Source organism: Dactylosporangium sp. NPDC051087 (assembly GCF_055586325.1).
Genome location: NZ_JBVJIJ010000010.1, coordinates 89797 through 146790, shown reverse-complemented (window position 1 = coordinate 146790; position 56994 = coordinate 89797). Strand labels below are relative to the sequence as shown.

The 56994-nt window shown below is 72.0% G+C and carries 48 protein-coding genes and 1 pseudogene (2 of these 49 cut by a window edge); 20 read left to right on the top strand and 29 right to left on the bottom strand.

What is annotated here, in order from left to right; all coding sequences use genetic code 11:
• Both ACZ6TV_RS20565 and ACZ6TV_RS20560 read left to right on the top strand, forming a co-directional pair.
• Positions 1-115: the 3' portion of a chemotaxis protein CheB gene (locus ACZ6TV_RS20565; protein ID WP_465298796.1), read on the top strand. The gene continues 563 nt to the left of window position 1, outside the view; 115 of the gene's 678 nt are visible here — the last part of the coding sequence; its start codon lies beyond the left edge, outside the window; the stop codon is at positions 113-115.
• Positions 116-209: 94 nt separating this feature from the next.
• Positions 210-2096, top strand: coding sequence for a CheR family methyltransferase (locus ACZ6TV_RS20560; protein WP_465298795.1), 1887 nt, complete (start codon positions 210-212; stop codon positions 2094-2096).
• A gap of 74 nt (positions 2097-2170) precedes the next feature.
• Here the strand turns inward: ACZ6TV_RS20560 and ACZ6TV_RS20555 are convergent.
• The 8 genes and pseudogenes from ACZ6TV_RS20555 to ACZ6TV_RS20520 all read right to left on the bottom strand — a co-directional run.
• Positions 2171-2434, bottom strand: a pseudogene (locus ACZ6TV_RS20555) (ATP-binding protein); the annotation flags it as partial.
• Positions 2435-2885: 451 nt separating this feature from the next.
• Positions 2886-4928, bottom strand: a complete 2043-nt coding sequence (locus ACZ6TV_RS20550; RefSeq protein ID WP_465298794.1) for an N-acetylmuramoyl-L-alanine amidase — start codon at positions 4926-4928, stop codon at positions 2886-2888.
• Between the two features lie 20 nt (positions 4929-4948).
• Complete coding sequence (locus ACZ6TV_RS20545; RefSeq protein WP_465298793.1) at positions 4949-6409, bottom strand: FG-GAP repeat domain-containing protein; 1461 nt, start codon at positions 6407-6409, stop codon at positions 4949-4951.
• A gap of 216 nt (positions 6410-6625) precedes the next feature.
• Positions 6626-7630, bottom strand: coding sequence for a substrate-binding domain-containing protein (locus ACZ6TV_RS20540; protein WP_465298792.1), 1005 nt, complete (start codon positions 7628-7630; stop codon positions 6626-6628).
• 27 nt (positions 7631-7657) lie between these two features.
• Positions 7658-8722, bottom strand: coding sequence for an ABC transporter permease (locus tag ACZ6TV_RS20535; RefSeq protein ID WP_465298791.1), 1065 nt, complete (start codon positions 8720-8722; stop codon positions 7658-7660).
• Entirely contained in the window at positions 8719-10317 is a 1599-nt protein-coding gene (locus tag ACZ6TV_RS20530; protein ID WP_465298790.1) for a sugar ABC transporter ATP-binding protein, read from the bottom strand. The genes ACZ6TV_RS20535 and ACZ6TV_RS20530 overlap by 4 nt, the downstream gene beginning before the upstream one ends.
• 145 nt (positions 10318-10462) lie before the next feature.
• Complete coding sequence (locus ACZ6TV_RS20525; RefSeq protein ID WP_465298789.1) at positions 10463-12577, bottom strand: family 43 glycosylhydrolase; 2115 nt, start codon at positions 12575-12577, stop codon at positions 10463-10465.
• The gene (locus ACZ6TV_RS20520; protein ID WP_465298788.1) at positions 12574-15810 is read right to left on the bottom strand and encodes a DUF2961 domain-containing protein; all 3237 of its coding nucleotides are present in this window, start codon (positions 15808-15810) and stop codon (positions 12574-12576) included. Before ACZ6TV_RS20520 ends, ACZ6TV_RS20525 begins: the two co-directional genes overlap by 4 nt.
• Before the next feature lie 255 nt (positions 15811-16065).
• On the opposite strand from ACZ6TV_RS20520, the gene ACZ6TV_RS20515 reads away from it, so the two are divergent.
• On the top strand, positions 16066-17061 hold the full coding sequence (locus ACZ6TV_RS20515) for a LacI family DNA-binding transcriptional regulator (protein WP_465298787.1): 996 nt from the start codon (positions 16066-16068) through the stop codon (positions 17059-17061).
• Here the strand turns inward: ACZ6TV_RS20515 and ACZ6TV_RS20510 are convergent.
• Entirely contained in the window at positions 17051-18688 is a 1638-nt protein-coding gene (locus tag ACZ6TV_RS20510; RefSeq protein WP_465298786.1) for a fucose isomerase, read from the bottom strand. The two genes, ACZ6TV_RS20515 and ACZ6TV_RS20510, sit on opposite strands and share 11 nt — an antisense overlap.
• Complete coding sequence (locus ACZ6TV_RS20505) at positions 18685-20181, bottom strand: FGGY-family carbohydrate kinase (protein WP_465298785.1); 1497 nt, start codon at positions 20179-20181, stop codon at positions 18685-18687. Before ACZ6TV_RS20505 ends, ACZ6TV_RS20510 begins: the two co-directional genes overlap by 4 nt.
• Positions 20182-20284: 103 nt before the next feature.
• Between ACZ6TV_RS20505 and ACZ6TV_RS20500 the strand changes: the two genes are divergently transcribed.
• Positions 20285-21082: a TrmH family RNA methyltransferase gene (locus tag ACZ6TV_RS20500; RefSeq protein ID WP_465298974.1), complete on the top strand. Its 798-nt coding sequence runs from the start codon at positions 20285-20287 to the stop codon at positions 21080-21082.
• Between the two features lie 89 nt (positions 21083-21171).
• Here ACZ6TV_RS20500 and ACZ6TV_RS20495 read toward each other — a convergent pair whose 3' ends face one another.
• Both ACZ6TV_RS20495 and ACZ6TV_RS20490 read right to left on the bottom strand, forming a co-directional pair.
• The gene (locus ACZ6TV_RS20495; protein ID WP_465298973.1) at positions 21172-22206 is read right to left on the bottom strand and encodes an SPFH domain-containing protein; all 1035 of its coding nucleotides are present in this window, start codon (positions 22204-22206) and stop codon (positions 21172-21174) included.
• A 77-nt stretch (positions 22207-22283) separates the two neighbouring features.
• Positions 22284-22712, bottom strand: coding sequence for an NfeD family protein (locus ACZ6TV_RS20490; RefSeq protein ID WP_465298972.1), 429 nt, complete (start codon positions 22710-22712; stop codon positions 22284-22286).
• Between the two features lie 159 nt (positions 22713-22871).
• Here ACZ6TV_RS20490 and ACZ6TV_RS20485 point away from each other — a divergent pair, with 159 nt between their 5' ends.
• Positions 22872-24197 carry a serine hydrolase domain-containing protein gene (locus ACZ6TV_RS20485; protein ID WP_465298784.1) on the top strand — a complete coding sequence of 442 codons (1326 nt, stop codon included), beginning with the start codon at positions 22872-22874 and terminating at the stop codon, positions 24195-24197.
• Here ACZ6TV_RS20485 and ACZ6TV_RS20480 read toward each other — a convergent pair.
• The gene (locus tag ACZ6TV_RS20480; RefSeq protein WP_465298783.1) at positions 24194-25000 is read right to left on the bottom strand and encodes a DUF3097 domain-containing protein; all 807 of its coding nucleotides are present in this window, start codon (positions 24998-25000) and stop codon (positions 24194-24196) included. The genes ACZ6TV_RS20485 and ACZ6TV_RS20480 overlap by 4 nt on opposite strands.
• A gap of 75 nt (positions 25001-25075) precedes the next feature.
• On the opposite strand from ACZ6TV_RS20480, the gene ACZ6TV_RS20475 reads away from it, so the two are divergent.
• Positions 25076-25861, top strand: a complete 786-nt coding sequence (locus ACZ6TV_RS20475; RefSeq protein ID WP_465298782.1) for a hypothetical protein — start codon at positions 25076-25078, stop codon at positions 25859-25861.
• 25 nt (positions 25862-25886) lie between these two features.
• Here ACZ6TV_RS20475 and ACZ6TV_RS20470 read toward each other — a convergent pair whose 3' ends face one another.
• On the bottom strand, positions 25887-26396 hold the full coding sequence (locus tag ACZ6TV_RS20470) for a MarR family winged helix-turn-helix transcriptional regulator (protein ID WP_465298781.1): 510 nt from the start codon (positions 26394-26396) through the stop codon (positions 25887-25889).
• A gap of 50 nt (positions 26397-26446) precedes the next feature.
• Between ACZ6TV_RS20470 and ACZ6TV_RS20465 the strand changes: the two genes are divergently transcribed.
• Complete coding sequence (locus tag ACZ6TV_RS20465) at positions 26447-26887, top strand: SRPBCC family protein (RefSeq protein ID WP_465298780.1); 441 nt, start codon at positions 26447-26449, stop codon at positions 26885-26887.
• Between the two features lie 7 nt (positions 26888-26894).
• On the opposite strand, the gene ACZ6TV_RS20460 is transcribed toward ACZ6TV_RS20465, so the two are convergent.
• From ACZ6TV_RS20460 to ACZ6TV_RS20430, 7 genes are all read right to left on the bottom strand, one after another.
• Positions 26895-27674 (bottom strand): HAD-IIA family hydrolase, encoded by a 780-nt coding sequence (locus ACZ6TV_RS20460; protein ID WP_033363003.1) that lies wholly within the window; start codon positions 27672-27674, stop codon positions 26895-26897.
• A 32-nt stretch (positions 27675-27706) separates the two neighbouring features.
• Positions 27707-28714 carry a ferrochelatase gene (locus tag ACZ6TV_RS20455; protein WP_465298779.1) on the bottom strand — a complete coding sequence of 336 codons (1008 nt, stop codon included), beginning with the start codon at positions 28712-28714 and terminating at the stop codon, positions 27707-27709.
• 22 nt (positions 28715-28736) lie between these two features.
• Positions 28737-29507 (bottom strand): enoyl-ACP reductase FabI, encoded by a 771-nt coding sequence (gene fabI / locus ACZ6TV_RS20450; RefSeq protein ID WP_465298778.1) that lies wholly within the window; start codon positions 29505-29507, stop codon positions 28737-28739.
• 22 nt (positions 29508-29529) lie between these two features.
• Positions 29530-30234, bottom strand: coding sequence for a beta-ketoacyl-ACP reductase (locus ACZ6TV_RS20445; protein WP_465298777.1), 705 nt, complete (start codon positions 30232-30234; stop codon positions 29530-29532).
• Positions 30235-30924: 690 nt separating this feature from the next.
• Complete coding sequence (locus tag ACZ6TV_RS20440; protein ID WP_354787222.1) at positions 30925-31875, bottom strand: VWA domain-containing protein; 951 nt, start codon at positions 31873-31875, stop codon at positions 30925-30927.
• Positions 31872-32777: a DUF58 domain-containing protein gene (locus ACZ6TV_RS20435; RefSeq protein ID WP_465298776.1), complete on the bottom strand. Its 906-nt coding sequence runs from the start codon at positions 32775-32777 to the stop codon at positions 31872-31874. The genes ACZ6TV_RS20440 and ACZ6TV_RS20435 overlap by 4 nt, the downstream gene beginning before the upstream one ends.
• 3 nt (positions 32778-32780) lie before the next feature.
• Positions 32781-33878 carry an AAA family ATPase gene (locus ACZ6TV_RS20430; RefSeq protein WP_465298775.1) on the bottom strand — a complete coding sequence of 366 codons (1098 nt, stop codon included), beginning with the start codon at positions 33876-33878 and terminating at the stop codon, positions 32781-32783.
• A gap of 287 nt (positions 33879-34165) precedes the next feature.
• On the opposite strand from ACZ6TV_RS20430, the gene ACZ6TV_RS20425 reads away from it, so the two are divergent.
• Genes ACZ6TV_RS20425 through ACZ6TV_RS20415 form a run of 3 tightly spaced genes read left to right on the top strand, consistent with a single transcriptional unit; the run spans position 34166 to position 36547 of the window.
• A complete protein-coding gene (locus ACZ6TV_RS20425; RefSeq protein ID WP_465298774.1) occupies positions 34166-34372 on the top strand; it encodes an acetone carboxylase in 207 nt (68 codons plus the stop codon).
• Between the two features lie 34 nt (positions 34373-34406).
• Positions 34407-34883 carry a PH domain-containing protein gene (locus ACZ6TV_RS20420; RefSeq protein WP_465298773.1) on the top strand — a complete coding sequence of 159 codons (477 nt, stop codon included), beginning with the start codon at positions 34407-34409 and terminating at the stop codon, positions 34881-34883.
• The gene (locus tag ACZ6TV_RS20415; RefSeq protein ID WP_465298772.1) at positions 34880-36547 is read left to right on the top strand and encodes a PH domain-containing protein; all 1668 of its coding nucleotides are present in this window, start codon (positions 34880-34882) and stop codon (positions 36545-36547) included. The genes ACZ6TV_RS20420 and ACZ6TV_RS20415 overlap by 4 nt, the downstream gene beginning before the upstream one ends.
• Before the next feature lie 617 nt (positions 36548-37164).
• Here the strand turns inward: ACZ6TV_RS20415 and ACZ6TV_RS20410 are convergent.
• The gene (locus tag ACZ6TV_RS20410) at positions 37165-37902 is read right to left on the bottom strand and encodes an SIR2 family NAD-dependent protein deacylase (RefSeq protein ID WP_465298771.1); all 738 of its coding nucleotides are present in this window, start codon (positions 37900-37902) and stop codon (positions 37165-37167) included.
• A gap of 88 nt (positions 37903-37990) precedes the next feature.
• On the opposite strand from ACZ6TV_RS20410, the gene ACZ6TV_RS20405 reads away from it, so the two are divergent.
• Complete coding sequence (locus tag ACZ6TV_RS20405; protein ID WP_465298770.1) at positions 37991-38395, top strand: thioesterase family protein; 405 nt, start codon at positions 37991-37993, stop codon at positions 38393-38395.
• A gap of 32 nt (positions 38396-38427) precedes the next feature.
• Here ACZ6TV_RS20405 and ACZ6TV_RS20400 read toward each other — a convergent pair whose 3' ends face one another.
• Positions 38428-40386 carry a catalase gene (locus ACZ6TV_RS20400; RefSeq protein ID WP_465298769.1) on the bottom strand — a complete coding sequence of 653 codons (1959 nt, stop codon included), beginning with the start codon at positions 40384-40386 and terminating at the stop codon, positions 38428-38430.
• Positions 40387-40414: 28 nt separating this feature from the next.
• On the bottom strand, positions 40415-40987 hold the full coding sequence (locus ACZ6TV_RS20395; protein WP_465298768.1) for a TetR/AcrR family transcriptional regulator: 573 nt from the start codon (positions 40985-40987) through the stop codon (positions 40415-40417).
• A gap of 83 nt (positions 40988-41070) precedes the next feature.
• On the opposite strand from ACZ6TV_RS20395, the gene ACZ6TV_RS20390 reads away from it, so the two are divergent.
• Entirely contained in the window at positions 41071-42123 is a 1053-nt protein-coding gene (locus ACZ6TV_RS20390) for an alpha/beta fold hydrolase (RefSeq protein WP_465298767.1), read from the top strand.
• Here the strand turns inward: ACZ6TV_RS20390 and ACZ6TV_RS20385 are convergent.
• Both ACZ6TV_RS20385 and trmB read right to left on the bottom strand, forming a co-directional pair.
• The gene (locus tag ACZ6TV_RS20385; RefSeq protein WP_465298766.1) at positions 42120-44636 is read right to left on the bottom strand and encodes a DEAD/DEAH box helicase; all 2517 of its coding nucleotides are present in this window, start codon (positions 44634-44636) and stop codon (positions 42120-42122) included. The two genes, ACZ6TV_RS20390 and ACZ6TV_RS20385, sit on opposite strands and share 4 nt — an antisense overlap.
• Before the next feature lie 82 nt (positions 44637-44718).
• Positions 44719-45366: a tRNA (guanosine(46)-N7)-methyltransferase TrmB gene (gene trmB, locus ACZ6TV_RS20380; protein WP_465298765.1), complete on the bottom strand. Its 648-nt coding sequence runs from the start codon at positions 45364-45366 to the stop codon at positions 44719-44721.
• Positions 45367-45426: 60 nt separating this feature from the next.
• On the opposite strand from trmB, the gene ACZ6TV_RS20375 reads away from it, so the two are divergent.
• Positions 45427-45909, top strand: coding sequence for a cupin domain-containing protein (locus ACZ6TV_RS20375; RefSeq protein WP_465298764.1), 483 nt, complete (start codon positions 45427-45429; stop codon positions 45907-45909).
• 3 nt (positions 45910-45912) lie between these two features.
• Here ACZ6TV_RS20375 and ACZ6TV_RS20370 read toward each other — a convergent pair whose 3' ends face one another.
• Positions 45913-47355: an aminopeptidase P family protein gene (locus tag ACZ6TV_RS20370; RefSeq protein ID WP_465298763.1), complete on the bottom strand. Its 1443-nt coding sequence runs from the start codon at positions 47353-47355 to the stop codon at positions 45913-45915.
• A gap of 85 nt (positions 47356-47440) precedes the next feature.
• Between ACZ6TV_RS20370 and asnB the strand changes: the two genes are divergently transcribed.
• The 7 genes from asnB to acnA all read left to right on the top strand — a co-directional run bounded on the left by asnB (position 47441) and on the right by acnA (position 56247).
• Positions 47441-49369 (top strand): asparagine synthase (glutamine-hydrolyzing), encoded by a 1929-nt coding sequence (gene asnB / locus ACZ6TV_RS20365; RefSeq protein WP_465298762.1) that lies wholly within the window; start codon positions 47441-47443, stop codon positions 49367-49369.
• A gap of 53 nt (positions 49370-49422) precedes the next feature.
• Entirely contained in the window at positions 49423-50529 is a 1107-nt protein-coding gene (locus ACZ6TV_RS20360) for an AAA family ATPase (protein WP_465298761.1), read from the top strand.
• Between the two features lie 12 nt (positions 50530-50541).
• A complete protein-coding gene (locus tag ACZ6TV_RS20355) occupies positions 50542-51459 on the top strand; it encodes a PfkB family carbohydrate kinase (RefSeq protein ID WP_465298760.1) in 918 nt (305 codons plus the stop codon).
• Between the two features lie 49 nt (positions 51460-51508).
• Positions 51509-52237, top strand: a complete 729-nt coding sequence (locus ACZ6TV_RS20350; protein WP_465298759.1) for a hypothetical protein — start codon at positions 51509-51511, stop codon at positions 52235-52237.
• A 64-nt stretch (positions 52238-52301) separates the two neighbouring features.
• Positions 52302-52829, top strand: coding sequence for a YbhB/YbcL family Raf kinase inhibitor-like protein (locus ACZ6TV_RS20345; protein ID WP_465298758.1), 528 nt, complete (start codon positions 52302-52304; stop codon positions 52827-52829).
• Between the two features lie 137 nt (positions 52830-52966).
• Positions 52967-53308 (top strand): hypothetical protein, encoded by a 342-nt coding sequence (locus ACZ6TV_RS20340; RefSeq protein ID WP_465298757.1) that lies wholly within the window; start codon positions 52967-52969, stop codon positions 53306-53308.
• Positions 53309-53457: 149 nt separating this feature from the next.
• Positions 53458-56247: an aconitate hydratase AcnA gene (acnA, locus tag ACZ6TV_RS20335; protein ID WP_465298756.1), complete on the top strand. Its 2790-nt coding sequence runs from the start codon at positions 53458-53460 to the stop codon at positions 56245-56247.
• A 67-nt stretch (positions 56248-56314) separates the two neighbouring features.
• Here acnA and ACZ6TV_RS20330 read toward each other — a convergent pair whose 3' ends face one another.
• A complete protein-coding gene (locus ACZ6TV_RS20330) occupies positions 56315-56767 on the bottom strand; it encodes a peptidoglycan-binding domain-containing protein (protein ID WP_465298755.1) in 453 nt (150 codons plus the stop codon).
• A 101-nt stretch (positions 56768-56868) separates the two neighbouring features.
• Positions 56869-56994, bottom strand: the 3' end of a protein-coding gene (locus ACZ6TV_RS20325) for an Hsp70 family protein (protein WP_465298754.1). Its footprint extends 3039 nt past the window's final position; the window shows 126 of its 3165 coding nt (coding positions 3040-3165); its start codon lies beyond the right edge, outside the window; the stop codon is at positions 56869-56871.

The following is a 56994-nucleotide window of genomic DNA, read 5'->3' as shown; positions in this document are numbered from 1 at the left end:
CCCGGCCCTCGTCGCCTTCGTCGCGGCCGTGACCCGTCCGCCCGGCACCGCACCGGAAGCGGACGACCGCGCGGCCGGTCCACCGCCCTCGGCGCCGCTGTCGTCCACACAGTGACGCACGTGCGGTGCGTCCGCCGCGACGGCGGTCCGTGGCGGTACCGTTCGGGAGGGCCTGGGACCATCACAGGTGCCGGACCGGGAGGGCGACGATGACCGAGCCGAACTACGCGTTCGAGGCGCTGCTGACCTACCTGAAGGAAGCGCGCGGCTTCGACTTCACCGGCTACAAACGCTCCAGCCTGATGCGCCGGGTCGACCGGCGGATCGCCCAGCTCGGCATGCAGAACTACAGCGAATACCTCGACCAGCTCCAGGTCCACCCGGACGAGTTCACCACGCTGTTCAACACCATCCTGATCAACGTCACGAGCTTCTTCCGCGACGCCGAGCCGTGGGACTACCTGCGCACCGAGCTGATCCCGCAGATGCTGGCGGAGTCGAAGCCGGAGGCGCCGCTGCGGATCTGGAGCGCCGGCTGCGCGTCCGGCGAGGAGGCCTACACCCTCGCCATGGTGCTCTGCGAGGTGCTCGGCCCCGACGAGTTCCGGCGCCGGGTCAAGATCTACGCGACCGACGTCGACGAGGAGGGCCTCACCCAGGCGCGGCAGGCCGTGTACACCGAACGCGAAGTGCAGGCGCTGCCGGAAGGGATGCTGGAGCGCTACTTCGACGTCACCGGCAACCGGTACAGCTTCCGCAAGGACCTGCGCCGGTCGGTGATCTTCGGCCGGAACGACCTGGTCCAGGACGCCCCGATCTCCCGCATCGACATGCTCGTGTGCCGCAACACCCTGATGTACTTCAACGCCGAGACGCAGGCGCGGATCCTCACCAGGTTCCACTTCGCGCTGGCCCCGGCCGGGCTGCTGTTCCTGGGCAAGGCCGAGATGCTGCTCAGCCACGGCAGCCTGTTCGCGCCGGTCGACCTGAAGCGGCGGGTGTTCCGCCGGGCGGCCCGGCCGGCGTTTCTCGGCGACCCGGTCCTCGCCGCGCCGGCCCCCGCGCTCGACATCGCCCGGCTCACCGGCCTGGACCGGCTGCGGCACGAGGCGTTCGCCGCCGGCCCCGTCGCGCAGCTCGTGATCACCGAATCCGGGCTGGTCGCGTTCGTCAACCATCAGGCCGAGATGCTGTTCGGGCTGTCGACGACGGACTGCGGGCGGCCGTTCCGTGACCTGGACCTGTCCTACCGGCCGGTCGAGCTGCGCGGGCACATCGAGAAGGCGAAGGGCGAGCGGCGGGTGGTCCGGGTCGCCGACGTGCAGTACACCAGCATGCAGGGCGAGAAGGTGCACCTCGACGTGCAGATCCACCCGCTCACCGAGACGTCGGGCGAGCTGCTCGGCGCGGCCGTCGTCTTCCAGGACGTCACCACCGCCCGGCGGCTGCAGGAGGAGCTGGAGCACACCAACCAGCAGCTGGAGGCGGCCTACGAGGAGCTCCAGTCGACCAACGAGGAGCTGGAGACCACCAACGAGGAGCTGCAGTCCACGGTCGAGGAGCTGGAGACCACCAACGAGGAGCTCCAGTCGACCAACGAGGAGCTGGAGACGATGAACGAGGAGCTCCAGTCGACCAACGACGAGCTCCAGGCGATCAACGAGGAGCTGCAGGACCGCACCGGCGAGGTGCACGAGTCGAACATCTTCCTCCAGGCGATCCTCAGCAGCCTGCGCTCCGGGGTGGTCGTGCTGGATCCGGAGCTGCGGGTGATGGTGTGGAACCGGCGGATGGACGACCTGTGGGGCATCCGGTCGGAGGAGGCGATCGGCCAGCACTTCCTCAACCTCGACATCGGCCTGCCCACCGAGAAGCTCCGGCCGCTGATCCGCTCGGTCCTCGGCCCCGGCCCGTCCCAGGACCACGTCACGCTCGACGCGATCAACCGGCGCGGGCGCCCGACGTCGCTGCGCATCGCCGCGAACCTGCTCGTCGACGGCCAGGACGCCCCCGCCGGCGCGATCCTCGTCATGGACCCGGTGTCCCCGTACGGCGAGGAGCTGGCCCAGCCCGACACCCAGCCCGAGAGCGGCTGACCGGGCTAAAGCAGCGTCGCCCAGACGATCTTGCCGTCCGGGACGGCGGTGGCGCCCCACGCCACCGTCAGCGCCTAGACGATCAGCAGGCCGCGGCCGCCCTCGTCCATCGGGCCGGCGGGCCCGGTCAGGCGGGGCACGGCCGGGGACCTGTCCCGGACCGCCAGGTGCAGGTACCGGTCGCGGGCCGACACCCACGCGGTGACCGGCGCGGCACCGTGCAGGAACGCGTTGACCGCCAGCTCGGTGACGACCAGCTCGGCGTCGGCGCTCACCGCCTCCCGGCCGTGCCGCGCGCAGAACGCCCGCACGACCGCACGGGCCTCGGCGAGCCCGCCCGGCCCCGCCGGAGACCTCCCAGGTCACCTGCACGGGACCGGTGCGGCGGGCGGCGAGGGCCTCCGCCTCCGCGAGCCCGGCGGTCAGCGGCGTGTGCCGCACGATCGCGAGGCCGCCCAGCTCCCGGGCGAGCGGCGGCGCGGCCGAGTGGTTGATGATCTGGGCGCCCGGCCAGGCGGCCGCGGCCCGGGACAGCGCCAGGAAGACCGTCAGCGCGACCGGGTCTGCTGCGGTGACGCCGCCGAGGTCGACGAGCACCGCGACGGGCTCCGCGGCGAGCGCCTTGAGCACGGTCCGGCGCGGTGTGCCGGTCCAGGCGGCCCCGCACGGTGACGTACGCCAGCGGCGGCCTGTGCTCCAGGTCGCAGACGAGGAGCTCGGCCGGCACGGGACAACTGTAGACCCGGCCTGGCGGGTGAGGGGCCGCCGGCGGCGGCCCCTCACCGGTCGTCACAACGTGGTCTCGCCGTTGAGGCCGAAGAAGTCGTGCCATTTGGCGCCGCCGAGGAAGGCGGTGCCGGTGGAGAGGCCGACGTACACGTCGTTGGTGGTGCCCTTGGTGAAGACGATGATGTCGTCCTTGCCGTCGCCGTTGACGTCACCCAGGTAGGGGAACTCGCCGGTGAGGCAGAAGAAGTCGTTCCATTTGACGGTGGTGCCGGCGAAGCCGGTGCCGGTGGAGACGGCGGCGTAGACGTCGGCGTCGGCGTTGCAGGTGAAGGTGACGATGTCGGCCTTGCCGTCGCCGTTGACGTCGCCGACCCGCGGCTGCTCGCTGCCCACGGCGAACAGGTCGTGCCACTTCTGCGCGGCCCCGAACGACGTGCCGTTCGACAACGACACGATCACGTCCGCGGCCGTCGCCGGGCCCTGGGTGAAGGTGATGATGTCGGCCTTGCCGTCGCCGTCGACGTCGCCGACCGCCGGGTACTCGCCGGGGATCGAGAAGAACTCGTGCCACTTCACGCCGGGGCCGAAGCCCGTCCCGGTGGACAGGGCGACGTAGACGTCGGCGGCGGCGTCGTGGGTGAAGGTGATGATGTCGTCCTTGCCGTCACCGTTCACATCACCCACGGCCGGGACCTCCGTGCCCGGGGCGAACCAGTCGTGCCACTTCACGCCCGCCCCGAACGACGTGCCGTTGGACAGCCCGACGTACACGTCGCCGAGGGTGCCACCGGTGAACACGACGATGTCGTCCTTGCCGTCACCGTTGAAGTCGCCGGTCAGCGGGGTCTCACCGGTGAGGCCGAAGAAGTCGTTCCACTTCACCGAGGTACCGGCGAACGCGCCGCCGGTCGACGCCGCCACGTACACGTCGTTGAGGGTGCCCTGGGTGAAGGTGACGACGTCGTCCTTGCCGTCGCCGTTGAAGTCGGTCGGCGACCCGCCGTAGTACTTGCCGCCGGTGCCGCCGCCGCCCTGGTTGACCAGGGAGATGTAGTAGTTCCAGTTCCAGTTGGGGCCCGGGTCGGTGTGGTTGTTGCCCGGGATCTCGTAGTGGCCCTTGATCCCGGTGCGGTTCTTCGGGATGCCGTACTTGTCGCACAGGTACCGGGTGAGCGCCGCCGACGAGCGGTACATCGCGTCGGTGAACCAGGCGGGGTTGTCGACGTATCCCTCGTGCTCGATGCCGACGCCGTACGCGTTGCCGGAGCGGGCGTGGTACGCGGTGTCGCCCTCCCGGACCATCTGGGTGATCTCGCCGTTGCTGGACTTGACGACGTAGTGCGCGCTGACACCCGCCGCCGGGTTCTGGAACCAGTTGACGGTGCCGGCGTAGGAGCCCTGGGTCACGTGGATGATGACCGTGGTGATCCGGCTGGAGCGGCCCACGCCGTAGTTGGCGCCGTTCGCCGGGACCCAGCGGGCCGGGCCGTATTCGGGCAGCGCGGCCAGGGACGCCTTGGGTGTCCCGGCCGGCGCGACGGCGGCGAACCGGCCCAGCTCCGGTGCGACCCCGCGGGCCGCGATCGTGCCCGGCACGCCGCCGCTCAGCAGCTCGTAGACGTGGTCGGCGTAAAGGCGGGCGGTGGCGTCGTCGACGGACGCGCTGTACCGCGCGACGACCGGATACCAGGCGGCGATCCGGCCACGGTCGGCGGCCTTGAGCCCTTCGGCGTCGGCGAGGTCGCGCAGGACGGCCGCGCCGCCGCGGACGTTCGCCGGCGTGTCCGCCTTCAGCTTCGCCACGGCCGTGCCGGTGAGCGCCGCCGCGCGCTCCAGGCTGTGGTTGGAGGGGTTGCTGGCCAGGTGCATCACGCCGTAACCGTTGGCCTGGCTGGGTTTGCCGCCGTGCGCGTCGAGGCGGGTCTCGCCGTAGCCGACGGCGACGAGCAGGTCCCGCGGCACGCCGGACGCGGCGGCGGCGCTGTCGAAGACGGCCGCGAGGCCGGTGGGTGCGGCCGGTGCGGCGGAGGCGGGATGCGCGGCGCCGACCGCGAGCACGCCGGTGAGCAGGACGACGGCGCCACGGCGCCAGACAGTGCGCATGGGGGTCTCCCGGAGAGGTCTCACAGCGTCGCCTCACCGTTGAGGCCGAAGAAGTCGTGCCATTTCACGCCACCGGCGAACGAGGTGCCGTTGGACAGCCCGACGTACACGTCGTTGGTGGCGCCCTTGGTGAAGACGACCGCGTCGTCCAGCTCGTCTCCGTTGACGTCGGCCAGGTACGGGAACTCCCCGCCGAGGCAGAAGAAGTCGTTCCACTTCACCGTCGTGCCGGCGAAGCCGGTACCGGTGGAGACGGCGGCATAGACGTCGGCGTCGGCGTTGCAGGTGAACGTGACGATGTCGGCCCGGCCGTCGCCGTTGACGTCACCGACCCGGGGCAGCTCGGCGCCGACGGCGAAGAGGTCGTGCCACTTCTGTGCGGCCCCGAACGAGGAGCCGTTCGACAGGGCGACGATCACGTCCGCGGCGGACGCCGGGCCCTGCGTGAACGTGATGATGTCGGCCCTGCCGTCACCGTTGACGTCGCCGACGGCCGGGTACTCCCCGAACGGCGCGAAGAACTCGTGCCATTTCACGCCGGCGCCGAAGCTCGTGCCGGTGGACAGCGCCACGTAGACGTCACCGGCCGGGTTGTGGGTGAACGTGATGATGTCGTCCCTGCCGTCACCGTTGACGTCGCCGACGGCGCCGATCTCCGCGCCCGGCGCGAACCAGTCGTGCCACTTCTGCGCGCCCGCGAACGCGGTGCCGGTGGACAGCGCCACGTACACGTCGCCGGTGTTGCTGTGCGCGAACGTGACGACGTCGTCCTTGCCGTCGCCGTTGAAGTCGCCGGTGGACGCGGTCTCGCCGCCGATGGAGAAGAAGTCGTTCCACTTCACCGACGTGCCCGCGAACGCGGCGCCGGTGGACGGCGCGACGTAGACGTCGGCGAGGGCGTTCTGGGTGAACGTGATGATGTCGTCTTTGCCGTCACCCGTGACGTCGGTGGATGAGCCGGCGGCGATGGCGGCGGTACGGGCCGCCTCGTTGAGCAGCGTGCGCGCCTTCGCGGCGACCTGGTCGTAGCGGTCGGGGAAGCCGGAGCGCTGCACGCACTGCGCGACCTGACCGGCACTGTAGCCGGGGTTGTTGCGGTCGCAGGTGATGGCCCGGGTCACGTACTGCGTCGAGGCGTAGACCGGGTCCATGATCTGTTCCTTGGTGCCCCAGCTGTAGTCCCAGCGCTGCTGGAACACGCCGAGGGAGGTCTTGTCGCCGCACGGCAGGTTGTTCATGTGCGACTCGACCCAGCCGGCCTCGAACGCCGACAGCGTCACCTTGTCGTTGGCGTTGTACGCGCGGGCGACGCGGTAGACGATCGTGGTGACCGCCGGGTCGTGCCCGGCGGGGATGGACGGGCAGGCGGCCAGGGCGGCGCCCGGTCCTGCCGGTGCGGCGGCCGCTGATGGTGGTGCGACCGCCGTGGCCGCGACTGCGGCGCAGATCGTGGCCAGCAGGGCCACAGGGGTGCGTCTCACGGTGCTCCTTGGTCCGGGATATGGGGATGGGCTCGGACACGGGTGAGAAATCGATTGCTGATGAGTGTCCGGACTCACCATCATCGATGTCAATGGATCCCGTGAAGGAAGTTTTCATCCATCCCCATGGATCCGGCAGGAAACCACGGGTGTCGTGAGCAGCAACGCCGCAGCGCCCGGCACGCTTCGGTGCCGGGCGGAGCGGAGCGGGACGGGTCAGGAGCCGCCGAGCTTGGTGTACACCTCCGCGGCGTTGTCCTTGGTGATCTGCTGGGTGCCGAGGGTGGTGCTGCGCGGCACGTCCTTGCCGCAGTCGACCAGGATCTTCTTGGCCAGGTCGACCGCCTCACGGCCGCCGGTGGCGTACTGGAACGTCGCGGCGAGGCGGCCCTGCTCGACGGCCTTGATGCCGCCGGAGGGCACCGGCAGCGCGTCGATGCCGGTGAACTTGATCTTCGTCTCGAGGCCGGCGGCCTTGGCGGCGAGGTAGGCGCCCTCGGCCATCGGGTCGTTGTGCGCGTACACCGCGGCGACGTCCGGGTGCGCCTTCAGCAGCGCGTCGGCGACCGACTGGCCCTTCTCCCGCAGCCAGTCGCCGGGCTGCGACGCCACGATCTCGATCTTCGGGTTGCCCGCGATGCCGGCCCGGAAGCCGTCCGCGCGCTCCTTCGCCGGGGTCGAGCCGGGCAGCCCGGCGATCTCGATCACCTTGCCGCCGTCGGGCAGCAGTGTCTTCGCGTAGTACTCGCCGGCCGCCTTGCCGATCGCGACGTTGTCGCCGCCGATGAACGCGGTGTAGGCGTCGCCCTCGACCTTGCGGTCCAGCACGATGACCGGGATGCCCGCGTCGTAGGCCTTCTTCACGACCGCGGTGAGCGGCTTCGCCTCGTTCGGCGAGATGATCAGCAGGTTGATCTTCTGGGTGAGGAAGCTCTCGACGTCGGCGACCTGCTTGCTGTTGTCCTGCGCGGCGTCGGAGACGACCACCTTGAAGCCGGGCACGGCCTTGGCCGCGGTCGTCACGTCGTTGTTCATGACCTGGCGGTAGGGCTCGGCGTTGTTCGCCTGCGACATGCCGATGAGGAAGTCCTTGCCGGTGCCGCAGGCGGCCGCGGCCGCGCCGGGGGTCGCCTGCTCGGACGGCTTCTCGACGCTGCACGCGCTCGTGACGAGCAGGGCGCCGACGGCGAGCACGGCGAGCGTACTGGTGCGATTACGCATGGATCGCTCCTGTGAGGGGTGAGGGTGTCAGACGACGGTGCGGTGGAGCTTCTGCAGGGCGGCGGCGGCCACGATGACCAGGCCCTTGATGAGCAGCTGCACGTTGGCGTCGATGTTGTTGAGCGCGAGGATGTTGTTGAGGATGCCCAGCAGCAGCGCGCCGGCCAGGGTGCCGCCCATGGAGCCGGAGCCGCCGGACAGTGCCGTGCCGCCGATCACGACCGCGGCGATCGCGTCGAGCTCATACCCGGCGCCGTCGTTGGGGCTGCCCTGGTTGAGCTGGCCCGCGTGGATGATGCCGGCCACCGCCGCGAGGAACCCGGCGATGGCGAACGCGGCGACCTTGACCCGGGTGACCGGAACACCCGAGAGCCGGGCCGCCTTCTCGTTGCCGCCGATCGCGTAGACGTGCCGCGCGAACGCGGTGGTTCGCAGCACGACGATCGCGGCCACACCGATGGCGATGAACAGCACGGCCGGCACCGGCACCACGCCGTTGATCGCGCCGTTGAGGAACTCGAAGGCCGGCGGCGCCTCCTTGGGGCCGTCGCCGTAGGCGATCGGGATGCCCAGGCCGCCGGACCAGATGCGGGCCAGGCCGCGGGCGACCTGCAGCCCGGCGAGCGTCACGATGAACGACTGGATGCCCAGCCGCGCCGTCGCGTAGCCCTGCAGGGCGCCGAAGACCGCGCCGATGGCGAGCACCGCGAGGACCGCGGGCAGGATGCCGTAGCCGGAGTCGACCATGAGCGTGGCCGTGCCGACGGCGGCCAGGCCGAGGATCGCGCCGACGGACAGGTCGATCCCGCCGAGCAGCACGACGAACGTCATGCCGATCGCGATGATGCCGATCTCGGACACCGCCCGCACGATGTTGCCGAGGTTGCCGGTGGACAGGAACAGGTTCTCGCCGTTGCGGGTCGGCGACAGCGCGATCGCCACCGCGAACACGACGGCGAGGGCGAAGAGGCTCTGCAGCGCGAAGAGCCGGTCGATCAGCTCCCGCCGGCTGCGCGGGCGGCGCAGCCAGCGCGCCGCCGATGCCTTGAGACCGACGGTGCCGGCCGCCGGTGTCTGCTCGTCGATGCTCACTCTGACTCCCTGGTGACGTGCTGGTCTGCGGGGTCGAGGGCGGCGCCCTTCGACGGGGCGGCGGCGTCGAGCTGCGCCGCGGTCGGCGCGGCGGCGGCAGGCTGGCCCATGGCGGCGGCCAGGATCCCGGCCGCGTCGGTGCCGGCGGCCGGCAGGTCGGCCACGGTGCGCCCGGCGCGCAGGACCACGATCCGGTCGCAGACGCCGAGCAGCTCCGGCAGCTCGGACGAGGCGAGCAGGATGCCCATCCCGTCGTCGGCGAGCCGGTGCAGGAGCCGGTAGATCTCGGCCTTGGCGCCGATGTCGACGCCGCGGGTCGGCTCGTCGAGCAGCAGCAGGCGCGGCCGCGCCAGGAGCTGCCGGGCGAAGACGACCTTCTGCTGGTTGCCGCCGGACAGCGCGCCGACGGGCGCGTTCGCCGACGGGGTCTTGATGGCCAGCTCGGCGATCTTGCCCAGCACCGCCGCGCGTTCCCGGCGGCGCCGGACGAACCCGGCGGTGCTGAGCCGGTCCAGCGCGGTGAGCACGATGCTGCGCCCGGTCGAGTGGCCGAGCACGAGTGCCGAGCCGCGGCGGTCCTCGGGGACGAACCCGACGCCGTGGTGCAGCGCCTGCCGGGGCCGCCGCGGCTCGTACCGCGCCCCGGCGAGGCGGACCGTCCCGCTGCGGCGCCCCGCCGGACCGGCGCCGAACAACGTCTCGAGGAGCTCGGTGCGGCCGGCGCCCATCAGCCCGGCGAGGCCGACGATCTCGCCGGCGCGGACCGTGAGGGTGACCCCCGCCGGCTCGCACCTGCCGGGCCGGCGGGTCCTCGGCCGTACCGCGAGATCGGCGACCTCCAGCAGCGGCTCGCCGGTCTTCGCCTCGGCCGTTCCGAAGAGTGTCTCCACGGACCTGCCGACCATCAGCGCGATGATCTCGTCGGGTCCGGCGGCGCGCGGGTCGACCGTCCCGGCGACCCGGGCGTTGCGCAGGACCGTCGCCCGGTCGGCGATCTGCTCGATCTCCTCCATGCGGTGGGAGATGTAGACGATGCCGACGCCGCGGCGGCGCAGCTGCTCGATGGTGGCGAAGAGCCGCCGCACCTCCGCGTCGGCGAGCGCCGCCGTCGGCTCGTCCATGACGAGGACCCTGGCGTCCAGCGACAGCGCCTTGGCGATCTCGACCAGCTGCTGCTCGCCGACGCGCAGCGCGCCGACGGGCCGGCGCGGGTCGAGGTCCGCCCCGAGCTGCCGCAGCTGCTCCCGGGCGGTGCGCAGCATCGCCCGGCGGTCCAGGGTCCGCAGCCGGGTCCGCGGCTCCCGGCCCAGGACCAGGTTCTCCGCCACGGACAGGCCGGGCACCAGGTCGAGCTCCTGGTGGATGGTCGCGATGCCGGCGGCCTGCGCGTCGCCGGGCCCTTCGAAGCGCACCGGCTCGCCGCCGACCGTGATCTGCCCGGCGTAGTCGGTGACCACGCCGGACAGCACGTTCATCAGGGTCGACTTGCCGGCCCCGTTCTCGCCGAGGAGGGCATGGACCTCGCCCGCCCGGACCGAGAAGTCGACGTCCGAGCAGGCGACCACGCCGCCGAACCGCTTCGTGATGCCGGTCATCGTGACAAGTGGCTCTTGCCTGTTCATAGGCATCACTCCGTCGGTCCGTACCACGGTGAGAAATCGATTTCTCATCGTGGAACGTAGAAGACCGTCATTGTCCTGTCAAGGTCTTGTCGCACTGTCGTAATGATCAACATTGATCTCATGGGATCGCGTTGATCTGTGTCTGGACGGTGCCGGCGAAGGCCACGTCCCGGCGGACCCCGCTGGCCGCGAAGCGCCACGTCCCGCCCGGGTACTGGCCCGGCGCCCAGGCGGTCCCGCCGTTGCGCCACAGCGGCTGCCACGCGGCCGCGGCGTGCCCGGCGTCGTACCAGATGTTGTCGCCGCGCCACGCCGACGCCCAGCGGTGCGACGACACCACCGACAGCCCGTCGGCCGAGAGCATCGACCACGGCGGCATCCCGGTGACGTCGCCGGTCGGCCGGGACTCCATGGCCGGGTCGCCGACCATGGGCAGGGCGCCGTCGACGTTGAAGGCGACCTCCCACACGGCCGCCCTCGTCGCGCCGCCGACGGACCAGACGACGTCGCTCTGCAGCGCCGGGCCGGTCCACCGGGGCACCACCGAGATCAGCCAGTCCGCGGTGACCGGTTCGTCGCCGAACGGGATGCCGGCGAGGTTGATCCGGGACCCGTCCGCGGACACGTCGATCCGGGCCGGTGCCCCGGGCGGGTCGGTCACCCCGAAACCGCCGACCGCGAGATATGGGCCGGTGCCGCGGTACGACGAGTCGAGCGCCGGACGGTAGGCCCCGCCACCGGCCGGGTCCACGGCGAGGGCGGCGATCCGCGCCGACGGCCAGGTGCGGATGTCGGCCCGCAGGAAGCCGGTGCTGACCACCCGACCCCGCGCGACGACGCCCGAGGTCCACTGCAGCGGCGCCAGCCACAGCCCGCCCATCCCCCAGCCGGCGTGGCTGAGGTACCAGGCGGACCCGTCGACCACCACCTCGGCGGCGTGCGCGTCCAGGACCGCCACCCGTTCCGCGCCCTCGAACCGCAGCGGGTCGCGGCTGCGGTAGACCGCCGTACGCCGGTACGCGGCGCCGTAGTCGACCCCGTCGCAGCAGACGAACAGGTACCACCACTCGCCGCGCTGGACGACGAACGGCGACTCGGTCTGCCCGGCCGCCTGGCCCGTGTACGGCGACGTGAACGCGGTCCGCCGGGCGCTCCACGTCCGCAGGTCCGTGCTGGTGCGGTAGCCGACGATGTGGTTGCCGCCGCCCGGGGCCGTCGTCGCCGTGTAGTACATGACCCACTGCCCGCCGACCCTGGTCACCATCGGGTCCCGGGCCTCCCACCCGTCGGTGAAGAGCGGGTTCGCCGGGCTGCGCGTCCAGGTGACGAGGTCCGTCGAGGTCGCCAGGTGCATCCGGTACCGGGTGTAGTCGGGGTTCCCGGCGGCGTAGAACATGTAGTACACGCCGTTGTCGTGCACGACGTGCGGCGCCCAGATCCACTGCTCCCCCGCGGCCGGGGACGCGACGAGCGCGGGCGGCTGCTTCGTCCACGGGCCGGTCGGCGACGGCGCCGTGGCGTGCCCGAACTGCGTCTCCTGCAGCGGTGCGCCCGGCTCGGCGTGCGTGATGCCGAACGCGTGCCACACGCCGGTGCCCTGGTGCCGCACGATCGTGTGGTCGTTGAAGTACCACGCCGACGACTCACCCGCGCTCGGGTCGTACACCCGGGTGAGGGTCCCGCGCGACGGTGTCTCCGCCACGGTCTCGTAGGTCGTCGTGGTGACCACCGGCAGCGCGCCGACGCGCTGCAGGGTGATCGTGTCGAGGCCGGCGAAGAAGCCGGTGGAGGACGGGTTGCGGCCGGTGACGGTGACGGTGAGGCGGTGCGTGCCGGCCGCGAGGGCGACCGAGCCGAGCGGGACCGCGCCGGTGCGCTGCACGGCCGGCGCGTAGCCGTCGAAGAGCTGGCCGACGGCGACCCCGTCGACGGCGAAGCGCAGCGTGCCGTAGTCGGCCGCCTTCGTCAGGATCCCGCCCAGGTCGTACTGGCCGGGGGTGACCGCGGGCAGCGTGACGGTGACCGAGTCGCCGGCGCGGGCGGCCCGCAGCCACAGCTGCCGCCCGCCGGACCAGGTCACGCCGCAGCAGTTCGGCTGCGCCTCGACCGGCGCGGTCGCCGAGACGGCCGGCAGCAGGCTCTCGGCCTCCAGCTTCACCGGCGCGTCGGCGGCGAAGGCGGGGGCGGGCCCTGCCAGGATCAGCAGGGCCGCCACCAGTGCGAGGGTCCTCACGGCGCGCTCGGCCGCACGACGGTGGCCGCGCCGCCGCCGAAGGCGTCGTGCCACTTCCAGGCGTTCTGCACGAAGCGCCCGCCGTCGGACAACGACACGTACGCGTCGGCCGCCGGGTCACCGGTGAAGGTGACGATGTCCGCCCTGCCGTCGCCGTTGAAGTCGCCGACGCCGGGTCGTTCGGCGTTGATCGCGAAGTTGTCGTGCCACTTCGCGGGCGTGCCGAAGCCGGCGCCGGTGGACAGCGCGACGAACACGTCGGCGGTGCTGCCGCGGGTGAAGGCGACGAGGTCGTCGCGGCCGTCGCCGTTGACGTCGCCGGTCGACACCACGTCACCGCCGAAGCCGGCCCGCCACAGCCAGCCGTCGCCGATGAACTGGCCGCCGTCGGACAGCGCCACGTAGAAGCTGCCGCCGGTGCCGCCGGTGTAGGTGGCGATGTCGTCGCGGCCGTCGCCGTTGAAGTCGCCGACGAGCGGGGTCTCGGCGCCGATCGCGAAGCGGTCGTGCCACCGCACGCCCGGGCCGAAGCCGGTGCCGGTGGACAGCGCCACGTACACGTCGGCGTTGGCGCCCCGGGTGAAGGTGACGATGTCGGTGCGGCCGTCCCCGTCGACGTCGCCGACCAGCGGGATCTCCGCGTCGACGGCGAAGAAGTCGTGCCACTTGGCGCCCGCGCCGAAGCCGCCGGAGCCGTTGCCGAGCGCCACGTACACGTCGGCGAGCGAGCCGCGGGTGAACGTGATCAGGTCGGTGCGGCCGTCGCCGTCGACGTCGCCGGTGAAGGGCACCTCGCCGTCGATGGCGAAGAAGTCGTTGCCCTTCACCGAAGCGCCGAACGACGAGCCGGTCGAGGTGGCGCTGAACACGTCCGCGTCGACGCCGCGGGTGAAGGCGACCGCGTCGTCGCGGCCGTCGCCGTTGACGTCGCTGACCACCCGGCCGCGCACGGTGCCGGACACGACGCCGGACGCCGGGCCCGCGTTGCCGGCCGCGTCGACCGCGACGACCCGGTAGTACCAGGTCTGCCCGGCGGGCAGCGGGCCGTGCCGGAAGCCGGTGCCGCTCACGGTGCCGCGCAGGTTCGCCGCGGTCACCGGCACCGAGGAGCTGGTGGAGCCGTAGACCCGGTAGGCGGTGGTGCCGACGTTGTCGGGCGCCTCGCCCCAGCTGAGCCCGATCGCGTGGGTCCGCCCGCCGGTCACGGTCAGGCCGGTGACCGTGCCGGGCGCGGTGGTGTCGGTGTACGGGGTGACCATGCTGGACGCGGTGTACCGCGACGCCGTCCAGGCGCCCCCGGCCGGGGTGAGCGTGACCGTGACGGTGGTCTTGCCGGCGGTCAGCGCGGCGGGCAGCGTGAACTCGTCGGTGAGCCAGCGCTGGATGCCGTTGCCGAGCGGCTGCAGCCAGGTGCCCGCGCCCACCCCGTCGACGGCGACCGCCGCCTGCTGGTAGGCGCGCTGCTGGTCGCCGGTGCGGCGCAGCCGGACGCCGCTGTTGCCGGGGTCGACCGCGATCCGGAAGGACACCGTGCCCGTGCCGGACCGGACCTGGCCGGTGCTGGACGCGTCGTCGTTGTCGCCCTCGAAGACGGAGGTCAGCGTGTACTGGCCGGCCCCGCCGTCGGTGTAGGAGTGCGCGGTGCGGCTGGCCGCGTCGCCGGTGAGCACCGTGTCGGTCTGCCGGACCGCGGCGGTCGGCTGCGTGTAGAGGAACGCGGTCGAGGCGTAGTCGGCCGGCTCGTTGGCGGTCGGCCCGTGCTCGATGCCGAAGCGCAGCCCGCTGGTGTAGGCGACCGAGTCGCCGAGCATCAGCCGGTAGGCGGCGTCGCACTCGTCGGCGCAGCCGGCGGTGCGGAAGCGGTGCCCGGTGTTGCCGGTGAAGACGCCCGAGTACTCGCCGCGGTTGAAGTACCAGCCCGACTCGTAGAAGTCCTCGGTGCCGGTGCCGTACCACTGCGGGGTGGCGGAGCCGTCGACGTGGATGCGCTCGTCGCCTTCGAGGTAGTTGCGCGTGTTGCCGCCGGTGATGTGCGCCCGCATGGTCTGCGAGACGCCGACGAGGCGGCCCCGGCCGGCCTGGTCGGCCATGATCCAGTCCTTGCCGGCGACGGTCTCGGCGCGGCGGGACTGGGTGGTGAAGTAGCCGGCGTCGCCGGTGCCGGACAGCGCGTCGGTCCACTGGGCGTTGGGCGCGGAGGTGATCTCGGCCTGGATGCCGCTGACCGGCCCGCCGCCGGTGTTGGCGATCGCGACGGTGGCGCCGCTGCGGAACGGCATCGGCCACCAGGCGGTGTACCAGCCGCCGGGCGCGGCGTCCATGGCGAACATGAGCGAGCGGACGGTCCGCTCGCCGAGCCCGGCGCCGAAGAACTCCGCGACGGGGGCGTCCACGGTGGTGCGCCCGTCGAAGGTGATCCGCAGCCGCAGCGCGGTGAGCGTGGCCTCGGTGGCGGCGCCGTCCGGGACGCGCAGGCGCAGCGCGGTGATCGCCCGTGGCCCGCTCAGCGTGGCCAGGGTGGCCTGCCCGCCGGCGGGCGCAGTGACGGTCGCGGTCGCGGTGGTGGCACCGGCCTGTGGGAGCTTCGGGTCGCGCAGGCCCGCCTGGCGCAGGTTGTCGACGACGTCGAGGGCATGGTCGGCGGGGTTGAAGCGGGTGATCCCGTTCGCGTCGGCGAACGTGCGGTAGCCGACGTGGTAGAAGAGCGGGTTGTTCTGGGTGACCACGCGCATGCTGGTGCGGTAGGGCATCGGCACCTTGACCGTGACGCCGCCGGAGGTCTGGTCGGCGTTGGTCACCAGGGGCCAGACGAACGGCGCGCCGAGGTTGCCGTTGACGAGGTTCTGCAGGCCGGTGTTGACGACGGTGACCCCGTCGAGCTCGATGCGGATCCAGCCGGTGGCGCTGACGTTGCCCTCGTCGCGGGTGAACCAGATCGACTGGAGCTCGCCGGGCCCGCGGTCCTCGGCGATCGTGCAGCCGCCGTCGGTGCGCAGGCACGAGTAGGTGCCGACGAACCCGTCGTCGTTGGAGCCGTCGCGGCCGAAGCCGGAGAACTGCTTCGTCCGCGTGCCGGCGGACAGGGAGGGCAGGCGGTCCAGGCGGCGGTAGGTGTCCCAGCCGACCGGGCCTTTGTCGTCGGGCACCGCGGCCGACGCCGGACCGGGCGTGGCGACGGCGGTGAGGAGCGGGATCAGCAGGACCGCGACGACGGCTCTTCGCAGTAGGCGCATGGCGGGCGTCCCTTCCGAGAAATCGATTGCCGATCAGTAGACGACTTACATCTGCCTGCGTCAATATGTGGGAAGGTTTCGCCGGGCGGTAGCCTTCGGTGGCGCCCGGCACGCCGGCCGACGGGCGTGCGAGAAATCGATTTCCAGCACTGTAAGGGCCCGCGGGGCGGACCGTCAACGGCGGACCGGGACGTCCGGCGTGGCATCATTGCGCTCCGGGGCAGGCTTACCGGTCCGCTGAGAGGGATAGGGGTCATGGCGACCATCTACGACGTCGCGCAGCGCGCACAGGTCTCCCCGGCCACCGTCTCCCGGGTGCTCAACGGCCGGGCCAGCGTCGACCCCGAGATGGTCGTGCGGGTCCAGGCGGCCGTCCAGGAGCTCAACTACCGCCCGAACACGGTGGCCCGCAACTTACGCCGCAGCCGCACCACGCTGTGGGCGGTGATCATCTCCGACGTCGGCAACCCGTTCTTCACCGCGATGGTCCGCGGCGTCGAGGACGTCGGGCAGCGGGCCGGCTACTCCGTCGTGCTGTGCAACAGCGACGAGGACCCGGCCAAGGAGGCGCAGTACGTCACCGCCGCCCTGCAGGACCAGATGGCGGGCGTCATCATCTCCAGCGCCGGCACCCCGGCGAACGTGCACCGCCTGATCGAGGCCGGCACCCCCGTCGTGGCGATCGACCGGCAGATCAGCGGCACGAACATCGACAGCGTGCTGGTCGACAACGAGCAGGGCGCCCACAGCGCGACCGAGCACCTCATCGACAGCGGGTACCGCCGCATCGCCTGCATCACCGGCCCGCGGAAGGTGTCCACGGCCGCGCAGCGGCTCCGCGGCTACCAGCAGGCGCTGAGGTCCCGCGGCCTGGACGCCCCGAGCGCGCTCGTGCGCCACTCCGACTACCGCGAGGAGGGCGGTTACGCCGCGATGGCGTCGCTGCTGGACGCCGGCGACCCGCCGGACGCCGTCTTCGCCGCCAACAACCTCATGACCGTCGGCGCCGTCGAGTGCATCGTCGACCGCGGCATCGCCATCCCCGCCGGGATCGGCGTCATCGGCTTCGACGAGATCCCGTGGGCGCACCTGGTCCGCCCCTCGCTGTCGACGGTGTCGCAGCCGACGTACGAGTTGGGCCGGACCGCGGCGATGCTCCTCGCGGAGCGGATCACCGAACCGGACCGGCCCGCCTCGACGGTCACCCTGCAGACGACGCTGAAGGTGCGGGAGAGCAGCCTCAGACCGTGACGTCCCCGCAGAGGTGCACGAGCACGCCGAGCTCGTGGAACAGGGCGGCCTTCGCCACCAGCGCCCGGTCGGCGGCCGCGGCGTCGGGGGCGTAGGCGACCTGCACGTGGTTGGCCTTGTGCCGGGCCATGAGCTGGTCCCGGCCGACGCCGTGCAGCACCGCGTGCATGATCGGCCACTGCCGGTCGGTGGCGTCCAGGCGCCGCTGGGTCTCCTCCGGCGGCAGGTCGCGCACGCTTGCCCGGCCCAGGTCGGCGTGCAGGACGCCGTCCATGATGAACACCCGCGACCACACGATCTCGCCCGGCTTCGACACGCCGCTGAGCGTGCCGCCGCCGAGCGGGAAGAACATCGGCGGCTGGCGCATGCTGTAGCTCTTGTCGTACCCGCCGTTGTGCGAGGCGGGCACCGAGCCGGAGATCTCGAAGACCCAGACGAACTCGCCCTCGTACTCCTGCCCCCAGCGGATGTCGTGCAGGGTGGTCGCCGGGTCGAAGCCCATCGCGTTCCACAGCCGGTTGGTCACCAGCGCGTCGACGGCGACCCCCTCGTCGACCTCGTTGAAGTGCGGCAGCGGCGCGCCCGGGTAGAGCTCGCGGCTGCCGTCGCGGCTGCGGACCGGCGGGCGCTCCACGTTGTTGAGCAGGCCCTCGGCGAGGTCGCTGGCCGGGACGACGTCCTTGAGCCCCTGCTGGTACTGGATGCCGACCGCGTCGAGCCCGAAGTCGTCGCTGATCCGCAGCGCCGCGACGTACATCTTGAACTGGCTCGCGACCTGGGCCTCGGTGAGCTCGCTCGCCTCGTCGGCGCCGAAGTGGAACGTGAAGCCGCGCGCGTCCAGCCACGCCTTCACGGCGGCGGCCTCGTCGTCGGTGACCTTGAGCATCTCGGCGACGAGGGCGCTCTGCGACAGCCGCTCCTTGAAGATGCCGAGGGGGTTGAGCAGCTCGTCGTCGAAGATGGCGTTGTACATGCCCATGCAGCCCTCGTCGAAGACGCCGATGACCGCCTTCTCGTCGCGCAGCTGCCGGGCGAGCGCCCGGCCGAGCTCGACCTCCGGGCCGTCGGCGAGCGCCGGCAGGTCCCGTACGTGCGACAGGTCGTGGACGACGGTGCCGGTCTCCAGCCATTCGCGCAGCCCCGAGACGGCCCACTCGTCGGTGAAGTCCTCGCTCCACAGCGCCGAGTGCGCGACGCCCGCCTTGGTCAGGCTGGCCGTCAGGTTGAGCAGGCCGACGAGGCCGGGGAACGCGCCGGACCAGTTGGCCACGACCAGGATCGGCCCCTGATGGGTGCGCAGGCCCGCGAGGACGTGGTGGCTGTACTGCCAGACCGCCTCGACGACGATCAGCGGCGCGTCGCGCGGGATGCCCTTGAACACCTCGATCCCCAGCCGCTGGCTGTCGATCAGGCCGTGCCCCTTGGCCTCGTCGAACGGGTGGGTGCGTTGCGCCTGCCAGCCGAGCCGTCCGAGCGCGGCGGTCACGTCGGTCTCCAGCCGCAGCTGGGTGGGCCAGCAGCGGATGTTGGCGCTCGGCCGCAGGTCGCCGCTCGCCACCAGGTAGGCGGTGGCCGGTTCGGCGGCCGGCCGTCGCAGCGGCACCGGCAGCTGGTACGGACTCGTCATGGGGTTCCTCCGGTTGACTCGGTGCCGCTCTCGGCCAGGCGGTGGCTGATGGCGGCGGTGGCCGGGTACAGGTCCAGGTACATCCGGTAGCGCTGGTCGTAGACCTCGCCGGCGACCGGCCGCACGGTCTGGACGATCGGGTTCCACGCCTCGATGTCGGCCGCTCCGGCCGCCTTCGCCGCCAGGAACGCGGCGCCGTAGCTCGCGCCGATGGTCTTGCGGGGGATCAGCTGCTCGCGGCCGGTCACGTCGGACACGATCTGCGCCCACAGGCCGCCCTGGGTGCCGCCGCCGACGGCGACGATCCGCTCGATCCGCCCGCCGGCCTGCTCGATCGCCTCGATGTTGTGGCGTACGCCGAACGCGGTGGCCTCCAGGACCGCCCGGTACAGGTCGCCGCGGGTGTGCCGCAGGGTGAGCCCGGCGATCACGCCGCGCGCGTGCGGGTCCGCGACCGGGGTGCGCTCGCCCGCGAAGTACGGCAGCATCAGCAGCCCGCGCGCGCCCGGCCCCGACTCGGCGGCCTCCTGCAGCAGCCGCGGATAGCCGGGCGCGCCGAGCAGGTCGTGCAGCCAGCCGGTGATCGCGCCGGAGGTCGCCATGCCGGCCGCGAGGTTGCGGGTGCCCGGGAACGCGCCGGTGGTCCCCCACAGCACCGGCGACGGGTTGCGCACGCCGGTGGTGTGCACCAGGAACATCGTCGTGCCGTACATGAGCATGAGGTCGCCGAGCCGCTGCGCGCCGACGCTGACCGCCTCCGACCAGGCGTCGATCATCCCCGCCACCACCGCGGTGCCCTCACGCAGGCCGGTGCTCGCCGCCGCTTCGGCGCTGACCGTGCCGACGACGTCCGCGGGCCACACCAGCGGCGGCAGCGCGACGTCGCCCTTGAGCTGCCCGGCCCACGGCCCGTGCCAGTCCTGGGTCGCGGCGTCGTACATCGGGGTGCACTGGCTGGCCGAGTGCTGGTCCAGGTAGTAGGCGCCGGTGAGCTTCCAGCCGAGCCAGCTGGCCGGCATGAACAGCCGGCGGGCGCGCTTCCAGACGTCGGGCTCGTGCTCGGCGACCCACGCGAGCTTCGGCCCCACGCTCTGCGTCGACAGCGCCGAGCCGGTCCGCTCGCGGATCGCGTCCGCGCCACCGAGCGCCGTCGTGAGCCGCTCGATCTGCGCGGTGGCCCGGGTGTCGACGCCGTACAGGATCCCGGGCCGCAGCGGCACACCGTCCCGGTCGGTCAGCACGACACACGGCCCCATCCCGCTGACCCCGACGGCCGTGACGTGGTGCGCTCCCCCGGCCAGGAGCTCCCGGACGATCGAGACGGCCTCGTCCCACCAGAGGCCGGCGTCCATCTCCACGTACCCCGGCCGCGGCGTCCGGACGTCGTGCCCGCGCACCGCGGTCGCCACGATCGTGCCGTCCGGCGTGACGAGCACCCCTTTGGTGCTCGACGTGCCCACATCGATGCCAATGAACGCCTCGCTGCCCGACATGGCAACAAGATGTCAGAAATCGATTTCCCCGTCAATGCCGCGCGACCGCCGCGGCGGTCGCCTTTGGGAGTCGCCTGCCGTGCAGGGCAGAATCGGCCGGGTGCTGAGCGCGACAACGATCACCCACCAGGACGACGAACGGATCGCCGACTACCGGGCGCTGACCGACGTGGAGCTGCGGACCCGGTGGGAGCCGCCCAACGGGCTGTTCATCGCCGAAGGGGAGCTGGTCATCCGGCGCGCGCTGCGGGCCGGCTACCGGGCGCGCTCCGTCCTCATCGACGCCAAGCGGGTCGGGCAGCTCGACGACCTGCCGCTCGACGGCGTGCCCGTTTACGCCGGGGACCAGGCGACGCTCGAAGCCATCACCGGGTTCCACGTGCACCGGGGGGTACTGGCGAGCTTCCACCGCAAACCGGACCTCGCCGCGGCCGACGTCCTCGCGAGCGCCCGGCGGGTCGCGGTCCTGGAGGACGTCAACAACCACACGAACGTCGGGGCGATCTTCCGCGGGGCGGCGGCGATGGGCATGGACGCGGTGCTGCTGTCGCCGTCGTGCGCGGACCCGCTGTACCGGCGCAGCGTGCGGGTCAGCATGGGTGAGGTGTTCGCGATCCCGTACGCCAGGATCGAACCGTGGCCGGCTGGGCTCGGCGCGATCCGCGAGGCCGGGCTCACGCTCCTGGCGATGACGCCCGCGCCGGACGCGGTGCCGATCCAGACGCTGACCGGGGCGCAGCGGGAGCGCACCGCGTTGCTGCTCGGCGCGGAGGGCCCCGGCCTGTCGGCCAGGGCCCTCGACGCCAGTGACGTGCGGGTCGTCATTCCCATGCGCAACGGCGTCGACTCGCTCAACGTCGCCGCCGCCGCGGCGGTCGCCTTCTGGGAGCTCTGCCGCTAGGACGCGTTTGGTCAGTGGGGTCGGAGCGAAGCGAGGTCCAGGCGCCGGCTGGGGCCGCCGCAGCCCGGCATCCGCTGACCAAACACGCCTTAGCGCTCCAGCTCGCGGGAGGGCTCGTGGGACGCGTCGAGGTCGCCGATGAGGTCGTCGACGGTCGCCGACGGCCGGCCGGACACCTGGGCGGCGGCCGCGGCGGCCTCCGCGTTGGCGGCGGCGGCCGCGTCCTCGGCGGCCTGGCGGGCCTCGATGACCTCGGCGGACTCGTCATGGCTCGCGTTGGCCTCGACGAGGCTGGAGCGGGCCGCGTCGGACAGCTGGGACATGCCGCCGAGGGCGCCGCCGATGCCCTCCAGGGCCTTGGTCAGCTCGACGGGCACGATCCACAGCTTGTTGGACTGGCCGGCGGCGATCTGGGGCAGGGACTGCAGGTACTGGTACGCCATGACCTTCGAGTCCGGGTTGGCGGCGTGGATCGAGTCGACGACGGTGCGGATGGCCTTCGCCTGGCCCTCGGCGGTGAGGATGCGGGACTGCCGCTCACCCTCGGCGCGCAGGACGGCGGCCTGCTTCTCACCCTCGGCGGTGAGGATCTGCGACTGCTTGAGGCCCTCGGCGTGCAGGATGGCGGCGCGGCGGTCGCGCTCGGCGCGCATCTGCTTCTCCATCGAGTCGCGGATGCTCGGCGGCGGCTCGATCGCCTTCAGCTCGACGCGGGTGACCTTGATGCCCCAGCGGCCGGTGGTCTCGTCCAGGACACCGGACAGGTGGCGGTTGATCTCGTCGCGGCTGGTGAGGGCCTTCTCCAGGTCGAGGGAGCCGATGACGTTGCGCAGGGTGGTGACGGTGAGCTGCTCGATGGCCTGCAGGTAGCTGTAGATCTCGTAGGTGGCGCGGACCGAGTCGACGACCTTGCAGTACAGGACGGTGTCGATCGACACGACCAGGTTGTCGGAGGTGATGACGGGCTGCGGCGGGAAGCTGACGACCACCTCCCGCTTGTCGACCTTGTTGCGCACCGAGTCGATGAACGGCACCAGGATGTTGAGGCCCGGCGTCAGGGTGCGGCTGTACTTGCCGAGCCGCTCGACGACGTATTCGACCTGCTGCGGCACGACCTTGACCATCTTGGCGACCGTGACGATCGCCAGGAGGGCGGCGGCGATGACGATGACCGCCAGGAACACACTCGGATCCACGTGACTCAGTCCTTCCACACCATCGCGGTGGCACCCTTGATCTCGATCACCCGGACCCGCTCCCCGATCGCGAACGTCTGCGTCGCGTCATAGGGCCGGGCCCGCCACATCTCGCCTTCGATCTTGATTTGTCCGCTGTCGTTGTCGACGGCCTCGATGACGAGCGCCTCGGCGCCCTCGAGGGCCTCGACCCCCATCCGCGTGTCGCGCACGTCGCTGCGCATGTAGCGCTTCAGCGTCGGCCGCACGGCGAGGAAAGACGCCGCCGAGACGGCCGCGAACACCGCCGCCTGCACCGGCACCCCGGCGCCGAGCGCGGCGGCGCCGGCCGCGGCGAACGCGCCGAGGCTGAACATCAGCAGGACGAACGTGGTCGTGAAGATCTCCGCCGCGACGAGCGCGGCGCCGACGACGATCCAGACGATCAGCCACAGGTCCACGCTTCGATCGTGTCACGCCGATGCTCGTCGCGCTCGTCCCTGATCACCCGTCTTGCCGAATCCTTGCCCCTACGCACTGCGCCCCGGGTCGGCGCACAGTTGGGGGGACAGAGCCCCCAGCGAACCCCTCAGCGAACCCCCTTGGAGATCAGCGTGCCGCTGCTGCCTGAGACCGTCTCCTGTGTCGACGACCACGTCGCCCGCGCCCACGCCGGCGGGCGGGTCCCCGTCCTCGTCGCCGGTGTCGTCCGCGACGGCGTCCTGCAGCACGTCGCCGCCGGCGGGCTGGACGCGCCGGTGACCGGGCTGCAGTTCCGGATCGGGTCGATCACGAAGACGATGACGGCGGCGCTCGTCCTCGCGCTGCGCGACGAGGGCAGGCTGGCGCTGGACGACCTGCTCTACCGGCACCTGCCCGGCACCCCCGTCGGCGCGGTCACCCTGCGGCAGCTGCTCGGCCACGCGGGCGGCGTGCAGCGCGAGCCGGACGGCGACTGGTGGGAGCGCGCGGCCGGCGTGGACGTCGACACGTTCCTGTCGACGCTGACCGCCGACAAGGTCGCCTACCCGCCGCTGCACGGATATCACTACTCGAACCTCGCCTACGGACTGCTGGGCGCGATGGTCGCCCGCCTCGGCGGTGAGGACTGGCAGTCGATGCTCGCGAAACGGTTCCTCGGCCCGCTGCACCTGGACCGGACGACCTACGCCGCGACCGAGCCGTTCGCGCGGGGTTACGTCGTCCACCCGTGGCTGGACGAGCTGCGGGAGGAGCCCCGGCACGACGCGGCCGCGATGGCGCCGGCCGGCCAGCTGTGGTCGACGGTGGAGGACATGGCCCGCTGGGCGGCGTTCCTCGCCGAGCCCGACCCGGCGGTGCTGGCGCCCGCGACGGTCGAGCAGATGTGCGCGCCGGTCGTGCTCAGCGACCTGGACGGCTGGTCCGCCGGGCACGGGCTGGGCCTGCAGCTGTGGCGGCGCGGCGAGCGGGTGTTCGTCGGGCACAGCGGCTCGATGCCCGGCTACCTCTCGGTCCTGGCCGTGCACCGGCCGACGCGCACCGCTGTCGTGGCGTTCGCCAACGCGTACACGATGCGGGGCGGCGGGCTGAGCACGTTCGGGCTCGACCTGCTCGGCGCGGTGCTCGACCGGGAGCCGGTGCGGGTGGCGCCGTGGCGGCCGCGCACCGAACCGCCCGCCGAGATCCTGCCGCTGACCGGCCGGTGGTGGTGGATGGGGCGGGAGCACGAGGCCGGCTGGGCGGACGGCGAGCTGGTCGTGACGCCTCTCGCGGCGCCGCGGGACGCGTGGCGCTTCGTGCCGGACGGGCCGACGCCGGACCTGTGGCGCGGGCTGTCCGGGGACTGCGACGGGGAGCTGCTGCGGGTGGTGCGCGACGGCGCCGGAGCGGTGGTGGCCCTGGACATCGCGACGTTCGTCCTCACCCGCGACCCCTGGCCCGAGCCGTCCGCGCTCTAGACGTCCTCGTCGGGCTCGGTGACGAAGTCGATGAGCCGCTCCACCGCGTTGATCAGGGGCGTCTCGACGTCCTTGTAGCTGGACACGGAGGCGAGGACGCGGCGCCACATGTCGGCGGGCTCGGCGACGCCGAGCCGGGCGCAGACGCCGTCCTTCCAGTTCTCCCCCATCGGGACCGTCGGCCATTCCCGGATGCCGACGGCGGCGGGCTTGACCGCCTGCCAGACGTCGACATACGGGTGTCCGGTGATCAGCACGTACGGCGACCGGATACTTCCGACAATTCGGCTTTCTTTCGAGTCGGGGACGAGGTGGTCGACGAGCACGCCGAGCCGGGCGACGGGCCCGGGGTGGAACCCGGCGACGGCGGCGGCCAGCTCGTCGATCCCGTCGAGCGGCTCGACGACGACACCTTCGACGCGCAGGTCGTGCCCCCAGATCCGCTCGACGAGCGCGGCGTCGTGGATGCCTTCGACCCAGATCCGGCTGCGGCGCGCGACCCGGGCGGTGAGCCCGGCGACGGCGATCGACCCCGAGCTGGTGATGTTCCGCTGCTGCTGATGTACGACCGGCGCCGGCCGCACCAGGGTGACGGGTTGCCCGTCGAGCAGGAAAGCGGCGGGCTCCAGGGGGAAGTTGCGGCGCTTGCCGTGCCGGTCCTCCAGCACGACCGCGCCGAACTCGAAGCCGACCACGGCACCGCAGAATCCGGAGTCGGCGTCCTCGACGACCAGGTCCGGTTCAGCGCCCACCGTGGGGACCGTGCGCCGCCGCCGCCAGTCGTTGTTCGCCAGGACGTCCATGGACGGCAAGCGTATCGGCTGACGGCCCCGTCGCCTGCGAGACATACCGGCACGTCAGCACGTACCCTTGCTCCCATGTCCCCCGCAGCACGCGCGGCGACCCTGCAGGCGCGCCGCTCGGCGCGTTTCGTGGCATGGGTCCGGGCGTGGCGCGCCGGCCTCGTGCCGTGCGACGACGCCGCCGCCGAGATCTCCGGCGACGAGGAGCACATGGTCTCCGACGTCCCCGGCACGTGGACCGACGTGTCCCTGACGGACGCGATCGCCGCGTTGTCCAAGCTCCACCCGGACGAGGTCCGCCTGGTGCTTCCGGCGCCCGGCGATCCTCGCGGCCTGCCCGGGCCCGGCCCGTTCAGCGGCGCGGCCCTGCTCGCCGGCGAGGGGGTGATCGCGGGTGGGCTCGGCTTCGTGCCGGAGGTCCGCCTGCACACGTCCGGCTCGGGGGACGAGTTCGAGACGGTCCGCTGGCAGGTGTTCGTCCTGCCGGTGACCCCGGCCGCCCCGCTGGACGCCCCGTCGACGGCCGAGGCCGAGGCGGAGCTGTCCGCGGAGCTGGCGACCGCGACCCGCACCCTGGCGAAGCTCGACATCGCCCAGTGGCGCCCGGAGCTCGCCGGCGCCATCGAGGCACTGCGCAAGCCCGACGGCGCGACGGACCTCCCGCCGGGCTACGACCCGCGGGCCCGCCGGCTGTACGCGCGGGCCTCGATCCTCGACCGCGTCCTCGCCCTGGCCGAGCACGCGGCCCCCGGCGGCGCCGTCAACGGCTACGAGGTCCAGCAGCGCGACGCCGCCCTGCGCCCGCTCACCACGGCCTGCCGCCGCGCCCTGGTCGCGGCCTGCAACGCGCCGCTGATCTAGCGCCGGCCACGGGCCCGCGAGGGCCCTACTCGAAGCGGGTGAGGAGCTTCCGGGCGACGGCGTCGAGGTGGTGCCGATCCTGCGGGGTGAGGTCCGCCAGGAGCGCCGACTCGTTGGCGACGTGGACGGTGGTGACCTCGTCGGCCAGGGCGACGCCCCGCTCGGTGAGGGCGATCAGCATGCTGCGCCGGTCGTCCCGGTTGGCGCGGCGCTCGACCAGTCCGGCCGTCTCCAGGCGGTCCAGGCGGTTCGTCATCCCGGCGCGGGACAGCATCAGCACGTCCGACAGGGCCGACGGGGTCAGGACGTAGGGCGCGCCGCAGCGGCGCAGCGCGGCGAGGACGTCGTACTCACCGCGCTGCAGGCCGAAGCGGGTGAACGTCTCGTCGACGGCCCGGCCCAGGTGCGCGAAGAGCCGGCCCAGGCGGCCGAACGTCGCCATCGCGTCGAGGTCGAGCTCGGGGCGCTCACGGCGCCACTGCGCGATGATCCGGTCGACATCGTCGGGGTCTTCGGGATCGCCGGGCGTCGCCATGCCGACATTCTATGGATCTCAAGATAGTTCGACGCCGTATTATCAGACGCATGACTACTTTACTGCTGTCCGCCGAGACCGTGATCGACCGGCCCGCGCGGGACGTCTGGGACGTGCTCGCCGACTACGGCAATGACCACCTGTGGCGGCACGGGGTCACGTCGATGGTGCCGACGCCGGCCGGGCCGGTGCGCACCGGCACCACGACCGACGAGCACCTGCGGGTGGCCGGCGGCAGGTACCACAACCTCGGCGTCGTCACGGCGGTCGGGCCGGGGATGCGCTTCACCTGGCGGACCACCACCGGCGCGGACGCCGACGGCTCCCGCGCCGTCGTCCCGGCCGCCTCGGGCGGGTGCCTGGTGCGCCTGGAGCTCACCGTCCGGCTGCGCGGCGCCCAGCGCCTCGCGGCGCCCCTGTTCCGCGCGACGCTGCGCCGCAACCTCACCGGGGACGCGGCCCGCCTCCGCGCGCTCGCGGAGGCGGCCTGACCGCCGCTCAGACCTCGTCGATGAGGTGGGCCACCGACGGGATGATGCGGGACGGGCGATAGGGGTAGCGCTCCACGTCCGTGACCGTCGAGATGCCGCTCAGGACCAGGATCGTCTCCAGGCCCGCCTCGAGGCCGCACAGGACGTCGGTGTCCATCCGGTCGCCGATCATCGCGGTCGTCTCCGAGTGCGCGTCGATGCTGTTGAGCGCGGAGCGCATCATCATCGGATTCGGCTTGCCGATGAAATACGGCTCGATGCCCGTCGCCTTCGAGATGAGCGCGGCCACGGCCCCGCAGGCGGGCAGCGCACCCTCGTTGGAGGGGCCGGTGGCGTCGGGGTTGGTGCAGATGAAGCGGGCGCCGTCGTTGATGAGCCGGATCGCCTGCGTTATCGCCTCGAAGCTGTAGGTGCGGGTCTCCCCCAGCACCACGTAGTCGGGCTCGGTGTCGGTCAGGATGTAGCCGACCTCGTGCATCGCGGTGGTCAGGCCCGCCTCGCCGATGACGTAGGCGGTGCCGCCGGGGCGCTGCGTGTCCAGGAACTGCGCGGTGGCGAGTGCCGAGGTCCAGATCGCCGACTCGGGCACGTCGAAGCCGATGCGCCGCAGGCGGGCCTGCAGGTCGCGGGCGGTGTAGATCGAGTTGTTGGTCAGGATCAGAAACGGCTTGCCGGACGAGCGCAGCCGGTTGACGAACTCCGGTGCGCCGGGCACGGGCTCGCCCTCGTGCACGAGGACCCCGTCCATGTCGGTGAGCCAGGACTCGATGGGCTTGCGTTCTCTCACGCGGACAATGCTCCCTCAGAAACGTTTCGGACCTAGACGCGTTTTGGTGACACGCAGCAGTCGTCCGGACAGAAATCCCAGGTGGGGACGGTTCCGAGGGCGTGACGAACGTTACTGTGAGCCAGCACGCGCTCGTCGACGAGCTGTCTGATCATGGTCACGAAGCGGGGGTCGGTGCCCGGCGTGGCGGCCCGGGCGAAGGCCAGGCCGAGTTTCGCCGCGGTGTCGCGCGCCTCGTTGTCGAGGTCCCAGATCACCTCCAGATGGTCGGAGATGAACCCGATCGGGCTGACGACGACCTCCCGCACACCCGCGGCGGCGAGGCCGGCGAGGTGGTCGTTGACGTCGGGCTCCAGCCACGGCACCTGCGGCGGGCCGGAGCGGCTCTGCCAGACGAGGTCCCATTCGAGCTCGGGGGCGGCCGCGGCGGCGACCAGGCCGGCCGTCTCCAGCAGCTGCGCACGATACCGCCCGACGCCGCCGGGCCCGGACGCGTCGTTCATGGCCGTCGGGATCGAGTGGGCGGTGAACACCAGCCGCGCGCTCAACCGCGACGGCAGTGCGTCCAGCGCCGCCCGTACCGCGGCGGCGTGCGACTCCACGTAGAGCGGGTGGTCGTGGAAGTGGCGGATCTTGTCGATGACCGGGGCGTCGGGGCCGACCGCGGCCCGGGCCCGCGCGATGTCGTCCTGATACTGCCGGCACGACGAGTTGGAGCCGAACGGGCTGGTCACGAACGCGAGCGCGCGCCGCACGCCGTCGTCGCGCAGCTGCCGGACGGTGTCCTCGAGGAACGGATGCCAGTTGCGGTTGCCCCAGTACAGCGGCAGGTCGATCTCGCCCCGCAGGGCCGCCAGCAGGGCCCGGTTCTGCGCGTTGATGGGTGACACGCCGCCGAAGTGCCGGTAGTGCCCGGCGACGGCCTCGAGACGCTCGGGCGGGATGCCGCGGCCCCGCGTCACGTTCTCCAGGAAGGGCAGGACGTCCTCCTGCCCTTCCGGACCACCGAACGAGACGAGCAGGAACGCGTCGTAATCCACGCGTCCCATTGTTACAACACGGTCAGGACGATCCGACCGCGTGGTACCCGCCGTCGACGTGGACGATCTCGCCCGTCGTGGCGGGGAACCAGTCCGACAGCAGCGCGCAGCACGCCTTCGCGGCCGCGACCTGGTCGTTGAGGTCCCAGCCGAGCGGGGCCGTCTTCGCCCACGAGTCCTCGAACACGGCGAAGCCCGGGATGGACTTGGCCGCCATGGTGCGCAGCGGGCCGGCCGCCACCAGGTTCACCCGGATGCCGCGGGGGCCGAGATCCCTTGCCAGGTACCGCGAAGCGGACTCCAGGCCGGCCTTGGCCACGCCCATCCAGTCGTACACCGGCCAGGCCTTCGTCGCGTCGAAGTCGAGACCGACGATCGAGCCGCCCTGACCCATGAGCGGCAGGCAGGCCACCGCGAGGGACTTGTAGGAGAACGTCGACACGTGCAGGGCGGTCGCCACGTCCTCCCACGGCGCGTCGAGGAACCCGCCGCCCAGGCAGCTCGCCGGGGCGAACCCGATCGAGTGCAGGACGCCGTCGAGGCCGTCGACGTGCTCGCGCACCTTGTCGGCGAGGCCGGCCAGGTGCTCGGGGTTGGTCACGTCGAGCTCGATGACCGGCGCCTCCCGCGGCAGCCGCTTCGCGATCCGCTCGACGAGCGACAGCCGCCCGAACCCGGTCAGCACGACGGTCGCGCCCTGCTCCTGGGCGAGCTTGGCGACGGAGAAGGCGATCGACTGGTCGGTGATGATCCCGGTGATCAGCAGCCGCTTGCCTTCGAGCAGTCCGCTCATGGTTCTCCTCTTGAGATGGTGGTCAGTGACCCATGCCCAGGCCGCCGTCGACGGGGATGACGGCGCCGCTGATGTATCCCGCCGCGTCGCTCGCGAGCCAGGTCACCGCGCCGGCGACCTCCTCGGGCTTCGCCATCCGGCCGAGCGGGATCGCCTTCTTGTACTCGGCCTGGGTCGCCTCGGGCAGCACGGCCGTCATGTCCGTCTCGATGAACCCGGGCGCCACCACGTTGGCGGTGATGTTGCGGCTGCCCAGCTCGCGGGTGATCGACCGGGCCATGCCGACCAGGCCGGCCTTGCTCGCCGCGTAGTTGACCTGGCCGGGCCCGCCGTACAGGCCGACGACGGAGGAGATGAAGATGATCCTGCCCCACTTGGCGCGCAGCATCTTGCTGGACGCGCGCTTCGCGCAACGGAACGAGCCGGTCAGGTTCGTGTCCAGCACGCGGGTGAACTGGTCCTCGCTCATCCGCAGCAGCAGCGTGTCGTCGGTGATGCCGGCGTTGGCGACGAGCACCTCGACGGGGCCGAGCTCGGCCTCCACGGTCGTGAACGCGGCGTCGACGGCCGCGCTGTCGGTGATGTCACACTGCACGCCGAACAGCCCGTCGGGGGCGCCGGAGCCCCGGTGGGTCACCGCGACCTTGTCGCCCTGCGCGGCGAAGGCCTGCGCGATTGCCAGCCCGATGCCACGGTTACCGCCGGTGACCAGCACGGTCCTCGCCACGTTGCCGCCCTTCTGCGATTCCTGCGATTAGCTGTACGGAGATTAGGTGTTACTGACGGGTACCCGCCAACTCGCCGGTCGGCTGATGTGGGCCATGTGGCGTGCGGGTACCATGGCGGGCGTCTGCACGTGCATCTGCTGACCGCCCGGTGCGGCTGCTGCTCCCTGGAGGTGATCGCTGTGCGAAGTAGCGATCCTTCCAGTCGTGACCGGGTGTAGTCCTTTCCCCTGTCACGGCTCCGCGTGTCTGTTCTCCGTTCCGTCGAGACACACCGTTTGGGAGCACGTCATGAGCCGCTTCATCGCGCCCATTGGATTCTTCCTGGCCGCAGCCTGGGTAGCCGCGCTTTTCTACCTCGTGGGCGCGCATTAACGCTGTCACTCGGCTGTCGCCTGTCGGCGATACCTAACCTCCCCACGCTGCGCGCGGGGCCCCGCCGGGGGGATTCTCACCCCACGGACCCCCCAATGCGCCGCTCCGCGACGCACTGCCGGCTTGGCGCGGCAGGCTCGTACGCGTGCGCGTGGCATCCCGGGGCGCTGATCACGTCGGGGTCGCGTGCGCTGGTGCCCGCCTCGGTCCCCTCCCCTTCCTCCCCCTTCCCATGATCCGGAAGACTTTGTGCGGTCATGGGTGCACGAGGTTTACCGGATCATGGCGGTGACGGGCTTGCGGTGACGGGCCTTTGCTTATGGGAGGCGGCTGCCCCAGAGGAGGCTCAGGCCGCCGGCGAGCAGGGCGAGGAGGAAGCCCGCGCCGAGATACCACTGGGTGATCTCGCGGGGCTTGGTCTTGAAGCCGATGGAGCTGCCCATGTCGGTGTAGACCCGCTTGAGCTCCTCCTTGCTGGCCGCCTCGTAGAAGTAGCCCTTCGTCGTCTCGGCGACCTGCTGCAGCGACGCGCGGTCGACCGGGACGCGCTGCGGCGTGTTGCCGATGCGCACCACGCCTTCGTCGGTGCCGAAGGCGATCGTCGACACCGGCACGTTGGCGGCGGAGGCGGCCGCGGAGGCGTCCTCGAGGGAGCGCCCGGCGGTGCGGAAGCCGTCGGACAGCAGCACGATGCGGGCCGGGGGCGGGCCCGCGGCGCCGTCGGCGGGGACGGTGCGGATCGCGTCGAGGCTGGTGAAGACGGCCTCGCCGGTGGCGGTCGACTCCTGCAGGGTGAGGCCGTCGATCGCCTGGAGCACCGAGTTGCGCTCCTTCGTCGGGGAGACCAGGACGCTCGCGGTCTTCGCGAAGGAGACCAGGCCGACGTTGAACGACGCGGGCAGCTGCTTCACGAAGTCGGTCGCCGCGGACTTGGCCGCCTCGATGCGGGTCGGCTGCACGTCGGTCGCCTGCATCGACAGTGAGACGTCGATGGCGAGCATGATGGTGGCCCGCTCCAGGGGCTCCTTCGTGTCGACCGACGGGCGGGCCATGCCGAAGCTCAGCACGAGCAGGCTCAGCAGGAACGCGGCGGCGCTGACGTGCCGGCGCACCCCGATGCCCTTGGGCACCAGGCTGCTGAGCAGGTCCACGTTGGTGAACTTCACGGCGAAGGCGCGCCGGTGCAGCTGGCGCCAGATGTACACGCCGATGACGGCGAAGACGGGCAGCAGCGACAGCAGCCACCACGGTGAAAGCAAACGGATCATCGGGTCGTCCCCCTCGTCCTGGCGTGCCGCTGGGCCGCGACGAACCGGACGATGTCGAGCAGCCAGTCGGAGTCGGTGCGCAGTCTCAGATGCGCGGCGTTGGCACCGCGCAACGCCGAGGCTATCTCGGCGCGCTGGGCGGCCGCCGCGTGTGCGTAGCGGTGGCGCAGTTTCGGGTCGGCCGTCTGCACCTCGTGCATCCGGCCCGTCTCGGGGTCGACGAGGGCGATCACGCCGACGTTGGGCAGCTCGAGCTCGCGCGGGTCGACGATCTCCACGGCGAGGAGGTCGTGCCGGACGCCGAGCTTGCGCAGCGGGCGGGCCCACTGGCTGACCGGGGTCATGTAGTCGGAGATGACGACCGCCATGCCCCGCCGGCGCGGGGGCCGGTTGAGCATGTCGATGAGCGCGCCGAGGTCGGCGCGGCCGGGCTGGGCCGGCGTGTGGGCGATCGCCCGCAGCAGGCCCTGCGCGTCCTTGCGGCCGGGCCGGGCCGGGAGGCGGTGCATGTCGCCGGCGGTGCCGACGACGGCGCCGATCCTGTTGCCGCCCCGGACGGTCAGGTGGGACACCGCGGCGGCCGCGGCGATCGCCAGGTCGCGCTTGAGGTAGCGGGCGGTGCCGAAGTCCAGGCTGGCGGACAGGTCGACGGCGAGCCACGTCTCCAGCTCGCGGTCGGCGACGGTCTGCCGGACGTGGGGCAGGGTCGTGCGGGCCGTGACGGGCCAGTCCATGCGGCGCACGTCGTCGCCCGGCCGATACTCCCGGGACTCCCCCGCCTCGGTGCCCGGGCCGGGCAGCAGGCCCAGGTAGTCACCCTGGAGGAGCCCGTCGAGCTTGCGGGTGACGAGCAGCTGCATGCGGTTGAGGATAACCTCGGCGCGGGCGTCGTCCGTGGCCATGGATCAGCGGCCCGGCCACGTGGTGATCGTGGTCGGCGGCGGTCCCGCGGTGCCCGGCCCCTGACCGGAGGCCACCGCCTGCTGGCGCGGCGCCACGGTCGGCGGCGGCACGGCGGCGAGGACCCGCTTGACGATGTCGTCGGCCGGGATGTCGTCGGCGAGCGCGTCGTAGGACAGCACGAGGCGGTGCCGGAGGATGTCGGGGGCGATGTCCTGCACGTCCTGCGGCAGCGCGTAGTCACGGCCGCGCAGCAGCGCCAGGGCCCGCGACGCGCGGACGATGCCGAGCGAGGCGCGGGGGCTCGCACCGTACTGGATGAGCTGCGCGACGTCGGCGAGCCCGTGCTCGGCGGGTGCGCGGGTGGCGACCACGAGCCGGACCGCGTAGTCGACGAGCGCGTTGTGCACGAACACGTCGTCGGCCTTGTCCTGCAACGCCATCAGCTCGGTCGGGGTGAGCACGGCGACGGGCTCCGGGGTCTTGACGCTGACCCGGTAGACGATCTCGCGCTCCTCGCTGTCGGTGGGATAGCCCACCTGGATCTTCATCAGGAAGCGGTCGCGCTGCGCCTCGGGCAGCGGGTAGACACCCTCCTGCTCGATCGGGTTCTGCGTGGCCATGACCAGGAACGGCCGCGGCACCTCATAGGTCTGGCCGCCGACGGACACCTGCTGCTCGGCCATGACCTCCAGCAGCGCGGACTGCACCTTGGCGGGCGCGCGGTTGATCTCGTCGGCGAGCAGGAAGTTGACGAACACCGGGCCGAGCTCGACGTCGAACTTCTCGTTGGACTGCCGGTAGATGCGCGTGCCGACGATGTCGGCGGGCACCAGGTCCGGGGTGAACTGGATGCGGGAGAACGTGCCGCCGACGACCCGGGCCAGAGTCTCCACCGCGAGGGTCTTCGCCACGCCGGGCACGCCTTCGAGCAGCACGTGGCCGCGCGAGAGCAGCGACACGAACATGCGCTCGATCATCCGGTCCTGACCGACGATGACCCGCTTGACCTCGAACAGGGCGCGCTCCAGCACGGTCGCGTCCTGAGCGGGTGTCGAGACCTGCCCGCCTGGCGGCGAGACGGGGTTGCTCGGCTGGGTCACCGGTCCTCCACTGCATGCTGGCGATCAGAGCCCTCCAAGCCTCGCACGCCGGACCAACTGAACGCGATCGGACGTCACTGGGAAGCTTCTGAGAGTCCTACTCGCGACCGATTTTTACCGATTTATCGGGTAAGTGACCAGTGATTGTGCGGGATTTTCGGATCGGACACCTCGGGTGACTGGACATCACCCGTACCCGGGTGGGTACGATTCACCCCGTCGCCGGGCGGCTTCCCCCGTGGCCGCCCGGCGCTCATCCTCCCTTCCTCCGCTGGCAGAATTGCCGCGTGGAACCCCTCATCTGCTCCGCCAAGGGCTGCCGTGCCGAGGCGACGTGGCAGCTGCGCTGGAACAATCCGAAGCTGCACACCCCCGAGCGCCGCAAGATCTGGCTCGCGTGCGACACCCACCGCACCACCCTCGGTGACTTCCTGACCGCACGCGGTTTCCTCCGCGACGTCATCCCTGTGTCAACGGATACGCTCGATACGTGATGGGACCGGAGCACAGCGGAGCGGAAGTGACGGCATGACCGCGCCGCCGATCGACGTCGCTTGGAGATCGATCTCCCCCCGCTATTTCTGGCTGCGTCTCGCCGTCCTGAGCGTGTGGACCCTGGCGTTCGTGCTCGCGGCGACGGTCGCGGCGCTGCTCGCCAGCCCCTGGTTCTTCCTGCTCGCGTTCGCCGCGCTGGTCCTGGGTGCGCTCCGCGCCGTCTTCATGCGCCGCTCGGTCCGCGCCTGGGGCTATGCGGAGCGCGCCGAGGACCTGCTCGTCCGCCACGGGCTGCTCGTGCGGCGGCTGTCGATCGTGCCGTATGCCCGCATGCAGTTCGTCGACGTCACCGCCGGCCCGCTGGAGCGCGCCGCCGGCCTCGCCACCGTCACCCTGCACACGGCCGCGGCGGCCAGCGACGCCACCGTCCCCGGCCTGGAGGCCGCCGAGGCGACCCGGCTGCGGGACCGGCTGGCCGCCCTGGGCGAGATCCGCGAAGAGGGCCTGTGAGACAACGCCTCCACCCACTGACCCCCCTGCTGAAGGGGGCGAAGCTGGTGGCGTTCGCCGCCGTGGCCGTCTCCTGGCGCGGCCTGTCGGACCTGGGCCCGCTGCACTGGCTCCTCGCGATGGGCGCGGTCCTCGTCGCCGCCGTGCTCGTCTCCGCCGTCGTCTGGGCCGTCACCGGCTACGAGGTCGTCGGCCGGGAGCTGCGGGTGCATGAGGGACTGATCTCCCGGCGTACACGAACCATCCCGTTGGAACGGGTCCAGGCCATCGACGTCGTCCGGCCCCTCCTCGCCCGCGTCTTCGGCCTCGCCGAGCTGCGCCTGGAGGTGATCGGCGCCAGCAAGACCGAGGCGCCCCTGGCCTACCTCACCGTCGCCGGCGCCGCCACCCTCCGCGCGCGGCTCATCGGGCTGTCCACCGGCGTCCCGCACGCCCCTGCCGCCGACACGGACGTGCCCGCCACCTTCACCGTCGCCAACCGCCGCCTCCTGCAGGCGCAGCTGCTCACCCCGCAGGCCCTCGCGGTGCCCGTCGGCCTGGTTTTCGTCGCCTGGCAGGCGTCCCTCGACCCCACCTGGACCCTGATCGGCGCCGCCAGCACGGTCACCGCGTTCCTCGGTGTCTTCCAGGTCCCCGTCCGCCGCGTCCTGGACGAGTGGGACTTCACCATCGGCACCGACGCCGCCGCCCTGCGCGTCCGCCAGGGCCTGCTCAACAAACGCAGCCAGACCGTCCCGCCGCACCGGATCCAGGGCCTCAAGGTGACCTGGCCGCTCCTGTGGCGCTCCCCCGGCTGGTCCCGCGCCCGCATCGACGTGGCCGGTTACGCCGGCGACGGCGAGCACCAGCTGCGCGCCGGCACCCTCGTCCCGGTCGCCGCCACCGCCGACACCCTGCTGGTGGCCGCCGCGATCCTCGGCACCGCCGTGCACGCCTCCGTCGCCGCACCCCCGCTCGACGCGGCCGCCCTCCCCGTCTCCGGCCCGCCCCGCCGCGCCCGCTGGCTCGCGCCGCTGGCCTGGTCCCGGATCGGTGTCACCGTCACCGACGCGGTCGTCGCCGTCCGCGAGGGGGTCCTGACCCGGGAGCTGGTCGTCGTGCCCCTCGTCCGCGTGCAGAGCGTCCGGGTCGTCCAGGGCCCGCTGCAGCGCGCCCTGGACCTGGCGACGGTCCACGTGGACACGGCGGGCGGGCTGCACGCGGTGGCCAGGCATCGGGCCACCGCCGAGGCGTACGCGCTCGCCACCGAACTGGCCGCACGCTCCCGCACCGCCCGCCGCACCGCCGCGCCCCGGCTGTCCTTGCAGAAGTCCCCCGCGCCCCCGCACCACGCCGAGCCGCCCGCGGACCAGCACCCCGCACCGCACCTGGACCACCCACCGGCGCCCGCCACCGGCCTCGGAGCGGACCGACCGCCCGCGGGCCAGGTCGCGGACCGACACCCCGCGCCACGTCCCGACCAGCCGCCGGCACCCGCCACCAGTCACGGAACGGACGGACCGCCCGCGGGCCGGGTCGCAGGCCAGCACCCCACGTCACGTCCGGACCAGCCGCCAGCACCCGCCACCAGCCACGAAGCGGACGAACCGCCCGCGGCAACGCGTTCAGGACCGGCGCCGGCACCTGAACACGATCAACACCCTCGCCCAGCCACTGACCGCTGACCTCGCCCAACCGCACCGCCGCACCAGCCGGGGCGACAGACGCCGACACTCGCGGCCGACCCGCAGCGACGAGGGCGGGGGCAGGAAGGCCGCCTGGACCGGGGAAAGGACCTGCCGCCCGCAGGCCCGCTCGCAGACCAGCCCCCGCGGGCGGCCGGCCGGGTCGGGGCCGGATCCGCCGCACCGCACCGGACGGGGCTGCGGTGCCGGGACCGAGCCCACAGCGACGAGGCCGGGTCAGGTCAGCAGCTGGCCGGGACCGGGGTGCGGACCGGCCACTCAAAGGCGAGTCCGCGGACCAGCACCCGCGCGCATCCTTCAATCTCGCCGCCGGCAGCGACGGCAGCGCCTCCGGACCGACCACCGACCAGAGTGCGGACGAATCGCCCGCGGGCCGGGTCGTGGGCCAACAACCCACGCCACATCCCCGACCAGCCGCCGACACCGCCACCGACCACGTGCGGACGGGCCGCCTGCGGTAACCGGTCCAGGACCGGTGCCGCCACCCGAAACACGGTCGGCATCCTCGCCCGGCCACCGACCGCTCACCTCGGTCAACCCGCGCCGGCAGACGTCGGCGATCGCGGCCGGTCCGCAGCGGCGAGGCCCGGGTCGGGTCAGTGGGGCGCCGGGACCAGGGTGGGGAGGAGTTCGCCGATCGGGGTGCGGATGACCAGGTCGGCTACGGCGTCGTACGGGGTTTCGGCGGCGTTGACGATGACGATCATCGCGCCGGACTTCCGGGCCACGTCGACGAGGCCGGCGGCCGGGTGGACGGTGAGGGAGGTGCCGGCGGCGAGCAGGACGTCACAGCCCATCGCGGCCTCCGCCGCCGCTTCGAGGGTGGCCAGGTCCAGGGCCTGGCCGAAGGAGATCGTGGCGGACTTCAGCAGGCCGCCGCAGGCGAGGCAGGCGGGGTCCGGGTCGCCGGCCGTGACCCTGGCCAGGGTCTGCGGCATGGGGAGGCGCTGGGCGCAGCTGAGGCACTCGGTCTCGGACAGGGTGCCGTGCAGCTCGATGACGTTGACGGCGCCGGCGCGCTGGTGCAGGCCGTCGATGTTCTGGGTGATGGTGGCGGTGAGCTTGCCGGCGCGTTCCAGGGCGGCGAGGGCGTGGTGGGCGGCGTTGGGCGAAGCCGTCCACGCGGGGTTGTGCAGGCGCTCCTGCCAGGCGCGGCGGCGGACCGCGGGGTCGGCGACGTAGTGGTCGATGGAAGAGAGCTTCATCGCCTCGGGGTCGCGGGTCCAGACGCCGTCGGGGCCGCGGAAGTCGGGGATGCCGGAGTCGGTGGAGACGCCGGCGCCGGTGAGGGCGACGACCGAGCCGGCGTCGATCCAGGCCGCGAGGTTGCGCATGCGTCGACCCTAACCACGCACGAAAGTGAATAACGTAGGTGCACGCCACCTGACAGTGATGGTCTCGAAACTCATTAGTCTGGTCGGTATGGGCATCTCTGTGGACGCGGCACCATGGGTCGGCGCGGTCGCCCGGGTCGAGCTGACCGTCACCGACGCCGACACGGCGCAGTCGCTGGGGTCGGGTGACGTGCCGGTGCTCGGCACGCCGAAGGTGCTCGCGCTCGCCGAGGCGGCGACGGTCGGTGCGCTGGTCAGGCGGCTGCCGCCGGGGTGGACGACGGTCGGGACGCGGGTGGAGCTGGAGCACCGGGCGGCGACCCCGATCGGTGGCCGGGTCACCGTCGAGGCGCGCCTGGCGAAGACCGACGGCCGGAAGCTGGTGTTCGAGGTCGTCGCCCGCGACGGCAGCCAGACCGTCGCGGAGGGCCGGGTCGAGCGGATGCTCGTGGATCGCCACCGCTTCCTGGAGAAGGCGCTGGGCGGGGACTGAGAGAAGGCGCTAGCGGGGACTGAGAGAAGGCGCTAGGCGGGGACCGACGACACGTCCCGGTCGAAGTTGCGGTGCCTGCCGAGCGCCGCCACCAGGCCGTCGGAGGAGAAGTCGGGCAGCACCGCGACGTCCGGGACGTCGAGCGGGATCTGCGCCCGCAGCAGCACGTCCGCACCGGTGCCGGCGAAGGCCAGGGTCTTGCCGTGCTTGAAGGCCGAAGCCACGAAGTGCACGGCCATGCCGTCGGCGGCGAGGCCCAGCGCGCCGTCGGGGACGACGACCGCGTCGTACAGGACGGACGAGACGGTTTCGAGGGCGCGGGTCACCTCCATCGGCAGCCCGTCGTCGGTCATGACCGTCCCGTCGACCGGGCCGAGCAGCTCGACGACGACGCCCCGGGCGGTGAGGTCGTCGCGCAGCCGGGCGACCCACCGGGCCGGCGCGCCGTCCCCCATGAGCACGGCGACCTTGCGGGTGGCGACCGGCCCCGGCGAGGTGACCGCCTGGCTCAGGGCGGCCGACGAGCGCCCGTGGTTGTCGACCGACTTGACGGGCTCCTCGACGCCGATCCCCGACGCGACCGCGACCGCGAGATCGTGGTCGATCCGGTTGAGGTGCTCCACCATCCGCACCCGGATCGCCATGGAGGTCACCTTGCCGAGCTCGAACCGGTACGCGGCGACGATGTGCGACCGCTCCCATCCGGACATGCTGTTCCAGAACAGCGTCGCCTGGCTGTAGTGGTCGGCGAAGGTCTCGCTGCGCTTGCGTTCCTTGGGCCCGTCGACCGTCTCCGGGTAGGGGACGAAGCCGCTGGTCGACTCCGTGGCCGCCGAGCTGGGCGCGTAGTTGACCGGGGAGACCGGCACCCGCTGCTGGTGGAAGCCGTCCTGCTGATGGTTGTGCACCGGCGCGAGGGGGCGGTTGATCGGCAGCTGCGCGAAGTTCGGGCCGCCGAGCCTGGTCAGCTGGGTGTCGAGGTACGAGAACAGCCGCGCCTGCAGGAGCGGGTCGTCGGTGAAGTCGATGCCGGGCACGACGTTGCCGACGCTGAACGCCACCTGCTCGGTCTCGGCGAAGAAGTTGTCCGGGTTGCGGTTGAGCGTGAGCCGCCCGATCGGCGTGACGGGCACGACCTCCTCGGGCACCAGCTTCGTCGGGTCGAGGAGGTCGACGTCGTCCAGGACGAACTCGCCGAGCAGCTGCACGCCCAGCTCCCACGACGGGAAGTTGCCCGACGCGATCGCCTCCCAGAGGTCCCGGCGGTTGAAGTCCGGGTCCTTGCCGGAGATCTGCTGCGCCTCGTCGAAGACCAGGGAGTGCGTGCCGAGCGACGGCGTCCAGTGGAACTTCACGAAGGTGCTGCGGCCGTGGCCGTTGACGAGCCGGAAGGTGTGCACGCCGAAGCCCTGCATCATCCGGTACGAGCGCGGCAGCGCCCGGTCGGACATGAGCCAGATCAGGTGGTGCATCGTCTCGGGCTGCAGCGTGACGAAGTCCCAGAACGAGTCGTGCGCGGACGCCGCCTGCGGCATCTCGTGGTGCGGCTCGGGCTTGAGCGCGTGGACGAGGTCGGGGAACTTGATGCCGTCCTGGATGAAGAAGACGGGCATGTTGTTGCCGACGAGGTCGAAGTTGCCCTGCTGGGTGTAGAACTTCGTGGCGAAGCCGCGCACGTCGCGGGGCGTGTCGGTGGAGCCGCGGGAGCCCTGCACGGTGGAGAACCGTACGAAGACGGGGGTCTCGGCGTCGGGGTCGGTGAGGAAGTCCGCGGACGTGTACTCGTCCAGCGGTTCGTAGACCTTGAACACGCCGTGCGCGCCGGCGCCTCGGGCGTGCACGACGCGCTCCGGGATCCGTTCGTGGTCGAAGCGCATGAGCTTCTCCCGGAGGTGGAAGTCCTCCAGGAGGCTGGGTCCGCGGGCCCCGGCGCGCAGCGAGTTGCCGGTGCCGGCGACCGGGATGCCCTGGTCGGTGGTCAGCACGGTCATACTCCAGGGCTACCGCGATTTGCCGGTTTTACACACGTTCTCCGGTGGCTTCGCTCCGGAGGCCCGCCGCCACCTCGATCAGGGCCGACCTGAGCGCCGCGCCGTCGACGCCACGGCCCGGTGCGACGAGGTGCTGCACGACCACGCCGGTGAGCAGCGCCTGATACAGCGCGCCGGTGCCGGGGGCGCCGCCGAAGAGCGCGGCGAGCCCCTCCTGCCCCTGTTGCAGCGACCGCTGCCACCGCTCCTGAAGGTCGGGCAGGACGGCGAGCTGCGCGACGACCTCGAACTGGAGCTTCCACAGCGCCGGCTGCTCCCGCACGGAGGCGATGATCCGCGTCCAGATGGCCTCGAACCTGGCGGCCGGATCCAGCGCGGCGTCGTTGTCGTCGCGCAGCGCGGTCTCCAGTGCCGCGCCCCAGGCTTCGAGCGCCTGGTCGAGGGCCGCGTGCAGCAGCGCGTCGGTGGTGCCGAAGTGGTAGCCGATCGCGGCGAGGCTGACCCCGGCCGCGGAGGCGACGTCACGGGCGGTGGTGCGCGCGTAGCCCTTGTCGAGCAGGCACTGCAGGGCGCCGTCGAGGAGCTTCTCCTTGTTTCCCATGCGGCCAGCATAGCCACGTCTGACACAAACGTCTTGCACATAGCTCTTGCACATCCGTGTGAGACGAGCGTACAGTTCTGGACATGACGCTGATGCTGATCGCCCCCGCCGCCATCGCCGCCCTCGCCGCCGCCCCCCTCGCCGTCCGGGCCGTCCTCAAGCACCGCGCCGCCGCGCAAGCACGCATCACCTCCCCCGACGGCATCGTCGAGGGTCGCTACGTGACGATCGGCGGCGTCGAGCAGTGGCTGCAGATCCGCGGCGAGGACCGGGCCAACCCGGTGCTGCTGGTCGTGCACGGCGGCCCCGGCTCGCCCTACTCGGTGTTCACCGCCGCGCTGCGCGAGTGGGAGCGGCACTTCACGGTCGTGCACTGGGACCGCCGCGGCTGCGGCCGCACCCTGCGGCGCAACGGCATGCCGGGCCCCGAGGAACTCACCTTCGAGCGCCTCGCGGCCGACGGCATCGAGGTCGCCGAGCACGTCCGGGCCCACCTGGGCAAGGACAGGGTGATCCTGATGGCCGGCTCGATGGGCACCATCGTCGGCCTGCCGATGGCCCGGCAGCGGCCCGACCTCTTCAGCGCCTATGTCGGCACCGACTTCTACGTGAACATGCTCGACAACGAGCGCCGGGGCCGGCACGACACCCTGGAGCGGCTCCGCGCGGCGGGCAACCAGCGCGGCGTGAAGACCCTGGAGGCCCTCGACGAGGACCCGCGCACCTGGGACGTGAAGGCGTGGGGCCGGCGCATGCAGTGGTCGATGGGCACCGACCCGGCCAACCCCAACGGCGGCCTGAAGACACTGTTCAAGCTGCTGCTGACCAAACCCGACTACTCACTGCTGGACGTCTTCGCCTGGCTGAAGGGCTTCGCCGCGGTCCGCGACGCGATGTTCGACCAGTTCATGCGCTTCGACGCCCGGGCCGAGGGCACCCGCCTGGAGATCCCGTTCCACCTGTTCCAGGGCGCTCAGGACGTGGTCACCCTGACCGGCCCCGCGGTGGAGTTCTTCGCCGAGGTCGACGCCCCGGCGAAGTCCCTGGTCCTCATCGACGGCGCCTCGCACTTCGCCGCCTTCACCCACCCCGCCGAGTTCCTGGCGGCGCTTCGTACCGTCGCCGCCGACGCCTAACCGCCGGACATGGGGCCGACGGCGGTGACCCGGATCGCCGCGAAGCCTGTGGCGTCGGACTCGGCGAGGTCGACCTCGGCGGTGATGCCCCAGTCGCGGTCGCCGGCCGGGTCGTCGAAGATCTGGCGGACGAACCACCGGTCCGGCTTCTGCTCGATGACGAGCAGGGCCGGACCTCTGGCGTCCGGGCCGACACCGAGCGAGTCGTATTCGTCGAAGTAGTCCTCGACCGCGTCCTGCCAGTCGTCGGCGGTGAAGCCGTGCTCGCCGTCGAGGTCGCCGAGCTCGTCGTAGCGGTGCAGGGCGAACAGCTCGACCCGGCGGAAGAGAGCGTTGCGGACCAGGACGCGGAATGCGCGCAGGTTGCGGGTGACGGCCGGCGGGCGGTCGTCGAGCACCTGCTGGTCGGGCTCCTCACCGGGGTTGCGCAGCCGCTCCCACTCGTCGATGAGGCTGGAGTCGACCTGCCGGACGAGCTCGCCGAGCCACTCGATGATGTCGGTGAGCTCCTCGGTGCGCGCGTCCTCGGGCACGGTCTGGCGCAACGCCTTGAACGCGTCGGCGAGGTAGCGCAGGACGAGGCCCTCGGAGCGGGACAGGCTGTAGAAGCCGACGTACTCGACGAACGTCATCGCCCGCTCGTACATGTCGCGGACGACGGACTTCGGGTTCACCTGATAGTCGGCGACCCACGGATGCCCCTGCTTGTACAGGTTGTACGCGGCGTCGAGCAGCTCCAGCAGCGGCTTCGGGTGCGTGACGGAGTCCAGCAGCTCGAGGCGCTGCTCGTATTCGATGCCCTCGGACTTCATCGCGGCGACGGCCTCGCCGCGGGCCTTGAACTGCTGCGCGGACAGGATCTGCCGCGGGTCGTCCAGGGTCGACTCGATGACCGACAGCACGTCCAGCGCGTAGGCCGGCGCGTCCTTGTCGAGCAGCTCGATCGCGGCGAGCGCGAACGGCGACAGCGGCTGGTTGAGCGCGAAGTCCATCTGCAGGTCGACGGTGAGCCGGACCCGCCGGCCCTCCTCGTCGGGCTCGGGCAGCTGCTCGACGACGCCACCGGCGAGCAGCGCCCGGTAGATCGCGATCGCGCGGCGGATGAGGCGGCGCTGCGAGTGGACGTCCTCATGGTTGGACGTCAGCAGGTGCCGCATCGCGGCGAACGCGTCGCCGGGGCGGCTGATGACGTTGAGCAGCATCGCATGGGAGACGTGGAAGCTGGAGCGCAGCGGCTCGGGCTCGGCGTCGACGAGCCGGTCGAAGGTGGGCTTCCCCCAGCCGATCGAGCCCTCCGGCGGCTTCTTCCGCACGACCTTGCGGCGCTTCTTCGGGTCGTCGCCGGCCTTCGCCAGGGCGCGCTCGTTGTCGATGACGTGGTCGGGCGCCTGCACGACGACGGTCCCGATGGTGTCGAAGCCCGCCCGGCCGGCCCGGCCCGCGATCTGGTGGAACTCCCGCGCGTACAGCAGGCGCGTCTTCTGCCCGTCGTACTTCGACAGGGCCGTGAACAGCACCGTGCGGATCGGCACGTTGATACCCACACCGAGCGTGTCGGTGCCGCAGATGACCTTCAGCAGCCCGGCCTGGGCCAGGGTCTCCACGAGTCGCCGGTACTTGGGGAGCATGCCCGCGTGGTGCACGCCGATGCCGTGCCGGACGAGCCGGGACAGCGTCTTGCCGAACCCGGCGGTGAACCGGAACCGGCCGATCGCCTCGGCGATCATGTCCTTCTCGGCGCGGGTCGACACGTTGATGCTCATCAGCGCCTGCGCCCGTTCCAGGGCGGCGGCCTGGGTGAAGTGCACGATGTAGACCGGCGCCTGCTTCGTGCTCAGCAGCTCCTCGATGGTCTCGTGCAGCGGGTCCATCGAGTAGTTGAACATCAGCGGCACGGGCCGCTCGGCATTCTTCACCACCGCGGTCGGCCGCCCGGTGCGCTGTGTGAGGTCATCGACGAAGCGGGTGACGTCGCCGAGCGTCGCGGACATGAGCACGAACTGGGCCTGCGGCAGCTCGATCAGCGGCACCTGCCACGCCCAGCCGCGGTCCGGCTCGGCGTAGAAGTGGAACTCGTCCATGACGACGACGCCGACGTCGGCGGTGGCGCCGTCGCGCAGGGCGATGTTGGCGAGGATCTCCGCCGTGCAGCAGATGATGGGCGCGTCGGCGTTGACGGACGCGTCGCCGGTGAGCATGCCGACGTTCTCGGCGCCGAACATGGCGACGAGGGCGAAGAACTTCTCCGAGACCAGGGCCTTGATCGGCGCGGTGTAGAACGTGGTGCGGTCGGTGGCCAGGGCGGCGAAGTGCGCCCCGGCGGCGACGAGGCTCTTGCCGGAGCCGGTGGGCGTCGACAGGATCAGGTTGGCCCCGGAGACGATCTCCATCAGGGACTCTTCCTGGTGCGGGTACAGCTCCAGGCCCTGCTCCTTGGCCCACCCGGCGAACGCGTCGAAGACGGCGTCGGGGTCACCGCCGCGCGGCACCCGGGCCGCGAGTCCCGCGCTCATGCCGCCACCTCCGCTGCGCTCCGGCGTCGGCCTGAGCCAGAACTGCCACACGATGAGCGGCCCGAGCCGCTCCGCTGGCCGCTCATGCCTTCACGAACATCAGGTCGGCCGGCGCGCGCCCGGCGGCCAGGGCCCGCTGCTCGAACTTCGTGACCGGCCGGTGGTCCGGCCGGGGCGCGTAGCCGTCGTGCCGGTTGCGCAGCGAAGGCGCCTCGGTCAGCGTCGCGAGCATCCACTCGGCGTAGCCGGCGTCGTCGGTCGCGCAGTGCAGCAGCCCGCCGGCGCGCAGCTTCGCGGTCAGGAGCGCGACGTTGGCGGGCTGGATGAGCCGGCGCTTGTGGTGCCGGGCCTTCGGCCACGGGTCGGGGAAGAACACGTGCACCGCTTCCAGGGACGCGTCCGGGATGTGCTCCCGGCACAGGTCGAGGGCGTCCACGCTGACGACGCTCAGGTTCGTCAGGGCGCGCTGCTCGATGTTGGCCAGGAGGTTCGCCACGCCCGGCGTGTGGATCTCGACGGCCAGGTAGCGCCGGCCGGGGTCGGCGGCGGCCATCTCCAGGGTCGCCTCGCCCATCCCGGACCCGATCTCCAGCACGTCGACCGGGTCGCCGGGGGTGAACCCGTAGGTCCCGGTGAGCCGGTCGAGGGCGTCGAAGTGCCGACCACTGAGCCGCCCACGACGCGGATGATATGTCCGGATGGGCTTACGGATGCGCTCGATGGTCTTCACGGGGTCCAAAGCCTACCTGGCCCCGCCTCTCCAACCGTTCGTGCGCCGTATTGTGGGCTTATGTCCTACCCACCGCCGTACTACCTCGGACCAGCAGGTGAAGTCTCCGCCACGTACCGGCCGGCGGACACCCCACCGGAGTTCACGTACGCCAACGGCAACACCGTGCACTACCTCGCGAAGGGCACGACGACCCACGGGCAGTTCGGCCTCTACCGCTGGGAGATGGGCCCGCAGCCGAGCGGCCCCGACCCGCACTACCACCGCTCGATCTCCGAGTCGTTCTACATCCTGTCCGGCTCGGTGCGCATCTACGACGGCAACGAGTGGATCACCACCCGGCCCGGCGACTGGGTCCACGTCCCGGAGGGCGGCGTCCACGCCTTCCGCAACGAGTCCGGCGAGCCCGCCTCGATGCTGCTGCACTTCTCCCCCGGCGCGCCCAGGGAGGCCTACTTCGAGGGCCTGCCGAACCTGGGCGGCCTGACCCCCCTCGAACGCGACGAGTTCATGCTCGCCCACGACACCTTCTGGCTCGAGTAGCCACTAACCGGGCAGGCGGGGGCCTGCCTCGCGCTGGGCGGCGAGCCACGACTCGACGGCGTCCGGGGAGCGGGGCAGGTCCTGCGACATCACGACGGCGCCGGTCGGGGTGACCAGGACGTCGTCCTCGATGCGGACACCGACGCCGCGCAGCTCGGCCGGCACCAGGTCGTCGTCGGGCTGGAAGTACAGGCCGGGCTCGACGGTCAGGACGTAGCCGGCCTCCAGGACGCCCTCGCGGTAACGCTCCTTGCGGGCCGCGCCGCAGTCGTGGACGTCGAGGCCGAGCATGTGCCCGAAGCCGTGCAGGGTCCAGCGCCGGTAGAAGATGCACGCCGGGTCCATCGCCTCGTCGACGGTGACCGGGAGGACGCCCAGGTCGGCCAGGCCCTCGGCCAGCACGCGCATGCAGGCCTGGTGCACGTCGCCGAACCCCGTGCCGGCCCTGATGACGTCGATGCCCGCCTGCTGGGAACGGAAGACCAGGTCGTAGACCTGACGCTGCAGCGGGGTGAACGTGCCGGTGACGGGGACGGTCCTCGTCACATCGGCGGTGTACAGGTTGCGGTTCTCCACGCCCATGTCCATGAGCAGCAGGTCGCCGGGGCGGGTGCGGCCGTCGTTGCGGGTCCAGTGCAGGACCGCGGCGTGGGCGCCGTCGCCGACGATCGAGTTGTAGCCGACGGCGTTGCCGTCGTGCCGGGCGCGCAGGTTGAACACGCCGTCGACGAGCCGCTCGCTGACCGGGCGGTCCGCCGGCAGGATCCGGGCGACGTCCTCGAAGCCGCGGACGGTCGCGTCCACGGCGTCCTGGAGCTGCTCGACCTCCCAGGCGTCCTTCACCAGGCGCAGCTCCGCCAGCACCGTGGCGAGATCCGCGTCACGGCCGGCGGCGGCGGACCGGACGGCCCCGTCGACCGCGGGGTCGTAGCCGCGCAGGACCCTCGTCCGGCCCGGTGCGGCGTCGTCGAGGGCGGCGCCGAGCTCGTCGAGGTGCGCGGTCTGCAGCTGCAGCTCGGTGGCCTTCTCCGCGAGGGTGTGCCGGCGGCCGATCCACAGCTCGCCGTGGTTGCGGTCGCGGAAGAACTCGTCGGTGTCGCGGGGCGAGCGCGGCCGCATGTACAGCGTCGCGTCGTGGCCGCCGTGGGTGGGGCGCAGGACGAGGACCGCGTCGGGGTCGTGCTCGCCGGTCAGCCACACGTGCTCGGTGCCGGGCCGGAACAGGTGATACGTGTCGTTGGCGCGGACCTTCTCGACCCCGGTCGGGATGACCAGCGTCTCACCGGGGAAGGCCGCGGACAGGTCCGCGCGGCGTTTCGCGTGGTCAGGCGCCTCGGGGCGGGGCGCCACGTCGAGCGTCGAGTCGCGCCAGCCGGTGCGCATGAACTCGGCGAACCGGTCCGGGAAATCCGGATCGTGCGACTGGCCACCCGTTGACTCGCCCATCCCCGCCCGTCCTATCGCTGCGAATTCGTGTTCCCCCAGCGACGGTACCGCGTGCGAGACTTTCTCCTGAACGAGCGGAGGACGGATGGCTGGGCTGCTCACCTTCGTCAGCGCCCGCGGGCGGGCGGCGGCGCACCGGGACGCGGTCGCCGACGCCCTCGAACTGCTGCGGCACCGCGGGCCCGACGACAGCAACGTGGTCGTCACCGACGACGTCGTGTTCGGCGCGGACCGCCTCGCCGTGCGGGACCTCACCGGCGGGCGGCAGCCGATGTCGTTCCCGCCGATGGGCGTGACCCGCGGGCGGTATCTCATCGCGTTCGACGGCGCCGTCTACAACGCCGACGCGCTGCGCGCCGAGCTGGTCGAGGACCGGGGCGCCGACTTCGCGACCGAGTCCGAGGCCGAGGTCATCCTCGCCGCCTACCACCACTGGGGGCCGAGCGCGGTCAGCCGGCTGCGGGGCATGTTCGCGTTCGTGATCTGGGACGGCTCGGCGCGCCGCGCGTTCGGCGCCCGCGACCCGTACGGGATCAAACCGCTGTACCAGCTGACCACCGACGACGGCGTCTACCTCGCGTCGGAGCGTAAGGCGCTGCTGCCGTTCGTCGCCGAGGAGCGCCGCGCGGAGGTCGACCCGGCCAACCTCCAGCACTACCTGACCATGCAGTACGTGCCGGAGCCGGCCACCATGCACCCCGACATCCGGCGGCTCGGGGCCGGCGAGTCGTTCGTGTACACGCCCGGCGGGCCCCTCGCGAACCGCCGCTACAGCCAGCTGGACCTGCGCCCCACGCCGGCCGGCGACGAGGACGCCCTGGTCCGGCGGATCACCGAGAGCCTCCGCGACAGCGTCCACGCGCATCTCAAGGCCGACGTGCTGGTCGGCGCGTTCCTGTCCAGCGGGATCGACTCGACCGCCATCGTCGCGCTCGCCGCCGAGGTCGACCCGCGCATCCGCACGTACACCGTCGGCTACGACCTCGCCCAGTTCTCCGAGATCGAGGTCGCCGAGCAGTCGGCCCGGGCGCTGGGCGTGCCGAACACGGCGACGGTCGTCGGCCCGGCCGACCTGATGCGGGCGCTGCCGCGGATCGTCTGGCACCTCGACGACCCGGTGGCGGATCCGGCGCTGGTGCCGCTGTTCCTGCTGGCCGAGCGCACCGCCCGGGACGTGACCGTGGCCCTCGGCGGCGACGGCGCCGACGAGCTCTTCGGCGGCTACCCGATCTACCGGGAGCCGTTGTCGCTGTCGAGCGTCACCCACCTGCCGGACTCCATGCAGCGGGGGCTGCGGGCGGTGTCGCGGGTGATCCCGCAGGGCATGAAGGGCAAGAGCTTCCTGGAGCGGGGCACCACCCCGATCGAGGAGCGCTACTACGGCAACGCGCGGGTCTTCACCGAGGAGGAGAAGGCGGCGCTGCTGCGGCACCACACCGCCGGCATCCGGCACACCGACGTCACCGCACCGGTCTTCAAGGAGGCCAGCGCCCTGGACGACGTCACCACGATGCAGTACATCGACCTGTACACCTGGCTGCGCGGCGACATCCTCGTCAAGGCCGACCGGATGACGATGGCGCACGGCCTGCAGCTGCGCACGCCCTTCCTCGACAAGGTGGTCTTCGAGGTCGCCTCGACGCTGCCGAGCGAGCTGAAGGTGCCGGCGCGCACGCAGGAGACGAAGGCGGCGCTGCGCCGGGCCCTGGCCGGGATCGTGCCGGAGCCGATCGTCAACCGGAAGAAGCTCGGCTACCCGGTGCCGATCGGGCCGTGGCTGCGCGCCGAGATGCACGACTGGGCGCACGGCGTCCTCGACTCCTCCGGCGCCGGTGACCTGATCGACCTCGACGTCGTGCGGGGGCTGCTCAAGGCGCACCGCAAGAAGGAGGACGACCACGCCCGCAAGATCTGGACGGTCCTGGTCTTCTGCCTGTGGCACGCGGTGTTCGTCACCGGCACGCTCAAACCGGTCGTCCCGGACTCCGTCCGGCTGGGGTTAGATCCCTGGTGATCTCCACGCCTTCGGCGCCGGGCGATCATCACGGGGCTTAGCGTCGCTAGGCGATGCTGCTCAAGTTCAGGCTCCAGAACCACCGCTCGGTCCGGGACATCCAGGAGCTGACGCTCCTGTCCGGCCCCGACGACGGCTTCGGCGTGCCCCTCGGCCATGGGGGCACGCTGCGGGTCTCTCCGCTGTGCGGCGTGTTCGGCAGGACCGCCGCCGGCAAGTCGACCGTGCTGCGCGCCCTGGCCACCACCCGGGACCTGGCGGTGTCCGGCAGCGACGTCCAGGCCGCCACGCAACGTTTCGACCCGTTCCAGCTCGACCCGGCCGCGCGGCTGCTGCCGACCCGGTTCGAGGTCGAGTTCCTCGTCGACGGCGTCCGGTACGTCTACGGCTGCGCCTACAAGCGCGACGAGATCGCCGGGGAGTGGCTGCACGCCACGGACCGCGACCGGCGGCGGGTCTGGTTCGAGCGGGACCGCACCGGCATCCGCTGCCTGCCGGAGAGCCGCCTGGAGCGGCTCGCCGCCGCCTGCGATCCGGGGGTGACCCTGCTGTCCATGGGCGCCGACATCGAGCACCCGTGGCTGGCGCCCGTCGCGGCCTGGCTGCACGGCGTCCGGACGGTCCGGCTGACGCCCGGCACCCGGCTCTCCGGCGGTCTCGCGCACCTCGCGGACCGCTGGAGCGAGCAGCTGACGCTGCTGGTCAGCCACGCGGACCTCGGCATCGTCGGGGTCGAGAGGGACCTGCTGCGCCTCGTGCACGCGGGCCGGTCCGGGCCCGCGGCGCTCGGCGGCTGGGCGGAGTCCGACGGCACCATCGCCTGGCTCGACCTCCTCGCGGCCCTGCTGCCGATGCTGGAGCGCGGCGGGGTGCTCCTCGTCGACGACCTCGACGCCGCCGTGCACCCCGACCTGGCCGCGGAGGCGCTGCGGCTGCTGCGCGACCGGGACCTCAACCCGGCCAGGGCGCAGCTGGTCTTCACCGCGCGGTCCCCGTTCGGGCCGGGCAGCGACGGCCTGCCGGTCCTGGACCCGGAGCAGATCTGGTACGCCACGAAGGACACCGACGGCGCCACCCTGCTCGGCCGTACCCCGGCCGCCGCCCAGCTCGGCCCCGGTGACCTCGCGCGCGAACTCTGGCTGGCGCGTCAGCCCAAATGATGTACTGGCGCGATGACGGGACATGCGGTGGTCATCGGTGAGGCGCTGGTCGACCTGCTGGAGTCCGGCACGCCCATCGTCTACCACCCGGCGATCGGCGGCGCGCCGCTGAACGTCGCCGTCGGCGTCGCCCGGCTCGGCGCGCCGAGCGAGTTCGCCGGGTCCGTCGGCGACGACCCGTGGGCCGGCCGCATCCTGGACTTCCTCGCGGACAACGGCGTCGGCACGGGCGGCGTGGTGACCGTGCCCGGGGTCGCGACGACCCTGGCGGTGACGACGTTCCGCGGGATCGAGCCCACGTTCCGCTTCTACGGCGACCCGCCGTCCTACGGCCTGCTGGACGCCGGCGACGTCGACACCGGCCTGATCGGCACTGCCGGCCTGCTGTACTGCGGCTCGATGTGCCTGCTCAGCCCGCCGGTCCTCGCCGCCGCCCGCAAGGCCTGGTCGACCCCCGGCCCGGTGCGCGTCTTCGACCCCAACGTGCGCCCCGTCGTCGGCGTCGACCCGGACGTGGTCGCCGAGTTCGCCGCCACCGCCGACCTGGTCAAGCTCAGCTCCGCCGACGCCGCCGCCCTGTGGGGCGAGTCCCCCGACCGGGCCGCGGCCCGCCTGCTCGCCCTCGGCGCGGGCGCGGTCGTCGTGACGATCGGCGCGGAGGGCGCCCTCGTCGCGCACGGTGCCGCCACGGTACGGGTGGGCGCCCCGTCCGTCACGGCGGTCGACGCCACCGGCGCGGGCGACGCGACCATGGCCGGCCTGTCCTGGGGCATCCTCACCCGGGGCCTGCCCGCGGACCTGGCCGGCTGGGAGGCGCTGACCCGGGTCGCGGTGCACGTCGCGGGCCTGGTCTGCGAGTCGCGCGGCGGCGCCGTGGCCATGCCGACCGTCGCCGCCCTGCGTGCCCGTTTCCCCGGACTGGAGCTGTGACCCCGCGCGATCCATGCCGGCTGATGCGCGGGTTCGTACACTGGCCGACGTGACACCTGAGCAGCTGGGCCGGTACGTGCGGGGCAGCCGGATCGCCGCCGCCGCCGTCGCCGTGGTGCTCGTCGGGCTGCGGGTCGGCTACGAGTTCGGAGTCGACGAGGAAGACACGCCCACGTGGCTGGCGGTCACCCTGCTGCTGGCGCCGATCGTGCTGCTCAGCGGGGCGTTCGTCGGGTTCGGGATCGCGTTGCGGCCGGTCATGCAGCCGCCGCCCTCGGCGCTGCGCGTGCGGGGCGACGCGTTCGTGGTGCCCGGGTCGCCGGTGTGGCTGGGCCGGGCGACGATGGCGTGGGCGCTGCTCGGCACGCTGTTCCTGGAGAGCGACCCCGGCACGCGACCCGCCCTGAAGATCACCCTCAACGCGGTCGCCGCGCTGCTCATCGGGCTCGCCGCGGTGCCGCTGCTGCGCGGTCCCGGCATCGTGGTGAGCCCGGAGGGGCTGACGATCCGGGCCGGCGGCCGGCGCCGGGTGCGGTGGGACGACCTCGTCCAGGTGCCGCAGCGCCCGCTGCCGCTGACGGTGCGCAGCCCGAAGCTCGCGCTGAGCATCCGGCGGCCCGGGCGGCACGAACCCGGATGGCTGCTGGTGCCGCTGGAGATGCTGGCCGTCGAGCCGGTGTTCCTCGGGTCGGTCGTCGAGCACTACGTGGAGCACCCGGACCGGCGCGCGGCGATCGGGACCGAGGCGGAGTACGCGCGCCTCACCGGCGTCACTTGAGCCCGCCGGTCGTTGGGTATGAGGATCTGGTTAGGAGCAAAGCCCCAGCACTAGGAGAGTGCGCATGACCGACCGACCCCGCCCGCCGTCGCCCTTCGACTCCCTGCCCGCGGTGCCGGCGTTCGCGTTGAGCAGCGAGGACCTCACCGACGGCGGCACGCTGCCGGACGCGCAGGTCTACGAGCGCGGCAACACCTCACCGCATCTGAGCTGGTCGGGCTTCCCGGCCGGGACGAAGAGCTTCGCGCTGACCTGCTACGACCCGGACGCGCCGACCGGCGGTGGGTTCTGGCACTGGATCGTCTACAACCTGCCGGCGGGCGCCACCGAGCTGCCGACGGGCGCCGGCACCGGCGACAAGGACGGCCTGCCCGACGAGGCGATCCACGCCCGCAACGACTACGGCACCCGCGACTTCGGGGGTGCGGCGCCGCCGCCGAAGGACGCCCCGCACCGGTACTTCTTCGCGGTGCACGCCCTGGACGTCGACGCGCTCGACATCGGCGCGGACGCGTCGGCGAACGTGGTGGGCTTCAACGTCACCGCGCACACCATCGCCCGCGCGGTGCTGGTCTCGTCGTTCGGGTTCTGACAGTCGCCACCTGGCCGGGGCCGGCCGCCCCGGCCAGGTGGCAAATCGATGGCAAGGCTCCTGCAAGACCCGTCCCACACAGTGGTGGTGTGGATCCCCTGCTCCTCGTCCGGCGTGTGCCGGCACACCGTCTCGCCGTGACCCGGCGCATCACCGCCCACTGGGGCACGCCGGCCGCGTCCGAGGCACGGTCCGAGGTGCAGTGGTGGGAGCTCATCGACCCCGCCTGCGGTGACGAGGACCCGGCCGCCGCCCTCGCCGCGGTCCGGCCGGACGGCACCACGGTCAGGCTCGTCGGCGTCGCCTCGCCACCCGGCCGGCACGACCTCGCCGTCCAGGTGCTGCAGGGGCTCGTCGACGCGCTGCGCGCGGGCTCGGCGCACCGGCTCGCGGCGGCACTGCCCCCGGACGGTCACGACCTGCTGCGGCAGGCGGGTTTCCACCCCGTCCCCGGCGACTGGTGGTCCGTCGACCTGTGACCCGCCCGGCGGCCGTTCCGGGCAGGGGTGAATCATGTTTCACAGCTTGGTACACGCTTGCGGGTTTAACAAGACGGACGTACGGTTTTCTTGGTTGACGACGACCGGGCGTCCCGGTTGCGGAAGACTTGCCGTGAGACACCCGCCTGATGACTTTAGGGAGCAACGCCGTGGCGAGCCTCGACACGTTCGGAGCCAAGAGCCAGCTGAGCGTCGGTGACGCCAGCTACGAGATCTTCAAGGTCGACAAGGTCGAGGGCGCCGAACGCCTTCCGTACAGCCTGAAGATCCTCCTCGAAAATCTGCTGCGCACCGAGGACGGCGCCAACATCACCGCCGACCACATCCGTGCGCTCGGCGCGTGGGACGCCACCGCGGAGCCCAGCGTCGAGATCCAGTTCACCCCCGCCCGGGTGCTGATGCAGGACTTCACCGGCGTGCCGTGCGTCGTCGACCTGGCCACCATGCGCGAGGCCGTCGTCGAGCTCGGCGGCGACCCGACCCGGGTCAACCCCCTGGCCCCCGCCGAGCTGGTCATCGACCACTCGGTCATCGCCGACCTCTTCGGCCGCCCCGACGCCTTCGAGCGCAACGTCGAGCTGGAGTACGGGCGCAACAAGGAGCGCTACCAGTTCCTGCGCTGGGGCCAGACCGCGTTCAACGAGTTCAAGGTCGTGCCCCCGGGCACCGGCATCGTGCACCAGGTCAACATCGAGTACCTCGCCCCGGTGGTCATGCCGCGCAAGGGCCAGGCCTACCCGGACACGGTCGTCGGCACCGACTCGCACACCACGATGGTCAACGGCCTCGGCGTCGTCGGCTGGGGCGTCGGCGGCATCGAGGCCGAGGCCGCGATGCTCGGCCAGCCCGTGTCGATGCTGATCCCGCGGGTCGTCGGCTTCAAGCTCAGCGGCGAGCTGCCCGAGGGCTGCACCGCCACCGACCTGGTCCTCGTCATCACCGAGAAGCTGCGCAAGCACGGCGTCGTCGGCAAGTTCGTCGAGTTCTACGGCCCCGGCGTCAGCGCGGTGCCGCTGGCCAACCGGGCCACGATCGGCAACATGAGCCCCGAGTACGGCTCGACCGTCGCGATCTTCCCGGTCGACGACGAGACCATCAAGTACCTGCGCCTGACCGGCCGCGACGAGGCGCAGGTGGCGCTGGTCGAGGCCTACGCCAAGGAGCAGGGCCTCTGGCACGACCCGGCCGCCGAGCCCGACTACTCCGAGCGGCTCGAGCTGGACCTGTCCACGATCGAGCCCTCCCTCGCCGGCCCGAAGCGCCCCCAGGACCGGGTGCCGCTGAAGAGCGCCAAGCCGCTGTTCCGCGGTGTCCTGGGTGACTACGTCGCCGACGGCGGCATCGAAGGCCCGGCCGACGAGGCGAGCGCCGAGTCCTTCCCGGCCAGCGACCCGCCCGCCAACCAGGTGCAGTCCAACGGCGACAAGCCGCACGACCTCGTCTCGGCCGCCCGCGGCGCCAACGGGCGCCAGTCGAATCCGGTGCAGGTCGGCGACTTCGAGCTCGACCACGGCGCCGTCGTCATCGCCGCGATCACCTCGTGCACCAACACGTCCAACCCGCAGGTCATGATCGGCGCCGGGCTGCTCGCCCGCAACGCCGTCGAGCGGGGCCTCACCACCAAGCCGTGGGTGAAGACGACGCTCGCGCCCGGCTCGAAGGTCGTCACCGACTACTACGAGCGGGCGGGGCTCACCGCGTACCTGAACAAGCTCGGCTTCAACCTCGTCGGCTACGGCTGCACGACCTGCATCGGCAACTCCGGCCCGCTGCCGGAGGCGGTCAGCGCCGCCGTCAACGAGCACGACCTCAGCGTCGTGTCGGTGCTGTCCGGCAACCGCAACTTCGAGGGCCGCATCAACCCCGACGTGAAGATGAACTACCTCGCGTCGCCGCCGCTCGTCGTCGCCTACGCCCTGGCCGGCACGATGGACCTGGACCTCACCAGCGAGCCGCTCGGCACCGGCTCCGACGGCGAGCCCGTCTACCTGCGCGACATCTGGCCCACGCCGAAGGAGGTCGAGGACACGATCGCCGCGGCCATCGGCAGCGACCTCTACAACTCCCGCTACGCCGACGTGTTCGCCGGTGACGAGCAGTGGCAGTCCCTGCCGACCCCGACCGGCAACACGTTCGAGTGGGACCCCCAGTCGACGTACGTGCGCAAGCCCCCGTACTTCGAGGGCATGGCCACGTCGCCGGCGCCGGTCACCGACATCGCCGGCGCCCGGGTCCTGGCGAAGCTCGGCGACTCCGTCACCACCGACCACATCTCGCCCGCCGGCTCGATCAAGGCCGACTCGCCCGCCGGCAAGTACCTCGCGCTGCACGGCGTGGACCGCAAGGACTTCAACTCCTACGGCTCCCGGCGCGGCAACCACGAGGTGATGATCCGCGGCACGTTCGCCAACATCCGCCTGCGCAACCAGCTCGCCCCCGGCACCGAGGGCGGCGTGACCGTCAACCACCTCAGCGGCGAGCAGACCACGATCTACGACGCCTCGGTCGCCTACGCCGCCGCCGGTACGCCGCTGGTCATCCTGGCCGGCAAGGAGTACGGCTCCGGCTCGTCCCGCGACTGGGCCGCCAAGGGCACCGCCCTGCTGGGCGTCCGCACCGTGATCGCGGAGAGCTACGAGCGCATCCACCGCTCGAACCTCATCGGGATGGGCGTGCTGCCGCTGCAGTACCCGCAGGGCCAGAACGCCGAGTCGCTGGGCCTCACCGGCACCGAGACCTTCACGGTCACCGGCGCCGAGCAGCTCAACGACGGCACCACCCCGCGCACCGTCAACGTCACCACCGACACCGGCGTCTCCTTCGACGCCGTGGTCCGCATCGACACCCCCGGCGAGGCGGACTACTACCGCCACGGCGGCATCCTCCAGTACGTCCTGCGCAAGATGATCGAGGCGTAACAGGCATTCGAACGCGACGGGCCGGCCACCATCACGGTGACCGGCCCGTCGTGGTGTGGACCCGCGCTCAGAAGCGCTGGCAGTTGTAGCCGACGCCGGTCGGGTGGACCATCACCTTCAGGGTCACGTAGCCGTAGATGCCGTCGTCGACGACCGTCTGCCCGTAGGGGTTGCGGTCGTCCTCGAGCCGCTGCACCCACCGCAGCGCCGCCTTGGTGATCGGGCCGAAGTCACCGTCCTCGTGGACGGTGTCCGGGAACCCGATCGAGTCCAGGTAGTCGCCGTAGCAGATGTTGATCGTCTTCTGCAGCATCTTGACCCCGGCGGTCCGGTGCCCCTGCTGCATCCAGCACCGCTCGTTCGACGGATACGTCACCGGGATGTAGACGCCGTTCTTCTTGTCCGAGTAGTTGCACACCGGCACCGTCGCGGCGGCGGCCGGCGAGGTGGCGACCAACCCGCCGGGCACACCGAGACAGGTCGCCGTCAGCAGCCGGAGCAGGACACGATTGCGCACCATCGACACTCCATCCCCGTCAGTGCACCGCCGTCCGGCGGGCACGCGTAGGAATATGTCAATCCGATCCGCGTCCGGCTGCCCCGCCGGACAATTCCGGCGGGCTACTTCTTCGGGATGCTGTACCGGTGGACGACCTTCTCCTTGTCGGAGATCGCGGTGACCGAGTCCGCGCTGATCGTGATCGCCGTCAGGGTGAAGTCGCTGCCGCTGACGTCGGCGGCGCCGAG

What these genes read in the sequence shown, in the direction of transcription:
- ACZ6TV_RS20530 (WP_465298790.1), bottom strand. Translation starts at nt 10,317, where the DNA reads ATGACCGGCATCACGAAGCGGTTCGGCGGCGTGGTCGCCTGCTCGGAC.
- ACZ6TV_RS20520 (WP_465298788.1), bottom strand. Translation starts at nt 15,810, where the DNA reads ATGCGCCTACTGCGAAGAGCCGTCGTCGCGGTCCTGCTGATCCCGCTC.
- ACZ6TV_RS20475 (WP_465298782.1), top strand. Translation starts at nt 25,076, where the DNA reads ATGTCCCCCGCAGCACGCGCGGCGACCCTGCAGGCGCGCCGCTCGGCG.
- fabI (WP_465298778.1), bottom strand. Translation starts at nt 29,507, where the DNA reads ATGAGCGGACTGCTCGAAGGCAAGCGGCTGCTGATCACCGGGATCATC.
- asnB (WP_465298762.1), top strand. Translation starts at nt 47,441, where the DNA reads ATGGCTGGGCTGCTCACCTTCGTCAGCGCCCGCGGGCGGGCGGCGGCG.
- ACZ6TV_RS20540 (WP_465298792.1), bottom strand. Translation starts at nt 7,630, where the DNA reads ATGCGTAATCGCACCAGTACGCTCGCCGTGCTCGCCGTCGGCGCCCTG.
- ACZ6TV_RS20420 (WP_465298773.1), top strand. Translation starts at nt 34,407, where the DNA reads ATGACCGCGCCGCCGATCGACGTCGCTTGGAGATCGATCTCCCCCCGC.
- ACZ6TV_RS20510 (WP_465298786.1), bottom strand. Translation starts at nt 18,688, where the DNA reads ATGACGAGTCCGTACCAGCTGCCGGTGCCGCTGCGACGGCCGGCCGCC.
- ACZ6TV_RS20405 (WP_465298770.1), top strand. Translation starts at nt 37,991, where the DNA reads ATGGGCATCTCTGTGGACGCGGCACCATGGGTCGGCGCGGTCGCCCGG.
- ACZ6TV_RS20470 (WP_465298781.1), bottom strand. Translation starts at nt 26,396, where the DNA reads ATGGCGACGCCCGGCGATCCCGAAGACCCCGACGATGTCGACCGGATC.
- ACZ6TV_RS20370 (WP_465298763.1), bottom strand. Translation starts at nt 47,355, where the DNA reads ATGGGCGAGTCAACGGGTGGCCAGTCGCACGATCCGGATTTCCCGGAC.
- ACZ6TV_RS20390 (WP_465298767.1), top strand. Translation starts at nt 41,071, where the DNA reads ATGACGCTGATGCTGATCGCCCCCGCCGCCATCGCCGCCCTCGCCGCC.
- ACZ6TV_RS20550 (WP_465298794.1), bottom strand. Translation starts at nt 4,928, where the DNA reads ATGCGCACTGTCTGGCGCCGTGGCGCCGTCGTCCTGCTCACCGGCGTG.
- ACZ6TV_RS20440 (WP_354787222.1), bottom strand. Translation starts at nt 31,875, where the DNA reads ATGATCCGTTTGCTTTCACCGTGGTGGCTGCTGTCGCTGCTGCCCGTC.
- ACZ6TV_RS20330 (WP_465298755.1), bottom strand. Translation starts at nt 56,767, where the DNA reads ATGGTGCGCAATCGTGTCCTGCTCCGGCTGCTGACGGCGACCTGTCTC.
- ACZ6TV_RS20560 (WP_465298795.1), top strand. Translation starts at nt 210, where the DNA reads ATGACCGAGCCGAACTACGCGTTCGAGGCGCTGCTGACCTACCTGAAG.
- ACZ6TV_RS20495 (WP_465298973.1), bottom strand. Translation starts at nt 22,206, where the DNA reads ATGGTCAAGGTCGTGCCGCAGCAGGTCGAATACGTCGTCGAGCGGCTC.
- ACZ6TV_RS20360 (WP_465298761.1), top strand. Translation starts at nt 49,423, where the DNA reads ATGCTGCTCAAGTTCAGGCTCCAGAACCACCGCTCGGTCCGGGACATC.
- ACZ6TV_RS20435 (WP_465298776.1), bottom strand. Translation starts at nt 32,777, where the DNA reads ATGGCCACGGACGACGCCCGCGCCGAGGTTATCCTCAACCGCATGCAG.
- ACZ6TV_RS20505 (WP_465298785.1), bottom strand. Translation starts at nt 20,181, where the DNA reads ATGTCGGGCAGCGAGGCGTTCATTGGCATCGATGTGGGCACGTCGAGC.
- ACZ6TV_RS20345 (WP_465298758.1), top strand. Translation starts at nt 52,302, where the DNA reads ATGACCGACCGACCCCGCCCGCCGTCGCCCTTCGACTCCCTGCCCGCG.
- acnA (WP_465298756.1), top strand. Translation starts at nt 53,458, where the DNA reads ATGACTTTAGGGAGCAACGCCGTGGCGAGCCTCGACACGTTCGGAGCC.
- ACZ6TV_RS20465 (WP_465298780.1), top strand. Translation starts at nt 26,447, where the DNA reads ATGACTACTTTACTGCTGTCCGCCGAGACCGTGATCGACCGGCCCGCG.
- ACZ6TV_RS20400 (WP_465298769.1), bottom strand. Translation starts at nt 40,386, where the DNA reads ATGACCGTGCTGACCACCGACCAGGGCATCCCGGTCGCCGGCACCGGC.
- ACZ6TV_RS20395 (WP_465298768.1), bottom strand. Translation starts at nt 40,987, where the DNA reads ATGGGAAACAAGGAGAAGCTCCTCGACGGCGCCCTGCAGTGCCTGCTC.
- ACZ6TV_RS20385 (WP_465298766.1), bottom strand. Translation starts at nt 44,636, where the DNA reads ATGAGCGCGGGACTCGCGGCCCGGGTGCCGCGCGGCGGTGACCCCGAC.
- ACZ6TV_RS20515 (WP_465298787.1), top strand. Translation starts at nt 16,066, where the DNA reads ATGGCGACCATCTACGACGTCGCGCAGCGCGCACAGGTCTCCCCGGCC.
- ACZ6TV_RS20375 (WP_465298764.1), top strand. Translation starts at nt 45,427, where the DNA reads ATGTCCTACCCACCGCCGTACTACCTCGGACCAGCAGGTGAAGTCTCC.
- ACZ6TV_RS20355 (WP_465298760.1), top strand. Translation starts at nt 50,542, where the DNA reads ATGACGGGACATGCGGTGGTCATCGGTGAGGCGCTGGTCGACCTGCTG.
- ACZ6TV_RS20410 (WP_465298771.1), bottom strand. Translation starts at nt 37,902, where the DNA reads ATGCGCAACCTCGCGGCCTGGATCGACGCCGGCTCGGTCGTCGCCCTC.
- ACZ6TV_RS20480 (WP_465298783.1), bottom strand. Translation starts at nt 25,000, where the DNA reads ATGGACGTCCTGGCGAACAACGACTGGCGGCGGCGGCGCACGGTCCCC.